Raw genomic sequence first — 56,076 nt, forward strand, 5'->3', positions numbered from 1 at the left:
GGAGTTGAGCCGGGTGAGACGATGCTGGCGCGCTTTCCCGGCCCGCGTTTCGGCATCAAAGGCATCCGGGCGCGCTGCGGTCGCGCAACAGGCGGAATGATTGCGCCGGTGCTGAAGCCGATGGGCCAGCCACCTGCGGCCTTTGCCGCGCTGGCCGCGGGCGCTGTGCGCGGTGGGGCTGACATCATCAAGGAAGACCACGGGCTTGCGGGCCAGGCGGCAGCACCCTTCGAGGCACGGGTCGAGGCGGTGGCGCAGGCTGTCGCAAAGGCCAATGCCGAATATGGGCGTAGTGTCATCTATATCCCGAACCTCTCCGGCCCGGCGGATCAGATCGAGGCGCGGCTGCGCTTTGCAAAGGAGGCCGGGGCGGGCGGCGTGATCGTGATGCCGGGGCTTCTGGGCTTTGGCCTCGTGCATCGCATCGCGCAGGATGCGGGCCTTGACCTGCCGGTGATGACGCATCCGTCTTTCCTGGGCCCCTGGGTGCTTTCGCCCGATACCGGCATAGATCACGGCGTGATCTTCGGCACGCTTCAGCGGCTTGCGGGCGCGGATATTTCCGTTTTCCCGAATGTCGGCGGGCGGTTCGGCTTTTCCGCGCCCGAATGCCTGCAAATCGCCGATGCCTGCCGCGCGCCCGACGGGCCGGGGGCGGCAATGCTCCCCAGCCCCGGTGGCGGGATGAGCGTGGAGCGTGCCGCTGACATGGTGCGGATGTATGGCCAGGATGTCGTCTATCTGCTGGGCGGCAGCCTGCTGGCCGATCCGCCGAACATCCATCTTGCCGTGAGCGCGATGCGCAAGGCGGTGGATGCGGCGGAGAGCTGAGGCTCAGCCATTGGATGTTCCGGGCAAGAGGCGGCGGTCCAGCGCCTCGCCTGCCGCGTCAAACAGATGGCAGTCGGCTGCACTGAACCCGAGGGTGACCGCCTGATCCGCCTTTATCGCCTGGTCGCCGGGCAAAGCGATGCAGAATGAGGTTTCAGCTGTGCCGTTCAGGCTGGCCCAGGCGATGGTCTGCTGCCCAAGATGTTCGACCACCGAAGGCGTCACCCCAAGCTGCATCTCTCTTCCCGTAAGGGTAAGATGTTCTGGCCGGATCCCGAGAGTGAAGGTCTGGCCGGCTGCGGCCGCAGTCGCATGAACCGGAATCGTCACCGCTTTGCCCTGCCAGTCAATCACCGCGCCGGCATCGGTGACCCCGGTGCAGGTGACGGGCAGGAAATTCATCCGCGGATTGCCGATGAACCCCGCGACGAATGTGTTTTGCGGCTTGTGATACAGATCCAGCGGCGCACCGACCTGGGCGATGTAACCCGCATTCAGCACCACGATCCGATCGGCCATGGTCATCGCCTCGACCTGGTCATGTGTCACGTAGATCATCGTGGCGCCAAGCTGTTTATGCAGCCGCGTGAGTTCAATCCGCATATCAGCGCGCAGGGCGGCATCAAGATTCGAGAGCGGCTCGTCAAAGAGGAAGATTTCGGGCGCGCGCACGATGGCACGGCCGATGGCGACGCGCTGGCGCTGACCGCCGGAAAGCTGGCCGGGCTTTTGTTTCAGCCGCTGGTCAAGATGCAGGATCTTTGCCGCCGCCGTCACCTTTTCGCGGATCACCGCCTCGGGCGCGCGTTCGACGCGCAGCGGGAAGGCGATATTCTCGAAAACCGACATATGCGGGTAAAGCGCGTAAGACTGGAACACCATCGCGATGCCGCGTTTTACCGGGGCAAGATCATTCACCCGCTTGCCATCGATCACGATATCGCCGGCCGTGGTATGTTCCAGCCCGGCGATCATCCTGAGCAGCGTCGATTTCCCGCAGCCCGAGGGGCCGACAAAAACGATGAACTCGCCTTCCGTCACATCAAGGTTCACGCCTTTGACGACCTCGAACTGGCCGAAGGTCTTCACCACGTTTTTCAACGACAACTGGCCCAAAGAGCGGATCCTTTTCATGCAAGGATCACGGCGGCAGGGGAGATGTGCCGCCGTGACAGGGAGAAGGGCCAGCCGGAGCGAGGAGGCAGGCCCCCGCGCCTTACTTGTATTCTTCCAAAGCGGCGGCGGCTTTGGTCAGCGCCGCCTGAGGTTCGGCGGTGCCGGTCACGACAGATTGCACCATTTCGATCATGACATTCTGGAAGCCTTTGTAATCGGTGAACAAAGGTTCCGGACCGCCGAATTCGATCCCGTCAACAAAAGGCTTCCAATAGGGCGCGGCCGCCAGCATCGCATCCACCGCCGGGCTGGGGCGCAGCGGTGTCAGCCCTGCAGCACCACCGGCCTCATATTCCTCCTGCACCTTGGGTGAGGTGATGAACTTCGCGAATTCTATGGTTTTGTCTTCGACCCCCGACCCTTTGAACACCGCAAGGCTGTCGGTGATCAGAAGCGTGCCCTTTCCCCTGGCCGATGGCCCGAGCGGGAGATCGGTTACGCCCCAGTCGACCTTGGTATCGGCCAGAAGGAAGGCCGCACCCACCGAGGCCTGGATCATGCCGACCTGACCATCCAGGAAGATCGCGCGGATTTCGTTCTGCTCATAGGCGGTGGCGCCTTCGACGGAGTAAGGCGTGATGTCCTTATAGGCGGTCAGCGCGGCCAGAACATCGGGGCTGTCGAGGGTGATCTTGCCCCCGGCATCGATCACCTGGCCGTTATTGGTGTAGACCCAGTGCAGGAACTGGTGGACGGTATTGTCAAAGGTCTTGGCGGGCAGGCCATAGCCGGCCTTGCCGGTTTTTTCCTTGATGACCTTGGCGAAGTCGATCTCTTCGGCCCAGGTAACCGGCGGCTTTTCCGGATCAAGCCCGGCCTCTTTGAAGAGCCCCTTGTTCCAGTAAAGCGCCTTGGTCGAAAACGCGACCGGCACGCCCCATTGGGTGCCGTCAAAGGTGACGGTATCGACGATATGGGGGTAATAGGCGGCTTTTTCCTCATCCGTCATCGGCACTTCGACGATCAGGTCGTTCAGCGCAAACTCCTTCAGCGTGCGCGAGCCGACATAGGCCATCGCGGCGGGCGAGCCGGCTGCCGCCAGCGTTGTCGCCTTGTCCTGGCACTGGCCCCAGCCCACGACCTCGGGTTTGACCGACCAGCCGTCATTGGCGGCTTCCCATTCCTTGATATATTTCTCATGGACCGGGTCCATCTTGTCGCCGCAATAGATCCAGCTGATGTCTTCAGCCAGGGCGGGCAGCGCGGTCGTGGTGGCAAGCACCGCGCCGATCAGGCTATTCCGAAGCAGGTTGGACACGTCACATACTCCCGGTTGTGAAGGGTTTTTATTTTACCGCCCCGGCGGTCAGCCCGCCGACAAGGTATCTTTGCAGGAAGAAGATGATGACCATGGCCGGGGCGATGCCCACGAAAGCGGCGGCCATCAGCTCGTTCCAGACCACATCCTGCTTGCCGAAAAAGGCATAAAGGCCAATCGGCAGCGGCATATATTCGGTCTTGGAATTGAAGGTCAGCGCGAAGATGAATTGCTGGCTATAGGCGCCGATGAAGGTGACCATCGCGACCACCACGATCCCGGGGCTGGCAATCGGCAGCACCACCCGGCGAAAGATGTAAAACTGGCTGGCGCCATCGGTCCAGGCGGCCTCGTTCAGCTCAGACGGGATGCGCATCATATAGGTGCGCAACAGCCAGACCGCCGAAGGGATCAGGAAGGCCGCGCCCGGAACGATCATCGCCCAATAGGTGTTGAGCATGCCAAGGCTGCGCATCAGCCGGAACAAAGGGATCAGCAGCACCGCCCCGGAAAACATCGAGACCGCGAGAAAGCCGCCCAGCACCAGCCCCATGCCCCTGAAATCGAACCGCGCAAAGGCATAGGCGGCGGGCACCACTAGAAGCAGCACGATCACGGTGGCCGCGGTCGAGATCAGGAAAGAGTTGAACACATACCAGGCAAAGCCAGGCACCCGCTCCCACATGGTCGAATAGGCGGCGAAAGAGCCGTTTTCCGGCCAGAAGCTGTAGGGGGTGGAAAAGAGCTCGGCCAGCGGCTTCAGGCTGACCAGGAAGCCTTCGATGAACGGTGCCAGCAGGAAGAACAGGAAGACAAAGATCCCGGCATAGATCGCGATCACCTCCCACCAGTGGTAGCGATCAATCATCGGCGTGTTTTTGTCATGGAACAAAGCCATGGCCTATTCCTTTCCGCCAATGGTCTGCAGCCGCCGCGTCACCCGGAAATAGGCGAGGCAGAAGAGCGAGAGGAAAATGCAGATCACCACCGCCCGCGCGGCACCTTCGCCGTATTTTTTCGACCCGATGGCGGTGTGATAGGTGTCGATGATCATGGTGGTGGTCGACCCCGAAGGCCCGCCTTGCGTCAGGATCCAGATGATATCGAAAGAGTTGAAGGTCGCGATCAGCGAGAGCATCGACATTGTGATCATCGCCGGCAGCATCAAAGGCAGGGTGATGCGGCGAAAGCGGGTCCAGCGGCTGGCACCATCGGCCCAGGCGGCCTCGTAAAGGTCTTTCGGGATCGACTGGATGGCGGCGAGGAAATAGATCGTCACCATCGGCACGCCGATCCAGACATCGGTGACGATAGTGGCCCAATAGGCGGTCTCGCCATAAGCCAGAAACGCCACCGGCCCGTCGGTCAGGCCAAAGCGCTGCAACAGGCCCGAGATCATCCCGAACTGGCCATTATACATCCAGCCCCACATGAAAATGCCAATCGCCATCGGCACGATCCAGGGCGGCATGGTCAGGATGCGGAACAGATAGCGCCCCGGCACGGCGGCGTTCAGCAGGACCGCGCCAAAGGTGCCGATGATCATTTTCAGCGCCACCGAGTAAAACGTCCAGGTGAAGGTGCGCCAGATCACGCCGAAGAAGGTCTCGTTGAAGATCTTCTCATAATTGGCGGTGCCGACGTAATTCGTCACCTTGCGCAGGCTCGCATCGGTAAAGGAAAGGCGGAAGGTCTCGACCAGCGGCCAGGCCACGATCACCAGCACATAGAGGATCGCCGGGGCCAGCAGCGCCCAGGCGAAGATCCAGGCGGATCGCGAACTGGTCATGCAGCCCCTTCCGCGTCAGGGCCTCGTCATAACGGTCCCAGACCGGGCGCAGATCGACCACCTGGCGGGAATGGCGCGCCTGATCCATGGAAAGCGCCAGCACACCCGCCTCCAGCGCGTCGAGCGTCGAGACCGGCAGCGCCGCGCCTCTGGTGACATTCGCGACGATCCCGGCGGCCATTTCCTCATCGGCGCCGTAATGTTGCGACAGGGCCGTGGCCTTGTATTCGCGGTCAATCAGCCGCTGTTCCGACAGCACATCGGTCACGCGGAAAAAGCCGCGGATGAAATCGCCCTCGGCCTGGGCTTTGGTGCCAAAGGCCGCGAAACGGCGGAACTGATCGGGGGCGTTCAGATTGGTGTGGAAATTCATCCCCACGCCATTGGTGTATTCCACGATGGCCACCTGATAGTCGATGATATCGCCATCGGAATCGAAGACCTTGTCCGACCCGTTCCAGCCCGAGGGCTTTTTGTGGAACATATCCATGTCGTTAACCCCATAAGTGCGCGGGTCATTCGCCGGGATAAAGGTCTTCCGGCCCCGAACGAGGCCACCCGTTCGGGTCGCGCCTGGATCAGACCGTTGTAAAGGTCGAGATCATGGCAGCACTTTTCCAGCATGAAGCTGCCGGACCATTTCTCATAGCGCCGCCAGTCGCGCATGAAAAACGCGCCGTGATAAGGGTAGATATGTTCTGCGGCCTCGACCGAGACGATATTGCCCAGGGTGCCGGCGTCACGCGCGGCCAGCAGGTCGCGGTAAAGCGGCGCATAGCGCAAGACGAGGCCAACCGAGAGGTTTTCGTGCCCGTATCTCGCCAGCAACGCGGCCAGCGCATAAGTGTCCTCAAGTGACGAGACGAGGGGCTTTTCGCTGAAGACTTTGACCCCCGCCTCCAGCCCCAGGCGGATATGGTGCAGGTGGAAATGGTTGGGCGAGCCGATCATCAGCAGATCAAAGCCGCCGGCCTTAACCAGCGCCTCGGGGCTTTCATGCGGGATGCCGGCGGGAATGCCGTGTTCGGTCAGGGTCGCCATGCCGGCCGGGGCCGGATCGTAATAGCCCACGATCTCGAAATCCGGGTCCATCTCCCGGAATACATGGCCAAGATAGCCGAGACGAAAGCCGAGGCCGATAATCGCGACTCGCATAATTCACTCCCTGGGGAGAAATTCTTTTTCTGCATCATGGAGGGTTGTCGCGATGTTCGTCAATGAATTTTCGATGATGTGCTTAAGTTATGTAATTTGTTTTCATGGTGGTGACTGATCCACGCAAAACCGGCGGAAAATCACTCCGCCGGGAAACCGGAAAATATGGGGTGGGTCAGCCGTCGTGCTTCCGGTTCAGGCCAAGCACCGCCGCGCCGACAAGGCCGGGCTCGATCGGGCACTGTGCCTGGACGATCAGCGGGCGGGAAAGCCGTTGCAGGATCCGTGCCCGAACCGCCTTATCCAGCGCCTCGATCAGGGGCCGCGCGTTAGACAGGCCACCGCCTGCTGCCATAATCCCGGCGCCAAGCATGTTTTGCACCATGGCGAGCGGGCCAGAGAGCAGATCGAGCCAGATCGCGATGGTCCGCGAGGCTGCCGGCTCCTCAGCCTGCCAGGCGGCAATGATGTCCTCTGCGGTACGTCCCGCGCCGCCAAGCGCGAGATGCAGCTTTTCCATGCCGCGCGCCGAACAGACCGCGTCGAGGCAGCCGGTCTGGCCGCAGCCGCAGGGAAAGGCGGGAAGCACGGTCTCCCCGACAATGCGCTGGGCGACCGGGCCATGGCCCCATTCGCCGGCAAAGCCGCCGCCCGATCCCGCTCCATCATTGATCAGCTGGCCCCTGACCACGACGCCACCGCCAACCCCGGTGCCGAGGATGATGCCGAACACGACCGCATGGCCGCGCCCGGCGCCGATGGTGGCTTCGGCCAGCGCAAAGCAATCGGCATCATTGCCCAGAACCACCGGCAGGCCGAGCGCCGTCTCGAGGTCAGCGCGCAGGCGCCGTCCGCTCAGGCAGGGAATATTCGCCACGGTCGCGAGGCCGGTTTCCGGGTCGATCACCCCGGCGATGGAAAAGGCAAGGCAGTCGGGCCGCCCGGGTGCCGCGTCGATGGCGGACTGCAAGACGGCGGTGAAGGCGGTGAAATCCCGGGCCGGGGTTGGAACGCGGATCGTTGGCCTGATGTCGTCAAGGCCAAAGGCTTCGGCGATCTTGATGCTGGTGCCGCCAATGTCAAAACACAGGATCACGACCGCGCCTCCTGTGCCGCAATGCCGCCGGATGGCGTGCCCGCGATCCAACAGCCGAGGACCTGCAGCGCATCGTCGAGGCAGATCAGATCCGCCCATGCTCCGGGCCGCAGATGGCCGCGATCGGTCAGCCCAAGCGCCGCCGCTGGCGCCGCCGATCCAAGCCGCAGTGCCGCGCCCTTGTCCAGACCCAGCCGCATATGGCAGTACCGCACCGCATCCGAAAGCGCGATATCGGCACCGGCCAGCGTGCCGTCTGCCAGGGTCAGCCGCCCACCGGCACGCAAAATCTCACGACCATTAAGCATGAAACCGGTCAGATCGCTGCCAATGGTCGACATCGCATCTGACACGAGAAACACCTCCCCGGGTTTTGCCCGCAGCGCGACCTGCATCGCGGCATCGGCGACATGAAAGCCGTCAGCGATCAGCCCGGCATAAAGGCCGGGCGCCGTCAGCGCGGCGCCGACCAGCCCCGGGGCGCGGTGGCCGAGCTGGCTCATCGCGTTGAAGAGATGGGTGACCATCCGGGCACCCGCCGCGATATAGTCGCGCGCGGTGTCATAGTCGCAATCGCTGTGGCCGAGGCTTACCGTCACCCCGGCTGCGGCAAGGGCGCGAACCTGATCCGGCGTGACCGATTCAGGCGCCAGCGTTACGATCAGATGCGGCAGACGGCCCGCCGCAGTGAGGATCGCGGCGAGGTCCTGATCCTGCATCACCCGGATCAGGGCGGGGTCATGGGTGCCTTTCTTCGCCTGCGACAGATGCGGGCCTTCGAGATGCAGCCCGAGGAAGCCGGGCGCCCGGGCCGCTTCCGCCGCCGCGACCGCGCGGCCGGTGATATCGGGGCGGTCGGTGATCAGCGTCACCATCACAGCCGTGGTGCCCAGCCGCGCATGGGCGGCGCAGATCGTCGCGATCCCCTCAGGCGTGGGGTCATTGTTGAAAAGCACTCCGCCGCCGCCATTGACCTGGAGGTCGATATAGCCCGGCGCGATCAGGCCGGGCAGACGGGGGCCGGCCGACGCCCCAGCCGAGGGGCCGATCGCGGTGATCCGACCTGCTTTGAAGCTGATCGCCGCATCCTGATGCCAGGTCTCGCCATCGAAGATCTGACCTGCGTGAAGGGTGCCGCTGCCCATACTCACCAGACCGTGCCCCGCGCGGCCAGAGGCTCGACCCGCGTGACCAGGCCGTCCTTGTGGAACACCATCCGGTCAAAGAGGTTCGAGACCACACAGGTATGGTTCGGCACCACCCGCACCAGTTCGCCAATCTCAGGCAGTGCGCCGGTACAGGCGCTCAGATCGACCACGGCATGTTCTTCGGAAAGGCTGGTGATCCTGGCGCCCGGAAGGCCTTCGATCTCGCCGTAATCCGTAAAGCCCAGCAGATCCGAGGTCAGCGCCTTTGATCCGCAATCGAGGACCGCACGGTCGGGCGTCGGGCGCGAAACCACGGTGGCCAGCACATGCATTGCCAGATCCCCCGGCCCGCATTCGCCCGCCCTGACCATCGAGCGGTCGTTATAGACATAGGTGCCGGCGCGGTGCTCGGTCGCCGAGGGCACCAGATGCGCCTTCCACAGATCGGGCGAGCCGCCATTGCTGCGCATCGGGCAGGGGATTCCCGCCTGCGCCAGCAGTGCCATGGTCTCTTGCAGGAAAGCCTCGACCCGCGCGGCACCGCCAGGGCCGGGATAGGTCATCAGCCCGCCGAAATTCAGGCCCGGCGCGGCGGCGATCATCTGTGCCAGCGCGAAAGCGTCTCGCGGGCTTTGCACCCCGCAGCGCCCGCCGCCGGTATCGCATTCGACCAGAACGGTGAGCGGTTTTTCCGCCGGGAAAGCCGCCGCCAGCCCCGCAATCGTCACCGCCGAATCCGCCGTCACCGCCAGCCGCGCCACGCGGGCGTTCAGCGTGACCAGACGCGCGATCCGCACCTGCCCGAGGATGTTATAGGTGATCAGGATATCGTCGAACCCGGCATCGGCAAAGGCTTCGGCCTCGGTCAGCTTCTGGCAATTGAGGCCCACAGCCCCGGCCGCGACCTGCTGGCGGGCCACCGCCGCGATCTTATGGGTCTTGATATGGGGCCGGAAATTCAGCCCATGCGCCGCCATATAGTCTTGCGCCCGCGCGATATTGGCGGCGAGACGGTCTTCGTCGATCACCGGCAGCGGGGTGGCCACATCTGCCAGCGGCGTGCCGGCTTCGGGCCAGGGAAAACCCGGAGCGGGAAGGCCGGAAGGGGGGAAGCTCATCACATCTCTCCGAAAGGGTCATCCATGCGCGGCCAGATATCCGCCCGGACCAGCCGGTAAGGATTGGTTGCCGGAGTATTCGGATAGGGCTTCCCGGCGCTGCAATAAAGCACTTCCGAGGCGATGGGCGCAAAAGCTGCGTAGAAATGGTTGGTTGATTTGATCACGAGGATCTTTTGCGCCAGCGGATCGATCCCGAGGGCGGTGAAGAGCGAGGGGTCATAGCTCTGCACCCGAACCGTGTTGAGGATGACCTCGATCCCGGTTTCCGCGCCGGTTGTGTCCAAAAGCGCGATCCGCGCCGCCGGGCCAAACAGCGCGATGCTCTCGCCAAAGCGCATTTCAGCGGCCGCGTTCAGGCGCAGGACGCGGATCATCGCGTCACAGGGCTCGCCGGTCTCGGGCGCGGATTTGGCGCCGAACCGCAGGGGCATCTCGGCGCCCTCGCCGGCGACGAAGCAAAGCTGTACCGCCACCGGATCCCAGATCGTGCCAATGGCCACGCCGCGCGCACCCTGTGCCAGCAATTCCTTGAGGATGACGGTTGCATCCCCCGCCGTGCCGCCGCCGGGATTATCCCACATATCGGCGATCACGACCGGCCAGGCCTGCGCCGCCATCGCACGCGAGACGGCCTCAGTCTCATTGATCTGCGGCATCATATGCCTGCCGCGATTGGCGAAAAGCGCGCGCCCGAACTGCTCGGCAAGGCGCGCGCCCAGGGCCGGATCAGCATCGGTCACGGCGACCATTTTCGTCCCCATCTCGGGCACATCACCGGCCATGAAGCCGTGGATCGCGGACAGGGACAAAAGCTTCGGCTCGCTTGCCTCCAGCGCCATCATGCGGTCGACAAAGCTGCGCATCGGCTCGCGCGAAGTGGGGAAGACATCGATCATCCGGCAATCGAAAACCGAGACCACCGGGCTGACCCGACCTTCCAGCGTGTCGACGAGGATGCGCCAGAGATCCTCGGCGCGATCGACGAAATCGGTATGGGGAAATTCCTTGAAAACGGTGAAGAAATCCAGCGCGGCAACGCGTTTTGCGGTCAGATGGCTGTGGGGGTCCATCTCGGCGCAGAGGATCACATCCGGCCCGATCATCTCGCGGATCCGGGCCAGGAAATCGCCCTCGGGGTCGAGATAGCCCTGGGCCACCATCGCGCCATGCAGGCCCAGAACCACCGCATCCACCGGCAACGCGCGCTGCAGCTGGGCAAGGATCTCGTCCCTGAGCCCCTCATAGGCGCCTCGCGCGATCAGCCCGGCCGGATCGGCCCAGGCCGCGGTGCCCTCGATCAGGTCCCAGCCCTTTTCTGCGCAGACCCTGCGCCCGACCGGGATCGGCGCGGTGCAGAGCGTCGGGGTCACCGGATGCTGGCCCGGGGGCGCATAAAGCGACTCCTCGAAGCCTTTGCGGTCGATCACGATGGGAGAGAATGTGTTGGTTTCCGTGGCCAGCGCCGCCACGAAGACCCTTCTCCGAGCCGTGCTGACCATGATCACTCCCTGATATGGGGCAGGTAGCCCATAAAGCCCCCGATCTTCCACTGCCCGCCTTCCCGGCGGCAGATGTAAAGCGTCTGCCAGTTCATGCGGTCGCGGCTGCCATCGGCGCGCGGCAGCCAACCGTCAAATTTCTTGCGCGCGAGCGCCGCGTCACCGGTAATCCCGATCTCGTCCAGCCGCGTTGCCGCGTAGATATGCGGGCGCGGATCACCGTCAAACATGCCTGCGGCGCACTCGGTCAGGTAGCTTTGGGCCTGGCGCAGCCATTCCGCGCGGTAGATGTCGAGGCTGGGAAAGGCAAAGGTAAAGCCCTGCGGATCGGGCTGGTGATTGCCGGAAAGCCCGGTAAACGGACCTTCGGTGAAATCGCCCGCCACCCTCTCCCAGTCCGCCGTGGTCCAGGCGTCGATATCGCGGCGCACCAGCATCTCCCAGATGGCGTGGCGATCGGTGTCCGTTTCGGGGAAAGGGTTCGCGAATGGGTCGCGCCTGGCGGTCATTCGGGCGGTCATTCGGGCGGCTCCGTGAAAATTATTTCAGCTTGATCGCTTATTCTCTGGAATAATCGAAAGGATTATGCCTGAATGTCAAGGAGAAACGAAAATGAATTTCGGATTCCAGCGCATGCTTGACCAGGTCGCTCTGACAGGTTTCGTGGGGGGTGAAACAGCCCCGTCCCTGTCTGCAGGGCTGCGGCCATGGAGATCCGAATGAGCACCCCGAACGAGACTGCGCCGGACCTGATCTCGGCGCTCAGCGACGAGGAAGGGCGGCTTTCCGCAATGGAAAAGCGCCTGGCCGAGGTGGTGCTGGCGGATATGACCTATGCGACCAATGCCTCGATCACCGAGATTGCGGCGCGGGCGGGCGTCTCGCCGCCGACGGTGACGCGGTTCTGCCGGCGGCTGGGCTGTTCCAGCTTTTCCGATTTCAAGGTGCAGCTGGCGCGCTCGGCCTATGTCGGGCTGCGCTATCTCAAGCCGGAATCGGTGACCTCGACCCCTGCCGAGGTGGCGGAAGACATCGTGACCAAGGCGCAGAACGCGCTGTTCCAGATGCATCGGGCGCTGGATCTGGCAGCGGTGGAACGCGCGGTCGCGCTGATTTCCTCTGCGCAGATGGTGCATGCCTTTGGCTCGGGCGGCAATTCGGCGATGATCGCGACCGAGCTGCAGAACCGTCTGTTCCGGCTGGGGGTGCGGATCTCGGCCTCGAATGACCATGGCATGCATCTGATGATCTCGGCGGCGGCAGAGCCGGGGACGGTGGTGGTGGGATCTTCGCTTTCGGGCCGCAACCACGAGATGGTGCGCTGTTTCGCGCTGCTGCGCGAGCGCGGCATTGCGACCATCGCGCTGACCCAGCCCGGAACGCCGGTGGCCGAGGCCGCTGATCTGGTGATCCCGATCGACCTGCCCGAAGGGCGCAATATCTTCCGCGCCACCTCGACCCGTTTCGCCTTTCTCGCGGTGGTCGATATCATCGCGAACCTGGTGGCCTATGCCGACAAGCCGCGATCTGCCCGGATCCTGCGCGGCATCAAGGAACAACTGATCCGTCACCGCGACGGCGACGACCGCCAGCTTTTGGGCGACTGAAGCCGGGCCCGGGGCACGATGGCGGCCGCCCCGATGGTCCTTGTCATCTTGCCGCGAAGGATGTGACTTTTGGACCCGCGCCCTGCTGACCAGCCTTCTGCCGCCGCATCTGCGGCTTTGCCGCGTCTCGCCATCATCACCGGCAGTGCCGGCGATATTGGCCGAGCCATAGCGCGCCGTCTGCGCCAGGATCATGATCTCGTGCTGATGACCGATCTCGACCTGGACGCGGTTGCGCGCGCGGCGGCGGAGCTGGGCGAGGGCTTCCTGCCCTGGCAGACCGATGTCACCGATGCCGCCAGCTGCGCGGCCATGGCCGTCGGGGCGCAGCGCCTGGGGCAGGTGGTGACCCTGGTCAATAATGCGGGCGGCGTGACGGCGGCGGGGTTGCATTCGACATCAGTGGCCGACTGGCAGGCCGATCGCGCGCTGAACCTTGATGCCGCTTTCCTGACCTTCCAGGCGCTGGCGCCGCAGCTGATCCTGGGCCGGGGCTCGCTGGTCAATGTCGTTTCGGTCAACGGGCTGGGGGTCTATGGCCACCCCGCCTATTCGGCGGCCAAGGCCGGGATGATCCATCTGACGCGGCTGATCGCGGTGGAATATGGCCGCCACGGGCTCAGGGCCAATGCGGTGGCGCCCGGCACCGTCCGCACCCGCGCCTGGGAGGCGCGCGCGGCGCAAAACCCGAATGTCTTTGCCGAGGCTGCCGCGCATTATCCGCTGGGCCGCATTGCGCGCCCCGGGGATGTGGCCGAGGCGGTGGGTTTTCTGACCTCACCGCTGGCGGCGGCGATCACCGGCATCTGCCTGCCGGTCGATTGCGGGCTGACGGCGGGCACGCCATCGCTCGCGCGGACCTTTACGCAATCGGCCGACTGGTGAGGGGTGCGATGTATCTCCTGGAAAATTCCTGGTCCGAAATGCCACTGCCCGCCGGGACCTGGTCGCTGCGGCTGACCAACCTGTCCGATGAGGCGCTGGAGGGCTTTAGCCTCTCGCTGACCTCAATCACCCGCGTGCTGGCGGATCACGAGATCACCGGCGCGAGGCTATTGTTGCGCAATGCGAATTTCCACCAGATCGCGCCGCCCGAAGGGCTGGTTGTCGCGCCGGGCAAAAGCTGGTCATTCAAGATCACCGGCCTGAACCGCTCGCCATTTCACCGCAATGACGCGGCCAAAACCGCCTGGGTCACGCTTGCGGATCGCCGTCATCTCCCTTGTATGGTCGGGGATCTGATGCTGCAATCCGTCACGCCCGGATATCCGCCGCCGCGCCTGCCCGAGGGGCGGCTGACGCTGCCCTTCGCGCTGATGCCCTGGCCGAATGCGATCACGGCGGAACCCGGGCCAGCGGCGGATCCTCCGCCGGTTATCCTGCATCTCGCGCCGGGGACCAGCCTCGCGGATCAGCGTCTTGCGCTGTCGGTGTCTGATCTGCAGCGCCGGCTGTTCCCGGCGGGGCGCCGGATCCTGCAGCTTTCGCCCGTGCCCGGATCGCGTGAAGTGGCGTTTGCCTATAGCGCCGCGATCCCCGAAGAGGGCTTCCGTCTCGATTTCGACCCGGTGATCACCCTTGCGGCAAGCTCGGCGCTCGGGCGGCGCTATGGGCTGATCGCGCTGGCGCAGATGCTGCAAGGCGCCATCAGTGACCCGAAGTTCCGCTTCCCCGCGACCGGCCATATCGCGGATGCGCCGCGCTATGGCTGGCGCGGCTGCCATCTCGACTGTGCGCGGCATTTCTGGCGGTTTGACCAGGTCTGCCGCGTGGTCGATATCATGGCATGGAACCGGTTCAACCGCTTTCACTGGCATCTGACCGATGACGAGGCCTGGCGGGCCGAGATCCGCGCTTACCCGCAGCTGACCGCAATTGGCGCCACCCGTGCCGCCGGCCTGCCTGCGATGCAGCCGCAGCTTGGGGATGGGCCCGGGGCTGCGACGGGCCATTACAGCCAGGATGAGATGCGCGCCCTGGTGGCCCATGCCGGGGCGCTTGGGATCGAGGTGATGCCCGAGATCGAGACGCCGGGCCATGCCGCCTGTGTCATCGCCGCGCTGCCGCAGCTGGCCGATCCGGACGAGCCGCCGGAAAGCTATCATCCGGTTCAGGGCTTCCCCAATAACGGCTTCAATCCCGGTATCCCTGAGACATTCACGGTGCTGGAAACCATCATCGACGAGCTATGTGCGATTTTCCCGTCGCGCTGGTTCCATATCGGCGGCGATGAGGTGGCGCGCAATGCCTGGCTCGACAGTCCGCGCGCCCGGGTGCTGATGCAGCGCGAGGGGCTTGCCGGAACGCTCAACCTGCAAAGCTGGTTCCTGCGCCGGATCAAGGCGATGCTCGAGGCGCGGGGAAAGATCCTTGTCGGCTGGAACGAGGTCGCGCAGGGCGGAGGGGTGCCGCCGGAGAACACGCTCCTGATGGCCTGGGAAAGGCCCGAGATCGGGATCGCGCTGGCGCGGCAGGGCTATGACGTGGTGATGGTGCCGGGCCAGGCCTATTATCTCGACATGGTGCAGGGGCCGGACTGGCTGGAAAATGGCGCCGGCTGGGCCGGGCCGGTGACGCCCGAACAATGCTATTCTTACGAGGCGGCGGGCGATTTTCCGCCCGAACTGGCGCATCATATGACAGGTGTTCAGGCCTGTATCTGGTGCGAGCATTTCACCTCTGACGCCTGGTTCAACGATCTTGTTTTCCCGCGGCTTCTGGCGGTGGCCGAGGCGGGCTGGACCCTGCCGGAGAATAAGGACTGGCTGCGCTTTGCCGCCCAGGCCCGGCTGCACCCGACACTGTAAGAGGCTGAAATGCGCATCGCCGTCGGCGGCATCCATACCGAATGTTCCACCTCTTCGCCGGTGCTGATGCAGGCAGAGGATTTCCGTGTGCTGCGCGGGGCAGAGCTGACAGAAAGCGATTACTTCGCCTTTCTGCGCCACCATCCTGTTGAAATCGCGCCGCTCTTTCATGCGCGTGCGGTGCCGGGTGGCCCGGTCTCGCGCGCGGTATACGAGGCGTTCCGGGCCGGGTTTCTGGCACGTCTCGAGGCAGCGAAGCCCTTTGATGCGGTTTACCTCGCGATGCATGGCGCGATGAAGGTCGAAGGCCTGTGGGATGCCGAGGGCGACTGGTTTCAGGCAGTGCGGCAGGCGGTCGGGCCGGATATGCTGATCGCCACCAGTTACGATCTGCATGGGAATGTCTCGGCGAAAGTGGTCGATCAGATCGACATTTTCGCCGCCTATCGCACCGCACCGCATATCGACACGCCCGAGACGATGGAGGCGGCTTTTGCAATGCTCCTGCGCGCTCTGCAAACCGGCGTGCGGCCCGGCGTTTTGCGGGTGCCGGTGCCGCTTTTACTGCCCGGCGAGCGGACTTCGACCGGGGACGAGCCGGCACGGTCTTTATACGCCGCGCTGCCTGCGCGCGAGGGAGCCGGCATCTGGCGCGCGGATCTGATGATTGGTTATGTCTGGGCCGATGAGCCGCGCGCCACCGCCTGCGCCATGGTGACGGGCACCGACGCTGTGGCGATGGCGGCTGCGGGGACACAGATTGCCGGTGATTTCTGGGCCGCGCGTGACCGGTTCCATTCCGGCGCAAAAACAGGGCCGCTTGAGGAGATGCTGGATATCGCGGCTGTGGTGGGAACGCAGCCGGTGATCCTCGCCGACAGTGGTGACAACCCGACCGGCGGCGGGGTGGGGGACCGTGCCGATGTGCTCGCCGCCCTGATCGCGCGCGGATGGCAGGGGGCGCTGGTCGCGGGCATCACCGACCGGCCTGCGGTCGAGGCCTGTTTCAAAGCCGGGACCGGCGCGCGGCTGCCGCTCCGGATCGGGGCGAGCCTTGACCCGGCCGGTGCCGTCGTCGCGACCATGGCCGAGGTGGTCTTGCTTGATGGCGGCGACGATCCTGGTGCGCGTCAGGCGGTGGTGCGGATCGGCGGTATCACCCTTGTGCTGGCGGCGCGGCGGCGGCCCTATCATACGCTCGCGGATTTCGACCGGCTCGGGCTGGATCCTCGCGCGGCAGGGCTGCTTGTGGTGAAATCGGGCTATCTTTCGCCAGAACTTGCACCGCTGGCGCGGCCGAACCTGATGGCGCTGACTGATGGCGTTGTCAGCCAGGACATAGCGGCCCTTGCCAATCACCACCGGTCGCTGCGGGTGCTGCCCTTTGATCCGGGCGCGGATTACCAGCCTGTGCCCGAAATCTCGCAGCGGTTCAGGTGTTAAGATGAACCCCTGGATTTCTACCCTTCGCCGCCATCGGGTCGTGCGCGCCTCGGCCGCCGCGATCTTTCTTTACGGCTTTGCAGGGGCGGCGACCGTGCCCTATCAGGCGCTGGTCGGCATCCGCGAGCTGGGGCTGAGCGATGGTCAATATGCGCTGATCGCGCTGGCGGCCTCGATTACCAATGTCCTGCTGGCGATCGGGTTCGGCCTGATCTCGGATCGGTTCCAGAGCTATCGCCGCCCGCTGATCTTCGTCGCCTCATTCGGGATCATCGGCTATGGCATGATCTGGGCTGTGCCCTCGGCGCTGACTTTTGCCATTGCGATGATCGCGCCGCTGGCGCTGTTCCATGTGACGAATTCGATGCTGTTCGGCAATGTCCGCGCCCAGACCGCGCGGTTCCAGCCGGAAGAGGCTGCTATCGTCAACGCCTTGATGCGGATGATGATTTCTTTGTCATGGGTATTGGTGCCGGGCGCGGTCGGGCTGATCCTTGCCGGGCAAAAGACGATGATCGGATCCTACCTGATCGCGGCGCTGCTGGCGGCGGCCTGCCTTGCCACGATCCTGTTCTGGCTGGAGCCCGACCACAAGCCACGCCCGGAAACCACGGTCGAGGGCGGCACCGGCACCTCACGCCTGGCGCCGACCACCGGGCGTGCGGACCGGCCCGCCCAGGTCCGCATGGCGGGCGCGAGCTTTGCCGGTATCGGGCGGCTTTTGCATCCCGGCATCCTCAGCCGTGTGCTGGGCGTGGCGCTGATCAGCCAGGTGCTGCATGTCAATTCAGCCGTGTTGCCGCTGATCCTGACCGGCCAGGCCGGGGGGAGGCGGGCACGGTCGGCAAGATCGTCGGCATGGTCGCAGCACTTGAGGTCATCTTCATGTTTTTCTGGGCGCGGATGACGCGATCCATGGCACTTGTGCCTGCGCTGGCGATCACTGCGGCGCTTTATCTGGTCTATCTGACCGCGCTGGCTTTCGCAGGGGCGGTCTGGCAGATCTGGGTCGCAAGCCTGATCGCGGGCTTTGCCGCCGCCGGGATTATCTCGCTGCCGATCAGCTATCTGCTGGATATGATCTGGGACCGGCCGGGGCTTTCGGCCTCGCTGATCGCAGTGAATATGTTCCTTGGTGGCGCCTTTGGCGCGGCGGTCTTCGCCTTTGGCACCTGGATCGGCGGCTATCCGGCGGCCTCGATCCTGTCGGGTGTGGCGGGCGTGCTGGGGGCCGGTTTGCTTTTGGGGCTGGAGGGACGGAGATGACCCGGATCACGTTGGAAATCTGTGTCGATGACGCGGCGGGGATCCGGGCCGCGCGTGAGGGCGGCGCCGACCGGATCGAGCTTTGCGGGGCGCTGGCCGTTGGCGGGCTGACGCCTTCGGCGGGGCTGATCGCGCTGGCGGCAGATTGCGATCTGCCGGTGATGGCGATGATCCGGCCGCGCGCCGGGGATTTCTGCTGGACCGGGTCCGAGCTGGACGCCTCGGTCGCCGAGATCCGCGCCTGTCGCGCTGCCGGGCTCGCCGGGGTGGTGATCGGCGCCTCCCTGCCCGACGGGCGGCTGGATGAAGCGGCGCTGCGCCGCCTGGTGGCGGAGGCGTCTGGCCTGGAGATTACCCTTCACCGTGCTGTTGATCTGACGCCGGACCCCGATCAGGCGATGCGGCTGGTGAAGGCGCTCGGCATTCGCCGGGTGCTGTCATCGGGAGGGGCCTTGACCGCGCTTGCGGGGATCGCGCGGCTCAGGGCGATGGAACGGGCGGCACCCGGGGTGAGGGTGATGCCAGGCGGCGGGGTTTCGGCGGAAAACGCGGGAGCCCTGGCGGCGGTGCTGGATCTGCGCGAAATCCATGCTTCGGGATCAGCGCCGCTGCCGCTGCCCAGGATTGCCGCTGTGGCGGAATTCGGCTTTCAGCCTGCAGGCGCGCGCAGGACTGACCGGGCAAAGGTTGCGGCGCTCAGGGCAAAGCTGGATCAGATTTCAGCCTCGCGCCCGTCCGGATGCACCAGTTCGTAATAGTCACGCAGTCGCAGCGCGCCCGCCGCCGCGCGGTCGATCACCACCGTCACCTTGCGGTGCAATTGCAGGGCAGAAGCCGGGCAGGCGGCGGTCAGCGGCCCTTCGATCATCGCGGCCACCACCTGGGCTTTGGCCGCGCCATAAGCCAGCAAAAGCACCTCTGACGCGCGGGCGATGGTGCCGATCCCCATGGTGATCGCAAGGCGCGGCACATCCTCGGGGCGGGCGAAAAACCGCGCATTGGCATCGCGGGTCGAACGGGTCAGCGTCTTGATCCTGGTGACCGAATTCAGGCTGGAGGTCGGCTCGTTAAAGCCGATATGCCCGTTCAGCCCAAGGCCAAGGAGTTGCAGCCCGATATCGCCGGCCTCCCGGATCGCGGCCTCATAGCGTGCGGCTTCGGCCTCGGGGTCAGGGGCATCGCCGCGCGGCAGATGGGCGCGGCCCGGGTCGATATCGACATGGTCGAACAGGTGGTGGCGCATGTAATGCCAGTAGGAACAGGGGTGATCGGGCGCGAGGCCGACATATTCATCAAGGTTGAAACTGGTGACCCCGGCAAAACTGAGCCCCGCCCCGCGGTGGTCCCGGATCAGGCGCGCATAAACCGCCTCCATCGTGCCACCGGTCGCAAGGCCCAGCACCGTTTCGGGCCTGTCGCGCAGCCGTTCGGCGATCAGCCCCGCCGCGCGCTCGGTCGCCGCGCCCGCATCGGGAAGGATCAGAACCTTCATGCCGGTCTCCTCAGCCCGTTACAGGGGTTTCCAGGCGATGGCGTCGATCTCGATCTTCGCATCGACCATCAGCCGCGATTCCACGGTTGAACGCGCCGGCGGGTGGTCGATGAAATGCTTCTCGAACACCGCGTTAAAACTGGTGAAATCGCGCGGATCTTCCAGCCAGCAGGTGACCTTGATCACATCCTCCAGCCCGCAACCGGCGAGTTTCAGCACCGCTTTCAGGTTTTCGATCACCGCCTCGGTCTGGGCGATGATGCCACCCTGGACGACCTCGCCATCGATTGTGGGGACCTGGCCCGAGACATGAACATAGTCCCCGGCCCGGACGGCGCGGGCAAAGGGGCGGCGGCTGCCGCCGGCCTGAGGATCGGCGATATCATAGCGGATGAGTCGAGGATCGGCCATTTCAGCCCTGCCATTGGAAATACTTTTCATATAAATCGGTAGTTTCAGCGAATCTTCAAGCATGAATCGCGAGTCTTGGGTGGCCATGTGAAACTGGATTTCATGAATTCAGTCCGGGGCTGGACACTTGCACTTCGCCGCCGGCCCTTGGGTGGATTGCCCTGATAAATTACACGGGGACAGATGGAAATTCGCCCCAGACCTTGCCTGACGCCAGCCTGTCCGGCCGAAAAGGGACATCATGATCCTCACCCCCTCATTCTCCGGCCACGCCTGGCCGCCGGCGCGGATCTGATGCTCATCGGGAGCCGCAGCGCGCTTCTGCAATCGGTGGCGCCCCATTCCGGCACCGCGCTGAGCCTCGTGACCAATCGCGGCATGCTCGGGGCTTATTGAGCGGCCTCCTGGCCTGGCTCAACCTGACCGACCGCTTTCTCGATCAGCTCTCCGGCGGTCAGCGGCAACGTGCCTTTATGGCGAAGGTTCTGGCCCAGAAGACCGATTACACCCTTCTGGATGAGCCGCTGAACAATCTGGATGTGAAGAATGCCCGCGCCATGATGCTGGCCTTGCGAACGGCGGTCAGGGCGCTGAACAAGACTGTCGTGATGGTGCTGCATGACATCAATTGCGCCTCGGTTTGTTCCGACCGGTTCATCGCGATGCAGGCCGGACACGTAATCCGCGAAGGCAGCGCAGGTAAGATCCACGATAAGGAGATTGAGGCGCTCGATATCGAAAACCGCCGATTTGCCGTCTATTATGGCGCGTTGCTTTCGCATTGCGGCGCAGTTTCGCCTATGATTGGCCAGCCCTTACCCGTCTGGCGGGTGTGCCGGTGACAGACAACCCGGACATCTTCCTGACCAAAGACCAGGGCGCCGCGCTGTTCGAGGATGCCGAACTGCCCTTACCTTTGAAACAGGGGCGGATGATCCCGCCTTTTTCCTTTGTCCTGGCCATAAATGGCGCGGTCGGCACAGGTCCTGTCGCAGAGGTTCTTGGTCTCGGCCCGGTTCACCAGGTCCTCGACCGCAGGCGGCTGATACTCCGTGAAGAGGTTCAGTCCCGCATAGCTCGCGATGGTTTTATTGACCATGGCATCCATGTGGCCACTGGCCTTTGCCGCCTTGACCGAGCCGCCAAAGGTAAAGGCGCTGCCCTCCGGCTGTGCTGCGCCTCGATGGCCAGCACGCCGCCGAGAGGGGTTCCAGAATCCATGGCGCGCCAGCTGTCGGTGCCGGCGCCGTTCACTTTGAACCTGCATTGCGAGCAGCGCGTGCGCAAATTGCCGCCCTTCCGGCCCGGGATGCCGGTAAAGCTCTGGTCACCTCAGAGAAGCCCGAAAGAGCCCGACAGACCCTCGACCGGTTCAGGCCGCGCCTGGACATAAAGGCCAATTTTTCTGGCTTTTTTTGGCCACCGGGCCGAAGGTCAGATCGCCACAGGTGCTGTCCGTGTCGTATCAGTCGACCTAGGGTCAGGACCCATTGATTGTGCTGCTGTTCGGTGATTCAGAAGGTGTCAGGAGCCCCTTCTGATGAGCAATCTATTCTGGCTGACTGACGCGCAGATTGCGCGGCTCGAGCCGTTTTCCCCAAGAGCCATGGCCGTCCACGCTTCGATGATCGCCGAGTCTTGAGCGGCATAATCTTCATCAATCGCAATGGGTTGCGCTGGTGTGATGCCCCTCTCGAGTATGGTCCACCAAAGACGCTCTACAACCGCTGGAAGCGCTGGAGCCGGATGGGGGTGTTCACCCGAATAATGCACGGTCTGGCATCGGAGGCTGCCGACGAGAAGACCATCATGATTGATGCGACATACCTGAAAGCTCATCGCACGGCCTCCAGCCTGCGGGTGAAAAAGGGGGCGTGGTCGCCTGATCGGTCGCACGAAGGGTGGTATGAATACCAAGCTTCACGCCGTTGCCGATGCCCAAGGCCGCCCGATCAGCCTGTTTGTCACAGCCGGTCCGGTCAGCGACTACAGCGGAGCCGCTGCTCTGCTACGCAGCTTTCCAAAGGCAGAGTGGATGCTGGCGGATCGGGGATACGATGCCGACTGGTTCAGAGATGCGTTGAAAGACAAAGGCATAAGCGCCTGCATCCCGGGGCGGAAAACCCGCAAGAAGAAAGTTCGATACGACAAGCGCCGCTACAAACGCCGCAACCGCATCGAGATCATGTTCGGCAGGCTCAAGGACTGGCGACGAGTTGCAACCCGATACGACAGGTGCCCCATTGTCTTCCTATCGGCCATAGCCCTCGCCGCAACCGTCCTCTTCTGGCTCTAAAGTTAATGAGTCTGGAGCCTAGGCGGTGATCGTATTCGTATCCGACAGGTGGAAGCGGTTTTCTGCCCGCGCCGAGATGGTCTGGTGCTGCGTGTTCTGACGGCGCAAGGGCTGCGGCGTACCTGATCCGGGTCGAAGGTGAAATTCGAACGCCGGGGCCGCAGCGCGGCAGGACAGCTCGAACCGGTGACCTTCGGGGGGCTTATCGGCCAGTTCTACTGGTGCCGGTTTTGTCATCCTTGCCCTGATTGCGTTTGTCTTAAAGCAACCATTCGAAGCCGATATCGTGGCCGGAAAGGGTTCCGGTTTCAGCAGCAGCACTTCCATACGGAAGATCCCGTGATGTCGCGTCGGGATCAGGCGCGGCCTGTTCAGCGCCCGCTCCGCCGCGATCACCTTTTGTGCCGTTCCGTTCCGGGTCGGACCGCACCGCGCCCGTTCAGCGCATGCTCGACCGTGCCTGTGCCAGCCGCCCAGGCGCGGCTATCTCGCGAAAAGTTGGTTTGCGCAGAATCCGGGCCTGGTTCGGTCACCAAGGGCCGTGGTCCGGGCGGTGAGGCAAGCTGTTCACCGCCCGGCGTGAGTGTTGGTTAAAGACTGCGCTCAGGTCGCTTTATGCGGCGACGGGCCGTCGAATTTGATTTTGTAGTGATCGGCATATTCCGCGCGCAGCTGATCCCATTCGCCATTGTCGCGCGCCGCGAGATAAGGTGCCGGATATTCCCAGCCCTCGGGGCGGTCGACCCCGGCCCAGGCCTTGTCGACATCCAGCGGGAAAACCTCGGCCTGCGGGTCCCAGTCATCGGGATGCAGAACCTTAGAAATCTTGCGGTAGTCAAAGGGATCAAGGCCGTTCGTATCGACATAGCGTTCGATATAAGTTTCGACATTCTCCGCCGTCACCGTCAGCGAGCGCCAGTTCAGCAGCCGCTCGGACGCGCGCGGCACCCAGCCGTGGCTGACATCATAGATGCGCCCGGTCAGGATCGCCGCCGCATAGGCGGGGCTGTTGCCCGAAGTCGCCAGCTGCTTGCCGTCGCGGATCGCCTGGGCGCCAAGACTGGTGCCATCGGCACCGACCACGAGGATATCCTCGCCCGGGCGCAGACCGGCGGCCTGGATCGCCGCAATGGCGCCCTGTGCCACGTCGTCATTCTGCGCCACGACGCCTTTCAGGCCGGGGTGGCGCGTCAGGAGGTCTTCGGTGGCCTTCAGCGAATCTTCGCGGTTCCATTTGCCCGGCAGCGTGTCGACCAGCCTTGTCTTCGGGAAATCGCGGAACGCGTCGTCCCGCCCGCGCGAGCGTTGCAGATCGGTCAGATTGCCATTGGTGCCGGTCACGCCGACGATATCACCGCCACCGAATTTTTCGGTCACAGCCGCCAGCAGTTTCGCGGTCACCGCGCGATGGGCCTCGAATTCCTCGGGCACGGTGTAAAGCGTCCAGTAATCCGAGGCTTCGAACGGGGTGAACCAGGGCAGGCTGTCCCAGACATTGGCGACCCAGACCTTGTTTTCTTGGGCCAGCCGGCTCACGCCCCGGATGGTGCCGCCATCGGCCAGGTTGAAGATCCCGGCCTGCACACCCGAGGTTACCTGTTGTTCGAACTGGTTGAACTGGCGTTCGCCGTCGAACTGGCTGTCGAGCCCGGTATACGAGAAATCCAGCGCTTTGGTCGCAGATTCAAAGGCGCCATTCAGGATCTGGTTATATTCATTCGACATGAAGGCCGAGATGAAGGCCAGTTTGCCATTCCCCGAGGCCAGCGCGACATTCGGCATCCCCGCCGCAGCCGCAAAGGCCGAGGCTGCGGCCCCGGCCGATGCCATCGCGAGGAAATCGCGCCGCGATACACCATGGGTGTCGAGGCGCTCCATATGACGCCCGACGGCTTTCGGGTCATCAAGATCGCGCATCCAGCGCGGCAGGCTGATTTTGCCCATTTTCGTCTCCTTTTGCTCTGTTCTGCCGGGGCGGGATCCTGCCCGCAGCCCGGGCCTCTGGCGGTTCAGGCCGATTTGTTCGGCGAAGGCCCGTCGAATTTGATCTTGTTGCGCGCGGCATAATCCTCGCGAACCGCGTCGAACTCGCCCTTCGCCTTTGCCTCGGCGAGAGGCGCGGGCAGGCTCCAGCCTTCGGGGCGCGGATAGCCTTTCCAGATCTCTTCGGTCTCGGCGGGGTAGACATAGGCCTGGGGATCCCAGTCATCCGGGTTCAGGACGCGCGAGAATTTGCGGAAATCAAAGGGGTCAACGCCGTTATTGTCGACATAACGCTCGACATAGGCATCGACATTGTCCTTCGTCACCACGGTCGGTTTCCAGAACAGCTGACGTTCTGCCGCGCGCGGTTTCCAGCCATTCGCCACATCATAAAGCCAGCTGGTCAGGAAGGCGCCGGTGAAGACCGGGCTGTTGCCGCTGGTCGAGGTCTGCAGCCCCTCCTGGATTGCCTTTGCCCCGAGCGAGGTGCCATCTGCCCCGCCGACGAAGAAGTCCTCGCCCGGCCTGAGCCCGGCATTCCTGAGCGCGGTCAGCGCCCCCTGGGCCTCGTCATCGTTCTGCGCGACGATCCCCCTCAGCTTGCCGTTGCGGGTCAGAAGATCCTCGGTTGCACGCAGGGATTCCTCGCGCAGCCATTTGCCCGGCAGCTCGTCGGTCTGGCGGATATTCGGGAATTCCTCCAGCGCGAGATTGCGGCCTGCATTGCGCGAGATTTCGCACCAGTTGCCGGGGGTGCCGGTCAGCGCCGCGACCTCGCCCTCGCCGAATTTGTCGGTCACGGCCTGATAGACCGCGCGGGCAACGCCGCGATGGGCCTCGTCCTCATGCGGGTTCAGATAGACGGTGAAGTAGTCGCCAACATCAAAGGGGGTGAACCAGGGCACGCTGTCCCAGATCGCGGCGAAAAAGGTCTGGTTGTCTTCGGCAAACTGCCCGGCGCGGCGCAAAGCCGATCCGTCGAGGATGTTGAAGAACCCGCCGATCGCCTGTTCGGTGCCCAACTGTTCAAACTGCGAAAGCTGCCGCCCGGAATCGATCTGGCCGTCGAAAAAGCTGTAATTCAGCCCAAGCGCAGATGCCGCTTTTTCAGCGCCGAGGCTGACGAGCTGATTATATTCGGTGCTGGCGCTCCAGGCCAGATAGGCCACTTTGTTCGACCCCGAGGCCACCGCGACATTGGGCATGCCAAGTGCCGCCGCCGCCGCACTGGCCGCCACACCGGCCGAGGCGAGCGACAGGAAATCGCGGCGCGAGACGCCACTGGTATCAAGCCGCTCCATATGGCGGTCGATGATCTTTTTCTGCGTGAAATCGGGCAGATGCCGGGGGTTAAAGCTTTTGCGGACCATGATGGCCTCCGTGAGGGTGCAACCGGCCACATCGCGCCGCGACCTGCGGGCGAAGGGCCTGGAAAAAGCGGGGCGGGGAGACCCGGCCCGTAACGGGCCGGGATGGGGGTCAGGCCTTGTTCGGCGAAGGCCCGTCATATTTGATTTTGTAGTGTTCGGCATATTCCGCCGCGACTGCAGCACTTTCGCCATTCTCGCGCGCGGCGACATAGGCGGCGGGGTATTCATACCCCTCGGGCTTGTCGATCCCGGCGAAGTTATTGTCGATATCCAGCGGATAGACCTCGTTCTGCGGATCCCAGTCTTCCGGGTGCAGCACTTTCGACATGCGTTTGTAATCAAACGGTTCGACATCGCCATTGTCGACATAGCGTTCGATCCAGCCGTCGATGTTCGACTGATCCAGTGTCACGGTATGCCAGTTCAGCAGCCGTTCCGGCGCGCGCGGCACCCAGCCATTCAGCACGTCATAAATCCGGGTGGTGAAAAGGGCCGCCGCAAAGGCGCCGGTATTGCCTTTGGTTGCCAGAAGTTCGCCGCTCTTGACCGCTTTTGAGCCGAGCCCGGTGCCCGAGGTGCCAACGACCAGGACATCCTCGCCCGGGCGCAGACCGGCGGCCTTCAGCGCCGCGATGGAGCCAAGTGCGATATCGTCGTCCTGGGTCACGATGCCGACGACATTGGGGTTGCGGGTCAGCAGATCTTCGGTCGCCTTCAGCGCATCTTCGCGGTTCCACAAACCCGGAAGCTCATCAACCAGCTTCGTTTTCGGGAACTTCTCGAAAGCCTGATCGCGGCCCCGGTTGCGTTGCAGCTCCAGCAGGCTGCCTTTCGATCCGGTCACGCCGATGATATCGCCGCCGCCGAATTTCTCGGTGACTTCTGCCAGCAGCACTTCGGTGATTTCGCGATGCGCCGTGACCTCTTCGGAAACCGCGAAAAGGGTGTAATATTCATCGGCGTCAAAGGGCGTGAACCAGGGCAGGCTGTCCCAGACATTGGCGACATAGATCTTGTTTTGCGAGGCGACGCGCGAGATCCCCTTGATTGCGCTGCCATCCGCCAGGTTGAAGATCACGCCATTGGTGCCGCCGGCGACCTGGCTCTCGAACTGGTTATATTGCTTTTCACCATCAAGCGAGCTGTCGAAGGAGCTGTAATTCAGCCCGAGGACCTCACCCGCCTTTTTCGCGGTGCGGTCAAAGGTCTGGTTCCATTCATTGATCAGGAAGCCGGTGAGATAGGCGAATTTGCCGTTTTCCGAGGCAATCGCGGTGGCGGGCAGGCCGAGATAAGCCGCCCCTGCCGCTGCCGCAGCACTTGCCGAGGCAAAGGACAGGAAATCGCGCCGCGACACGCCGCTGGTGTCGAGCCGCTCCATATGGGCGTCGATCACCTTGCGGCTGGTGAAGTCGGGCATCCGACGGGCGAGGTCTTTGAAGTTCATAGCGTAGTGCCTTGGCTCAGGTTGGTAAAAGTTACTCTGCGGGGACGGGCGCGGCTTTTGCGACGGGCGCTGCGGATGTCGCAAACGCACCGCGATAGCGGCTGGCCGGGTGGCGGGTGTTGACGCGGGCGCCCTCGCCGAGGATTTTTTCGCGATAGGTGCCGGGGGCGTAGTCGCGCTGCGCGAGGCCGCGTTTTTGCAGCTCCGGCACCACATGTTCGGCAAATTCCAGGAACGACGCCGGCAGGCGGTGATAGCTGACATTGACGCCGTCAATCCCGGCCTCCTGCCAGACTTCCAGCGCATCGGCGATGCTTTCCGGCGTGCCGATGATATTACCGGCTTTGGCATAGACCTGGCCCAGATCGCGCACTTTCGGGATGACGCCGGGGTTCGAATCCTCAAAGGCCCGCACCACGCCCTGAACGCCCTCAATCTCCAGCTCTTTCACCGGGCGTTCGGGATCCAGCACGCCCAGATCAATGCCCAGATCGCGGCTGAGATGGGCGAGGTAACCATCGAGGCTGACATCCTCGGCAATGTCACGCGCCTTGCGTGCCGCCTCTTCCTCGGTCGAGCCGATGATGAAGCTCATGCCCTGGATATATTTCAGATCGCCGATCTTGCGCCCGGCCTCGACCAGATAGCGGTTGGTTTCCTCGATCTGGCGGCGCGCGCCTTCGGGCTTTTGTGCGACGATATAGGTGCCCTCGGCATTCCTTGCCGCAAAAGCGCGGCCAGCGGTCGAGGACCCGGCCTGGAACAGCAGCGGCACCCGCTGCGGCGAGGGTTGCGACAGATGGGGCCCAAGCACCTTGTAGCGTTTGCCCTCATGATGGATGCGGTGGATTTTCGCCGGATCGGCGTAGCGGTTGCCTTTCTTATCGGCCAGCACCGCGCCCTCGTCCCAGGAGCCTTCCCAGAGCTTATAGACCACGTCGATATATTCATCGGCCCAGGCGTAACGCTCATCATGTTTGACAATGCGGTCGAGCCCGAAATTCTGCGCGGCGTTATGGCTGACCGAGGTCACGAGGTTCCAGCCGATCCGCCCTTTTGAGAGGTGATCCAGCGTCGAGATCTTGCGGGCAAAATTGAACGGATGTTCCTGCAGGATCGACGAGGTCAGCGTGAGCCCCAGCTGATCCGTCGCGCCCACCAGCGCGGCAATCAGCGCGCCGGAATCATTGATCGGGATCTGCACGGCCTCTTCGATATAGGTCTCCCACCCGCCCTTATAGGCCGGGTCGACCCCGATGATATCGGCGGAAAAGAGGGCGTCGAATTTCGCGGCCTCCAGCGCTTTTGCCAGCGTGGTCCAGGTGTTCAGATCGTTGAATTCGGTTTGCAGCGTATCATCGCGGCGCCAGAGGCCGTGATGGATATGCGAGACGGAATTCATCACGAACCCGTTGAGGATAAGACGTTTGGTCATGGGGATTTGCCTTATTTGATGACCTGATCGGCGCCGGATTTGCGGCTGACCAGAACGGCAGCGATGACGACGAGGCCCTTGATGATCATCTGCAGGAATTGCGAGACGCCCATCAGATTGAGGCCATTGTCGAGGATCGCGATGATGAGAACGCCGATCAGCGTGCGGTGAACGCCCCCGACACCACCGGCCAGCGAGGTGCCGCCGACCACGATGGCGGCAAGGCTGTTCAGCAAAAGATCCGAGCCCAGCGATGGCCCCGCCGCGCCAAGCCGCGCGACCGCCAGGATCGCACCAAAGCCCGCCAGCAGCCCTGACAGCGCGAAGGCGTAAAGCTTGTACCGCTCCACCGGGACGCCGGCGGTGCGCGCAACCTGTTCGCCGCCGCCGATCAGATACATATAGCGGCCAAAGCGGGTGCGGCTCCCGATGACGACCAGCACCACCCAGGCGAGGATCGCCCAGAGCGCGATATTCGGCAGGCGCGGGATCCATTGCCCGATCGAGATATTCTCCAGCCCCGGCGCGTTGAACTGGATGGCGCGGCCATCAAGCAGCGTCAGTGCGATGCCGGAGAACACCGAAAGCGTGCCGAGGGTGACGATGAAAGACGGGATCTTGCCGCGGGTATAGATCAGCCCGTTCACCAGCCCGAGGCCCGCGCCCACAAGGGCGGCAAAGGGGATCACCAGCCAGCCGATGTTCAGCGCATTCAGCACCGAGACCGAGACCGCGCCCACCAGCAGCACAATCGCGCCGACCGAGAGGTCAATCGACCCCATCAGCACAATGAAGGTCGCGCCAAGGCAGACGATCAGCAGCGTCGCCGCCTGGCCGCTCACAGCCGAGAAATTGCGCAAAGTGGCGAAGCTGTCGGTGGCAAAGCTGAAGAAGACGAACAGCGCCAGCACGACCCCGATGGGGAACCAGAGCGAGGTCTCGACCTTTGCAAAAAGGCCGGTGAGGGGCGAGAGGAAGGTGCGGCCTTCCGGATGCGGGGCGGTGGTCATTCTGCGGCTTCCAGCTGTGTTTCAGGTGCGGCGGTTTTGGCGTCAGGGGCAGGGGCGGCCACGGGTTGCGCCGGGGGCGCGGCCTGGCCGGGATCGCTCAGCATCAGGCCGACAAGGGTCTGTTCCGAGGGTTTGTCATCGGCGGGGGCAGGCACGTCGGCCACCACGCCACCATGTTGCAGGATCAGGATGCGGTTCGAGAGGCCGATCAGTTCCAGCAGCTCATCGGTGATCAGGATGATCGCGACGCCCTGATCGGTCAGGTCGCGCAAGACGCGGTAGATTTCCTGTTTCGCCCCGGCATCGACCCCGCGGGTCGGGTTGTCGAGGATCAGCACATCGGGCTTGCGCTCCAGCCAGCGGGCCAGCACCACCTTTTGCTGATTGCCGCCCGAGAGCCGCGACATGGCAAGGTCCGGCGTCGCCGAACGGATCGCCAGCGTGTCGATATGGCTGCGGACCGCACGGCGCTCTTTCCGGCCGCGCCAGATCCCGAAGCGGTTCGAGAACAGATCGCCGCCGCTGCCGGTCGAGAAATTCCAGGCGGTGGGGAAGCTTGCGATGATGCCATCTGCGAGACGCTCGGCGGGGATATAGCCGAGGCCTTCGCGGGTGGCGCGGCCGATTTCGGGGCGGCGGAACGGGCGCGCGCCAAGTGCGACCTCGCCGGCAAGCGGGCGGATCACGCCGGCAATCGATTTGCCCAGCCGCGATTTCCCGGAATCGAGAAGGCCACCAATGCCGAGGATCTCGCCCGGGCGGATCTCCAGGCTGACCTCGGGCCCGTCGGCCAGCACCCGCAGCCCTTTCGCACGCAGCGCAGGGCTGGCGGGCAGGGCGGTTTGCTGCCGGTTCTCGTAATAATAGTCAGTGGCGCGTTCGCGCCCGACCATGAAACCATGCAGCCGGTGCTCGTCGGTTTCCTGCGGCGTGACGCGGGTGACCATCTCGCCATCTTTCAGCACATAGATCACATCCGAGATCTCCAGCACCTCGGTCAGCCGGTGCGAGACGAAGAGAAGCGAGCCATATTGCCGGATCTTGCGCACCAGATTGAAAAAGCTTTCCTCATCGCGCCGGTCCAGCGCCGAGGTCGGCTCGTCCAGCAGCACCAGAGGTTCCGTGACCCCGCGCAGAAGTTTCGGCGTCAGGCAGGCGCGGGCGATCTCGATGGATTGTCGGGTCGAGAAATCATAATCGCCGGTCTTGCGACGGACATCGACATCCAGCCCCGCCTCCTGAACGATTTCCCGCGCGGCGCGGATCATCGCATCACGGTCAACCCATTGGCCGAACCGGGTGAATCGCGCCTCTTCACCCAAAAGCAGGTTTTCATAGACCGGCACATTCTGGACGAGGGATTGTTCCTGAAAGACGCGGGTGATGCCCTGCGCCACCGCCGCGCGGTGGCTCGGCGGGCTAAAAGGGGCGCCGGCGAGGTGCAGCGTGCCATGATCGGGCGCAGTCAGGCCCGAAAGGATGTTGAATATGGTCGATTTCCCGGCGCCATTCTCTCCCACAAGGGTCACCACCGATCGGCGCGGCACGTCAAAAGAGACGTCCGAAATCACCTGCACGGGGCCATAGGATTTCGAAAGGTTGCGCACTTCCAGCAGGTTGCCGCCAGTGTGTGCCGCGTCCCCCGGCCTCTGCGCCGGGATGGAGTTCCATTCTGATCTGGATGACATTTCGCCTGTTCCGGGATGGATGCGACGAGCCTCTCTTTGCCCGGGGACAAAAAGTCTGGCTCGCCACCGGCCACGGACCTCCGCAGCCTCATTCCGGTGAATATAGGCAGATCAGAGAGTAAGTGTTTCCAAACAAACCCCGTTTGCGGCAATGCAGCATTCTTAAATCACGATTCTTACAGGCGATATTTTCTCTGCCTCGCCTGTCAGGTGCATTTTGCTGAAATTACGGATCGATTCTGAGAGATTATTGCCCACAGATCCGAGGGGTGGCGCGTGGCTATTTCCTGCAGGTGCAGAATATTTTTCGCCTTAAGTGGTGTCGAACAGATCATATCTTCTGTTGAGCGCATTCCTTCCAATTCGACCCGGCTAATTGGCAAGAATTGCCCGGATCGACGCCTAGAATGATAAAGATATGACTGTGCCCTTCGTGTCATCTGTTCCGGCGCCAGGCCCCTGACCACAAGCGTTGCGGGAGGCCGGCATCAGATGCGGAGATATCCATGAAATTCCTGAAACAGGCCGGCGGATGGTTTTCGCCCGATGATACTGCGGCGGTTGACGGTCACCTTGACCGGCTCGACACGAAAGGTGTCTCGCGGCGCGATCTGCTGGCGCTCGGGTCGGCGGGGCTGGCGGCGACCGCTTTCGCCGGGATCAGCGGCCTGCCGAATGTGGCGCTTGCCTCGGCGGATGGCAAACTGGCCTATCTGGCCTGGACCAGCCGGGTCGAATTCATGATCCAGGCGAGCCGCGCGACCGAAGCCGCCACCCGTGAGCTTGGCTTTTCCTACAGCTATCTCGACGGGCAGATGAGCAGCCAGACCCAGCTGGACCAGGCTGAGCAGCAGCTGGGCCTTGGCGTGAATGCGATCATCCTGCATGCGCCCGATGGCAGTGCAGTGCGGCGGATCGCGGAATATTCGGCGCAGAACAAGACCTATTTCTCGAATGTCTGGGCGACGTTACCCTGGCTGACCCCCTTCGATGTCAGTGATTACTACACGCTCTATGCCGTGCCCGAAGAGTTCACGGCCCATGGCGCGGTGACGCGGATCCTGCTTGATGAGGTGACAAAGCGCTTTGGCGGCGGCAAGATTATCGGGGTGACCGGGGTGCCCGGGTTCTCGACCGATACGGTGCGCAGCCGGGGTCGCGACGCGGCCTTTGCCGATTTCCCCAAAACCACGCTTGCCGACCAGCTGCCGGGCCTCTTCAACCGCGAAGATTCGCTCAAGGCCGCCCAGGACCTGCTGACCCGCCACCCCGATATAAGGGGCGTCGTGGCGCAGAATGACGATGTGGCGATGGGGGTGATCGCGGCGCTGCGCGCAGCCGGACTGGTGCCGGGCGAGGATGTTCTGGTGGTTGCCGCTGATGGCACGGCCGAGGGGCTGCTGGCGGTAAAAAGCGGGCAGTTGTTGGCCACTTCGGCCAATTCCCCGGCCTATCAGGCGGGCCTTTTCACCTCGCGGCTTTATGATGTTCTGAATGGCTGGCAACCCCGCGCCTCCGAGCGGATGCAAAACTGGAAATCTCTGATCGTTACGGCGGAAAACGTCGACGGCTATATCGCGCGCCATGTCGAAAATGGCGATGTCTTGCCCTTTGATTATCGCCGGATGTCGAAAGTTCTTCACCCGGAAGACTGGGATCCCCAGGCACAGGTGACTCCGCTTGATATTGACCATGAATGGAACGGGTTTGAGAAACCTCCGGGCTGGGATTATCCGGCGCCTTATAGAGCCGCCAGAGAGAATGGCGAATGGGAGGCGGTGACGGCGCAATATGCCGAACATTACCGGATTCCATTCGAAGGCCCGTCGCCTTTCGCGAAATCCTGATCATGGCTGATGATTTCAGCCATGAATAGCCAGGCGACAACGGCGGTACTCGTGATCGGCGATGGGCTCTCCGGGGCGCTCGTGGCGGCGGCTTTGCTGCGCCAGGGCGCCGCCGTGATCCTGATCGGCGAGAATGGCCGGCCGGGGCAGGGCACTGCCTATGCCGCGGGTGCGGATATCCATCAGGCCAACGGTCCGGCCTCGGCGCTGAGCGCTGACCCTGCTGACCCGGATCATTTCAGCCGCTGGCTGGAGCACCGCTATGCCGGTGGTCCGATCCCCGGGGCGGGCCGCAGGCACGGGCGGCGGATGTCTTTGTGCCGCGCTGGCTCTACGGGCGTTATGCCGCTTCGATCCTGGAGGCGGCTGCGCTGAATGGGGGCCTGACCTGCATCACGGGTGAGGTCACCGACCTCTCGCCGAAGGCGGGCGGGTTCAGTGCCAGGCTGGCGGATGGGCGCGAATTTCCAGGCAGCCATGCCGTGCTGGCAACGGGGCTGCATTTTTCGCGCCCCGATGCAGGCCAGGCTGCGGGTAAAGCCATTGCCCCCTGGGACATCGCGCGGATGCGCGCGCTGCCGCCGGGGGCGGAAGTGGCGATCATCGGTTCGGGGCTGAGTATGGTCGATGCGGTGGCTTCGCTGGCAGAGGCGGGCCATCACGGCCATATCACGGTGTTTTCGCGCCACGGCCGCCGGCCAGAGCCGCGTCGGCTGGCGCCGGAATGGCCGGATTACCTCGCCGACCTGCCTGACCGCATCACCATCCGCGCGCTTTTCGCGCTGGTGGTCCGGGAATGCCGGCTCGCGCAGGCCTCGGGCGGCGACTGGCAATCGCCGCTGGATCTGGTGCGGGCCCATATCGGGCGCTGGTGGCGGGCTTCTGACCCAGGTGAAAAACGGCGCTTTCAGCGCCATGTCCGCAGCCTGTGGGAGGTCCACCATCACCGCGCCCCGCCCATCGGTTATGCCCATGTCAGTGCGGCCGCGCGTGAGGGGCGGCTGCATCAGGTCGCCTCGACCGTGCAGGGGATCAGGGAGGGCCGGGGCGTGACGATCCGCCACCGTTTGCGCGGCGGTCATGCGGTAACGGCTTCGCGCTTCGATGCGGTGATCCTCTCTGCCGGGGTGGAATATGACTGGCGGCGGATCGGCCGCCCGTTGGTTCAGAACCTGCTTGAACGCGGGCTGGTGCGACCCGGCCCGCTGTCGCTGGGGATCGACGCGGCGCCTGATGGACGGATCACCGACCGGGATGGGCGGCGCTCGCATCGGCTCTTTGCCCTTGGCCCCCCTTTGCGCGGGCTTTGGTGGGAGAGCACCGCCATCCCCGATATCGCGCGGCAAGCCGTGGAAATTGCAGAAATTATAGGGTCGGAACGGGATGCCGTCTCTGACCAGACGAAGGAGAAAGTGAATGAGCCAGATTGACCAGCTTTGGGGCGCCCCCCCTGCCGCGCAGATGGATCCTGGCAGCCGATATGAGGAGGTCGCGTCTGGCTTTCGCCCGATCCTGGCCGCGATCACCGATGCATTTGGCCGGCGCGAGCGCGAGCACAGCCTGCCGCTGGAACAGATCGCGGCGCTGAAGCAAAGCGGCTTTACCGCGACGCGGCTGCCGGTTGCAGAAGGCGGCAAGGGCCTCAGCTTTCCGGAATTCCTGAACCTGATCATCGAACTGGCCGAGGCGGATTCGAACATCGCCCAGGCGTTGCGGGTGCATTTCGGTTTTGTCGAGGATGTGCTGAACCAGCGCGATCCGGCGCGGCGCGCGCTCTGGGCCCCGCGGCTGGCGGCGGGGGATCTGGTCGGTGTCGGCTTTACCGAAATCGGCGAGGCAAAGACCGACCGTTTCTCGACCCGGCTCAGCCAGACGGCTGACGGGCTGCGGCTGACCGGCAAGAAATTCTATACCACCGGCACGCTTTACGCCGACTGGATCGACATTTCCGCCAGCGACGATCAGGGCGAGACGGTCTTTGCCTTTGTGCCCCGCACCGCGCCGGGCGTGACCGTTCTGGATGACTGGGACGGGTTCGGCCAGCGGCTTTCGGCCTCGGGCACCAGCATTTACGAGACTGTCGCAGTCGCGCCCGACAATCTCTGGCAAGGGGCCGAACGGCTGCGCTATTCGACCGCCTATTACCAGCTTTACCATCTCGCGACGCTGGTGGGCATCGGGCGGGCGCTGGTGCGCGATGCCGTGGCCGAGCTCGGGTTGCGGCGGCGCACCTTCAGCCATGCGAATGCCGCGCTGCCCCGCCATGATGCGCAGGTTCTGGCGGTGCTGGGCAAGCTCCGCGCCCAGGTCTATGCCGCCCAGGCGATCACGCTGAAAGCGGCCGAGGCGGTCGGACGCGCCTTCGCCACCCGTTTTGCCGGTGACGAGGCTGCGGAGGACGCCGCGAATATCGTGGCCGAACTGGAATCGGCCCAGGCGCAATCGGTGGTGATTGACCTGATCCTTGCCGCGACGACCTCGCTCTTTGATGCGCTGTCGGCCTCGGCCACGCGCAGCGGGCTGGGGCTCGACCGCCACTGGCGTAATGCCCGCACCCTCGCCTCGCATAATCCGCGCATCTACAAGGACCGGATCATTGGCGACTGGGCGGTGAATGGCACCACGCCGCCGCCGCAATGGATTGCCGCGATACACCCGGATGCCAAACCGGCGGTGGCATAAGGAATCAAGATTATGACATTAAAGGATAATTCTGTCTGGTTCATCACCGGCGCCTCCACTGGCTTCGGCGCGATCTTCGCCCGCCAGGCGCTTGAGACCGGGCATCGTGTGGTCGCAACCGCGCGCGACATCCGCGCGCTGGAGCCGCTGGCCGCGCGGTTTGGCGAGCGCGTTCTGCCGCTCGCGCTGGATGTGACGGATGGCCAAGCGCGCGAGGCGGCGGTCGCCGGCGCCGAAGCGCGGTTCGGGGCGATTGATGTCCTCGTGAACAATGCGGGGTTTGGCTATCTTGCGGCCCAGGAGGAAGGCCAGGACGCCGAAATCCGTCAGGTTTTCGAGGTGAATGTCTTTGCGCTCGCGGCTCTGACGCGGCTGGTTCTGCCGGGGCAGCGGGCGCGCGGCTATGGTCATATCGTCAATATCAGCTCGGTCGCCGGGCTCGCGGCGAAGCCTGGTGTCGGCTATTACGCGGCGACGAAATTCGCGGTCGAGGCGCTGTCAGAGGCGCTGTCGGAAGAGGTGGCAGAGTTCGGGATCCGGGTGCTTCTGGTCGAACCGGGGCCGTTCCGTACCGATTTCGCCGGACGCTCGATCCTCTCGGCGCCGCAGATCGCAGCCTATCATGGCCGTGTCGCGCATCAGCGTCCGGCCTCGATCCGGGCCGGCGCGGGCCAGGAAGACGGAGATCCCGAACGCGCGGTGCAACTGGTCCTGGCGCAGCTCGCGCGCGATGATGCGCCGCTGCGGCTGGCACTTGGCGCCATCGCGGTTGATCGCGCACTGGAAAAGCTGGAGCCGCTGGTGGCGGAGCTGAAGGCGCAGCGCCCCCTTTCCATCGCCGCCGACCACAAACCGGAGGGAGGCGCATGAGCCGCAAGCTGCGCCTTGGCGCCTTTCTGCCTGGCGGCGGCCAGCATGTCGCGGCCTGGCGCCACCCGGATCAGCCGCTGGACGGCGCGGTCAGTCTGGCCTTTCACCAGGAGCTCGCGGCCCTGGCCGAGCGCGGGCTGTTCGACGCCTATTTCCTTGCCGATACGCTTTCCGCCGAAATCGGCGGGCGCGAGGGCGGCAGCGCAAAGGCCGCCGGGTTCGAGCCGCTGACCCTGTTTGCGGCGCTTTCAGTCACCACGAAACATATCGGGTTCATCGCCACCGCCTCGACCAGCTATGAGGAGCCCTATCACGTCGCGCGCCGTTTCGCCTCGCTGGATATGATCTCGGGCGGGCGGGCGGCCTGGAATGTGGTGACCTCGCATGGGGACGGGCCGGCGCGGAATTTCGGCCTTGCGGCGCAATATGGCCATGACGCGCGCTATGCCCGTGCGGCCGAGCATCTCGATGTGGTCAAACAGCTCTGGGACAGCTGGGAGGATGATGCCTTCCTGCGGGATCGCGCCACGGGGGTCTATTTTGACCCGGAAAAGGTGCGACCGATCCGGCATGAGGGGGCGTTTTTCCGCGTCGAAGGCCCGCTGAATGCGCCGCGCCCGCCACAGGGCCATCCGGTGATTGTCCAGGCCGGGCAGTCAGAGACGGGCCGCGATTTTGCTGCCGCCTCGGCCGAGGTGATCTTTACCACCCAGCAGGATCTGGCTTCGGCCCAGGCGTTTTATGCCGATGTGAAGGGGCGGGCGGCGGCGCTTGGCCGGGCGTCGGATGAGATCCTGATCATGCCGGGCCTCGCGCCTTTTATCGGGGCGACAAAGGCCGAGGCCCAGGCGAAATATGACGCGCTGAATGCGCTGATCCTGCCGGAAGAGGGGATCGGGCTTCTGAATGCGTTGACCGGGGGACGCTGGATCTGTCGGGCTATCCTCTGGACGGTCCGCTGCCCGAGGCGCCCGCGACCGAGGGGATGAAAAGCCGTCAGCAGCTTTTGCGCCGTATCGCGGATGAGACCGGCTTCTCGATCCGCGAGCTTTATGCCTGGGTTGCCACCGCGCGCGGCCATCTGACGCTGATCGGAACGCCTGTCGAAATCGCCGATCTGATGGAGGAATGGCTTATCGGCAAGGGCGCGGACGGGTTCAACATTCTTCCGCCCTGGCTGCCGGGCGGGCTTGAGGATTTCGTGACGCTTGTCATCCCCGAATTGCAACGGCGCGGTATCTTCCGCCGCGAATATGAGGGGCGGAGCCTGCGCGAAAATCTCGGGTTGAAACGGCCTGCGAACCGCTGGGCTTCGGTCGGGGCTGATCCCGGTCTGGCGGCGGAATAGTCCGGTGCCGGGGCGGCTGTCGTCCCGGCACCTCACGCTTTCAGAAGGATCTGCAACCGCTCGAAACTCGCCTTATTGCCGCCTGGCGGCGCAGGTTCGGCCAGAAACCCATCAAGGCCCGGCCAGAGCCGGATCGCGCGGTCAATCCGCGGGTCGCTTCCGGCGACATAAAGACCGGCATGGATCATCATCTCGGCCTGATCATAGGCCGACAAGAGCCTGCGCGTCTCGGTGATCACCTCGTTTTCCGGGTCTGTTGCCGCAGCGGGCAGGCTGCGCGAGACCGAGCGCAACAGATCCACCGCCGGATAGCGGCCACGCTCGGCAATATCGCGGCTGAGCACGACATGGCCGTCCACCGTGCCGCGAATGATATCGGCAATCGGCTCCTCCATATCCGACCCGGCGACCAGCACTGAAAACACGGCCGTAATATCGCCGGACCCCTCGATACCCGGTCCCGCCCGTTCGCATAAAGACATCAGCGCATGGGCGGTCGAGGGCGGATAGCCGCGCAGCGAGGCCACCTCGCCCGAGGCGAGCGCAACCTCGCGATGCGCTTCGGCAAAGCGGGTGACGGAATCGACCAGAAGCAGCACATGTTTGCCAAGGTCGCGGAAATGCTCGGCCACGGTCATCGCTGAGAGGAGGCAGCGTTTGCGCATCAGCGGGGACTGATCCGAGGTTGCAGTCACGACGACCGAGCGCGCCATTCCCGCTGGCCCAAGCACCTTATCGGTGAATTCCCTGAGTTCGCGACCGCGTTCCCCCACCAGGGCGATCACCGCCACATCCGCCTGGACCCCGCGCGCGAACCGCGCCAGCAGCGATGATTTTCCGACGCCGGATCCCGCGAAAAGCCCGATCCGCTGCCCCCGGACAAGCGGCAGCAGCGTGTCGAACACCTCGACCCCGGTTGAAAGCCGCGCGCCAAAGCCGCGCCGATACGCGGGGTCTGGCGGGCTGGCGACCATCGGCCGCCGTTCAGGCCCCGCCAGCAGGGGGCGTCCGTCAAGCGGCCGGCCCAGCGGGTCGACGATCCGGCCCAGCCAGGAGGAATCGGGCGCAAGGCCGGCCTTTCCGACCAGCTCGACCCGGCTGCCGATGGCAAGGCCGCCGGTCTCGCCTTCGGGCAGGATCAGGGCGCCTGATTCCGAGACACTGATCACTTCGCCGCCGAGTTGCACCGCGCCTGCAAGCACGCGGTCGCCGGGGGAGGCACCGTGTAAGCCTTTGACAATAAGGCTTCCCATCGTGTTCCCGGTGATACGGCCCACCTCTCGCACCGCAGAGATCGCGGCGATTTCTGCACGAAGTGAATCAAATGCGAATGCCATCCGGAGCCCCCTGTTCCGCCAATTACGGTTTCTAAAGGAATCACCCTTAAACCTTGGTGAAGCAGATGAGGGAAACCGCATCCAAAGGGAGAACCCCGGTGTTCGCGAAACTTGAACTGACCAGAATGGCACAGGCCCTGGCATCGCATGCAGGATCGCGCATGGATGTCATTGCCCGCAACGTCGCCAATGCAGATACGCCCGGATACCGGGCGCATGACCTCCGGCCATTTGCCGAAGTCTATAAAAGTGAACCCGACATGCGCGCGACGCGCCCCGGCCATTTCGCCAAAGGGGGCAATGCGGCGCGTGGCGAGATCATTACCGGCAGCGGCAGCGAGGCGCCCAATGGCAATGATGTCTCAATCGAAATGGAGATGGTGAAATCGGCCACCGCCCGTCAGGACCATGAAATGGCCCTGGCGATCTATCGCGCAACCTCGGGCGTCATCCGCGCCTCACTCGGTCGCAATGGCTAGGGGCTGACAGGATGAATGATCTGACCACGTCACTCGCCGCCTCCGCCTCGGGGATGGAGGCCCAGGCCAACCGGTTGCGCCATGTGTCCGAGAATATCGCGAATGCCGATACGCCAGGCTATCGCCGCAAGGTGATCAGCTTTGACCAGGTGGTCGAAAGCGGGACAGTTCGGGCCGGAAAGGTCCGCCTCGATCCGCGCGAACTCCCCGAGATTTACAGCCCCGGCCATCCGATGGCCAATGAGGCCGGATATTACAACGGGTCCAATGTGGATCTGATGATCGAGATCGCTGACGCCCGCGAGGCGCAGCGCAGTTACGACGCAAATGTCAGACTCTTCGATCAGGCAAGGCAGATGATGCAGAGCCTGTTTGAAGTTCTGCGCCGCTAGGAGACACCAGAATGGATGTAAACACTTCTTTTGCCGCAGCACATTACGCGCAGGCCAGAACGGCCGCAGCGCCTGGCTCCGGCAGCGGTCTGAGCTTTGCTTCGGTTGCGGGCGAGTTCACCGATACCTTGATGCGTCACGAAATCACGGCCCGCGACGCGATGGCCGGGAAGGCCAGCCCGCATGCGCTGGTCGAAGCGCTGTCCTCGTCGCAGCTTGCCGTCGAGACGGTGGCGACGGTGCGCGACAAGGTGGTCGAGGCCTATCAGGAAATTCTGAGGATGCCGGTATGACCGAGGCCGCCTTTTTCGATGTGCTGCGCCAGGCGCTTTGGGTGGCGGTGAAGATATCCGCCCCGATCCTTGTCGTGGCGCTGGTGACGGGCGTGGTGATCGGCCTCTTCCAGGCGCTGACCTCGGTGCAGGAGATGACGCTGACTTTTGTCCCCAAACTGGCGGCGATGCTGGCAGCGTTCTGGATCTCGATGGGCTTCATGACCAGTTCGATGACCGCGCTTTACGGGGACGTCATCATCCCGCTGATCGAAGGAGGCTGACCATGGATTCCGCAGGTTACGTCGCGCTCAGCCGGCAATCCGGGCTGATGCGGGAAATGCAGATCGTGGCGAATAACGTTGCCAATATCTCGACCAACGGCTTCCGGCGCGAAGGCCTCGTCTTTGCCGAACATGTTGCGCGGCTGGACCGGGAAGCGTCGCTTTCGCTCAGCCATGGCAATGCGCGGATCGCCGATCTTACCCAGGCGGGTGTGACCATGACCGGCGGTGCTTTTGATCTCGCGATCCAGGGCGATGGCTTTTTCCTTGTCATGACGCCCGAAGGGGAACGCCTGACCCGCGCCGGCAGCTTTACGCCTTCGGTCGATGGCGAGCTGGTCACCCCGAAGGCTATCAGCTGCTGGATGCCGGCGGCGCCCCGGTTTTCGTGCCGCCCGGTGCTGCGATCGCGGTGGGGGAAGACGGCACCATCTCCGCGAATGGCGAGGCGGTGGGGCAGATCGGGCTCTGGCAGCCCGGCGATCCGCTGGCGCTGCGCCACCGCGCCGGCACGCTGTTTGACGGCGGCGTGGTGGAGCCGGTCGCTACCGGCAAGATCATGCAGGGCTTTCTCGAAGAGAGCAACGTGAACCCGGTCGCGGAAATCGCCCGCATGATTGAGGTGCAGCGCATCTATGAGATGGGGCAGAAATTCCTCGAAGCCGAGGACAGCCGCGCCCGCAACGTCATCCAGACCCTTGGTCAATAGGTGAGACGATGAAAGCACTCCATATCGCCGCGACCGGCATGTCGGCCCAGCAGATGAAGGTCGATGTGGTCTCGAACAACCTCGCGAATATGTCGACCACCGGCTACAACGCGCGGCGCGCCGATTTTGCGGATCTGCATTATCAGCAATATAGCAGACCCGGCACGGTCTCGGCCAGTGATGGCACCATGCTGCCGACCGGGGTTCAGATCGGTCTCGGCGTGCGGCCTTCGTCGGTTTCCGTCGTTTTGCAGCAAGGTTCGCTTTCGCAGACCAATGGCGACCTCGATGTTGCCATCGACGGCAATGGCTATCTCGAGGTTGAGCTGCCCTCGGGCGTCTCGGGCTATACCAGGGATGGCGCGCTGAAGCGCTCGGCGGATGGGCTGATCGTGACCTCGGACGGCTATCCGGTGGTCCCGGGGATCACCATCCCGCCCGAAACGCGCTCGGTTGCGATCAATGCGGCCGGAGAGGTCTGGGCCTATTTCAGCGACCGTGTTCAACCCGAGCTTCTGGGCCAGTTCACGCTGACCGATTTCACCAATGAAAAGGGGCTGGAGGCCATCGGCTCGAACCTCTTTCTTGAAACCGCCGCCTCCGGCCCGCCGATTGTGAACGAGCCCGGAACCGAAGGTCTCGGTACGCTGCGCCAGGGCTATCTCGAGGAAAGCTCCGTCGATGCGGTGCGCGAGATTACCGATCTGATCAAGGCACAGCGCGGCTATGAGCTGAATGCGAAAGTCATCACCGCCGCCGACCAGATGCTCGGCGCAACGACGCAGTTGCGCTGATGCGGCGGGGCCTTGCACTACTTATCCTGCCCATCCTGATCCAGGCTGGTGCAGCCCGCGCCGAAAGCCTTGTCGCGGCCCGAAATCTGCCGGCGCAGACCATCATTGCACCAGGCGATCTGATGCAGGTTGCGACCAGTATCAGTGGCGCCCTCACACTGCCTGCCGAGGCCATCGGCCAGGAGACCCGCGTTGCCATTTATGCCGGCAGGCCTGTCAGGGGAGGCGATATCGGTCCTCCTGCCCTGATCGAGCGCAACGCAATCGTTGCGCTGGAATACCGGGCAGGCGGGCTTGTGATCAGAGCCGAAGGCCGCGCGCTTGCCCGTGGAGGGGCAGGGGAGATGATCCGCGTCATGAACCTGGCGTCAAAAACCACCGTTTCGGGCCGCATCGGTGCCGATGGTCAGATCCTGGTCGGAGGATTTCCGTGAAATACCCATTCATTCTTTTGTCGCCCCTCGCTCTGCTGGGGTGCGGCGACCTTTCTCAGGTCGGCAAAGCCCCTGAATTCAGCCCGCTGGAGGGCAGCTACCAGCATCACGCGATCTATTCGACGCCAATGCCCCGGACGACAACCCCTTCCGGCGTGGCCTATGATTCCTCTCTTTGGAACGCCAGTTCGGAATCTCTCCTGGGCGACAGGCGTGCTGCAATGCGGGGTGATATCCTGACGGTCGTGATCGAAATCGACGACAGCGCCGAGATCTCGAATTCGACCGGGCGGTCGCGCACCGGCGCGCAAAAAATGGGGATCCCGCAGCTTTTCGGAATCCCGCAGCGGATCAACGAAAAACTTCCCGCCGGTGCGACGATGGGGAACGCGGTCGATACCAGCTCTTCATCGACATTTTCTGGCAGTGGTGACGTGTCGAGGTCGGAGAAGCTGACCCTCCGCATCGCAGCCACGGTGGTCGAACAACTGGCAAATGGCGTTCTGCGTATCGAGGGGCAACAGGAGGTAAGGGTGAATAACGAACTTCGCGAACTTATCGTCACGGGCTATGTGCGGCCGACCGATATCTCGCGCCAGAACGAGATCACCTATGACAAGATCGCGGGAGCGCGGATCTCTTATGGCGGCAGAGGACAGATCACAGATGTTCAGCAGCCCCGCTATGGGCAGCAGATCACCGATATTCTGCTGTCGTTCTGAACATGAAAAAGCTGCTTGTCCCATTGCTTCTTTCCCTGATCGGGCTCGCGCTCGGCGGTGGTGCCGGCTACTTCCTGCGCGTGGCACCGGCGGGGGATCTGGCTCAGGAAGGTTCTGATCGCAAGGCGAGCGAAACTACTGATCCTGCGAAAGTGGAGTTTGTGCGGCTCAACAATCAGTTCATCGTGCCGGTGATGGAGGGCGGGCGGATCGTGTCTCTGATCGCCGCCTCGCTGAGCCTGGAGATTGTTGCAGGGCAGTCTGACATGGTCTTTGCCCGCGAGCCAAAACTGCAGGACGCCTTTCTTCAGGTCATGTTCGATCACGCGAATTCCGGGGGATTCCGGGGGTCTTTCACGGATTCCTCAAATCTTATTGTCCTCCGCAAAGCCCTGCTGGAACAAGCGAGGACGGTGCTTGGTGAGATGGTCAATGATGTGCTGATCACCGAGATCGCGAGACAGGACAGTTAGGGCAATGGGGCCTGCGTGAACAAACACCGTCCGGTTGACAGGCAGATGCCCCAGGTTTCCAGGACGCCTTCGCGTCTCCTCTTTTGTGGCCATTCGGACCCGGCGGGCGACAGCGTCCGGTACCTCGCATGTTTGCGCCTCGGGTTGCAGAGCATTCCGCCTCAGTCGAACACGTCCTGTCTGGCGTATTCTCTGGTCCGGAGAGGTTTGCGCGTGATCCGTTCGCGCCAGAGCAGGTTGAAAGGGCCCCGAGACAGTGTTGTCGAGGCAGTTGCCACTGCGGCCCATGGAATGATCGGGATTATGGGCGCGTGAGACAACGCTGCCCGGTCTATACTGGTGACTGGCTGCGCTGGCCGGAGTAAAACAGCAGCTTGTTCTTCGGCTCGCGCCGCCAGACAGCCATGGGCAGGGCCTGCAAAACGACATCTGGTTTACTGCGACCAGCCGAATCACGCGCCGGAAACAGGGGGCGATGATTGGGCCCTGGGGACGCTATTGGTCCGGGAGACCGTGGCGAGGCGCGAGACAGGCAATGCCTTCCTGGCTCCGGGTGCAGGTGATGTCTGTTCCCCGGACCGGCCAGAATTCGACACCGATTGAAGGCGCATCTCCAGAGGCGCCGGATCCCGGCATCCTTCTCGGTGCCTCTCGGCGCCGCCTTCGCGAGCCTGCGCCGACCGGATAGTGCCGCCCGGTGATCTGCGCGTCCGCATCGCGCCTGCACGCGTCAGTGAAATCGCCCATGCCCATCTTGGCCTCCTTGTCTCAGGGTCGGTAAAGAAGGCCTGAATGAAACATGGGGCTATTCACAAATGACCTGGGCCAGAGGCGGGGCCGGTACTTCCTGACGGCTGCGCCCTCATTTGCTACGGCCCTGGACGATACGGTCGATCACCATGGCACAGGCCAGAATCGCGAGGCCGGCGAGGACGCCTTTTCCGACCGCCGCATATTGCAATGCGGAAAGGACATCTTCGCCAAGGCCGCGCGCCCCGATCAGCGACGCGATCACCACCATCGAGAGGCACATCAGCAGCGTCTGGTTCACGCCGGCCATGATTGAGGGGCGCGCGATGGGCAGGTCGACCTGAAAAAGCATGAACCGGCGGGAGGCGCCAAAGGCCTGGGCGGCCTCGCGGATGCTTTCGGGCACCGATGCGATCCCCAGTGCCGTCAGGCGGATCACCGGCGGCATCCCGAAAATCAGCGTGGCGATAATGCCGGGGGCTTTCCGATCCCAAAAAATGCAATGACCGGAATAAGATAGACGAAGGCCGGCATGGTTTGCATCAGGTCGAGCACCGGCCGCATCAGGGTCAGGACACGGCGGTCCCGACCCGCCCAGATGCCCAAAGGCAGGCCGAAGAAGACGCAGAGGAACGCGGCGGTTCCCAAAAGGGCGACCGTTGCCATGCTCTTTTCCCAAAAGCCGAACAGCGCGAGATAGGCCAGGGCTGCGGCGGAAAAGATCGCGACGCGGCGGCCGGACACCTGCCAGGCGATCAGGATAACGCCGGCCATCACAACGGGCCAGGGCGTGGCCACGAGCGCCAGTTCCAGCAATGCGAGGATGGCGTTGATACCCGATGCGATGGCGCGAAACAGGCCGCCCAGCCCGTCGGCAGCAGATCTGAAGCCGCGGTCCAGCCAGCGCGCGCAGGCGTTGTAGATCTCGGGGGAGGAAGGGAAACCGGTCAGCCAGGCGGGAGGGTCGGTAAAGGCGAACCGCCAGGCCGAAAGCGCTGCGCTGGCAAGGGTCAGGCTGGCCGCGAAAACGGCGCGTTTTGGTGGCAGCCCATGCCCGAGCCGGCGGTCAGCCCGCCAGCGCCGGAAGCGCCGGTTCAGCAGGATGGTTCCCAGAAATCCGGTCGCCAGATGCACGGCGATCAGCCCGAGCCCGCCCGCAAGGCCGTAGCCAAAGGATTGCGATTGCGCCGCTTCGGCCTCGGCCCGGGCGTTTGTGGCGGCCTTAGCGATGCCTTCGGCCGAGCGTTTCATGCCCTCGCCCAGCGGGTCGCCACTGGCAATGGCAGTTTCGGCAGCGGCAAGGCGGTTTGCGGATTGTGCCTCGAGCCGGTCGGCCCTGGCGCGGGCATCAGCGCCGGGGTCCCCGAGAACTGCAATGGCCAGCAGGACCACACTGGCGACAGTGGCAAAAAACGCCGGCCAGAAAGCGGCCCAGAGCGACCTTGCCCCAAGCCAGGACGCGCCGAACAGGGCCGCCATTGGGTTGAAACGCGGGCGCGGCCGGGCCTCTTCATCCAGCAGCGCGAATGCGCGGCTGTAAAACGCGGCGCCGCGCTGTACGAATTCGGCGACAAGCGGATCCGGTCGGGTCATTGCGCGGCCTCCCCTTGAGTGCTGATCGCGGCGAGCAGCGTCTTTTGATGAACAAGGCCGACCGGAATGCCGTCGCGGCAGACCAGAACCGGAGTGTCACTGGTGGCGAAATGCGACGTCAGCGCGGCAAGCGCCGTGTTCTGATCGACCCGCGCCGGATCCTCTGTCAGACCTTCCGGCATTGTGGACAGTGGCTCCATGACCGTGCCCGCGCGCAAGACCTGCAAGGGCGAGACATGGCGGGTGAACTCCGCGATGAAATCGGTGGCCGGGCGGGTCACGATCTCTTCCGGCTGGCCGATCTGCTGGATCTCGCCATCTTTCATGATGGCGATCCGCGATCCGATGGCGATGGCTTCGTCAAGGTCATGGGTGATGAAGATCACCGTCTTGCCCATTTCCCGGGCGAGATTGCGGAACTGCTCCTGCAACTGGCGGCGGATCAGCGGGTCAAGCGCGGAAAAGGGTTCGTCCATCAAAAGGATCGGAGGGTCGGCGGCCAGGGCACGGGCAAGGCCGACGCGCTGCTGCATGCCGCCGGAAAGTGCGGTCGGCAGGCTGTCTCCCCAGCCGGCCAGCCCAACCTTTGCCAGCGCGATCTCGGCCTGATCAAAGCGCTGACGCGGTGTGGCGCCCTGGATCTCCAGCGGCAGGGCGACGTTTTCGCGCACCGTGCGATGCGGCAAAAGGCCAAAGCTTTGAAATACCATGCCAATTCGGGACGATCGCAGCTCGCGCAGGCGCGCTGGGCTGGCACGGGTGATATCCTCGCCTTCGAGAAGGATCTCGCCCTCGGTCGGCTCGATCAGCCGGTTGATCAGCCGCACAAGGGTCGATTTTCCCGAGCCCGACAAGCCCATGACGCAAAAGACCTCGCCCCGCGAGACGGAAAACCCGGCGTCGCGCACGCCGATCACCGCATCAGAAGCGGCCATCAGTTCGGCTTTGCTTTTGCCGGATTTTGCCCCGGCCAGCGCCGCCCGGGCGTCATGGCCGAAGACTTTCCAGACCGAGCGCAGTTCGATTACGGGGTCGCTCACTGTTCTGTTCCGTCTGACTGGCCGCGGGGGCGGCGGAAAAGCGGAAAGCCGGAGAGGCAAGACCGCTCCGGCCCCGAAGGCGCAATGGGTGATGGATTATTGCGCGGTCCAGGCGGCGATTTGCGCCGCATTGGCCTCGATCCAGGGTTTCACGACCTCATTCGGGTCTTTGCCGTTGATGATCTCCAGCGACCATTTGTTCACATCATCGGCGCTGAGCTGGATGTTTTGCAGCAGCGTCACCAAAGCCGGGTCGCGCGTCGCCAGATTGGCCGACCAGGAGATGTGCACCGTGGTCTCGGGATAGGCCGAAGCAACATGGGATTTCGCCTGCCAGTCCGGGTCCTGGTCGGGTTGCACGATCACGAAATTCGCCGGGTCATGCGCCGGTTCCTGCAGCAGGACCAGATCATAAATCGCGAAATTCTGGTGCGGGCCGTAGCAATAGCCCAGCCAGGCGCGGTCGGCTTTCACCGCCGCATCGAGGCCCGCCGTGGCAATGGCCTCATCGGTCGATTGCAGCTCGAAAAACTCGGCAAAGCCGTAATCGCGGGCACGGATGGTCTCGATATTGGTCGACAGCCAGCCCTGCGGGCCGATCCAGACCTCGCCTTTGCCATTGCCGTCTGAATCGAACAGCGCGGCAATCTCGGGATTCGCGAGGTCGAAAACCGAACGGATATTGTGCTTTTCGGCGGCGGCTTTCGGCACGCAATAGCCCTGCACGGCGGGGAAAGATTTCTCGCCGACGGTGACCAGCTTTTCCTCATCGGCATATTTGGTTTTGGGCGCGCTCTGGTTCGGCAGCCAGGTCTCGGTCCAGATATCGACCTCGCCGGTGCCGCGCGACATTGCCTCCCATACCACCGGGACCGAGGCGACCGGCACGGTTTCGACCTCTAGCCCGAGCGCCTCTTCGATGATGCCTTTGACCGCGAAGGCGGTGGCGCGGCCCGAGGCGTAATTCGGATCCGGGATCACCAGTTTCTCGGCCAGGGCAAGGCCGGGCGCGAGGCTCGCAGAGGTGATCAGAGCGGCAAAAAGGCGGGAGGCGGTCAGCATTGCTATTGTCCTGTCTGGGTATGGGAGTGGCTGCGCGTTTCCGTCATTCCCTGCAGCGCTTTATCGCATCGCAGGTGGTCAAGGGACATTCCAAAGCCTGGAGCCGGACAGAAGGTTTGTTATCCGGATACACGGTTTTTGGGCATATCTGTTCTGTTCGACCCGGGATCTGGCCCTGTGACAGAGAAAATTTCCCGAGTTGATGGTCAGCCGCGTCTGGCGCGGTCAAAGGCGCGGTCCAGCCCCTCGGCGACCTGATCGACATCTTTCAGTGTCAGGCACAAAGGCGGTACCATCCGCAAAGTCGACCGGTGCGGCCCCGATTTCGACAGGATCAGCCCGGCTTCGCGGCAGGCTTCGAACACCGCGCCGGTGGTTTCGGCATCTGGGGTCTTTTTCGCCCTGTCCGAGACCATTTCGATCGCCAGCATCAGGCCGCGACCGCGCACATCGCCGATAACCGGATATTTCTGCCGCAGTTCGCGCAGGCGCGAGAGCAGCGCGGCGCCGACCTCTTTCGCATTCTCCTGCATCCGGTCGCGTTTCAGGATTTCCAGCACCGCGCGCCCGGCGGCGCAGGAGGTCGGGTTTGACCCATAGGTGTGGAACATGAAGCGTTCCGCCATCGGCTCGGCGATCTCACGCCGCACCACCACCGCGCCCAGCGGGAAGCCATTCGAGATGCCCTTGGCCATGACGACGATATCGGGGATGACGCCGTCGGCCTCGAAGCCCCAGAAATGATCGCCGGTGCGGCCAAAGCCCGATTGCACCTCATCCGCGATGTAAAGCCCGCCCGCCGCACGGATGCGTTCGGCCGCGCCAGACATATAGCCCGGCGGCATTTCGATGATGCCGCCATAGCCCTGGACGCTTTCGACCAGCATCCCGGCGACCTGGCCGGAGGTTGCGCTTTCGATCACCCGCTCGATCTCATCAAGATAGGGGGCGGCGCCGGCATTCTCGCCGAAGATGCCGCGATACTGGTTCGGCTCGGCGACAAAAGCGACATTGCCGGGCATCCCCGGATGCCGCCAGCCCGCGATCCCGGTCACCGATTGCGCGGCAGAGGTCGGGCCGTGATAGGCAGTGCGCAGCGCGATCAGATCGAGATTGCCGGTATATCCCCGCGCCATCGCCATCGCGAGGTCGATGGCCTCGGACCCGGAATTGGTGAAATGCACCACCCATTCGATATCGCCTCTGGGGCCTTTCGGCATGGTTGCCGCCAGTTCCTCGGCGAAATGCGCGGGCACCGGATGATAGAACATCGTGGTGCAATGGGTCAGCTCTGCCGCCTGATCCATCGCGGCTTTGACCACTTCGGGATGCGAATGGCCGACCGAGATGCAGACATTCATCCCCAGAAGGTCGGTGTAGCGGCGGCCCGCCTCGTCCCAGAGATATTGCATCTCGCCCCGGCGAAACACCATCGGCTCGCGGAAGGGGACGAATTTGCGCAAAGCGGCCGAATAATAGCGGTCGCGGCGGACGGCGGTTTCCTCGAGGTTCCAGCTGGTGTGAAGCGTCATGCCATCTCTCCGGTGATCTCATATGTGCGGCGCGCGACGAAATCGTCGAGCGCTTCGCGGATGCTTTCGTCCATCGCGGGCGCCTCGTAATCGCGCAGGATTTGTCTGACGCGGTCCGATGCGCGGTCCTGCTGCCAGAGCCCGCCTTCCGCCGTCCATTGCTCGTAAGTGCCGTTGTCCGACATCTCGCCCAGCCAGAAGGCGGATTCAAAGTTCTCGCGGGTATGGGCGGCGCCGAGGAAATGGCCGCCGGGGCCGATTTCGTGAAAGGCCTCCATCGCCTGGGCGGCTTCTGAAAAATCAATGCCTTGCGTGAAACGCGCCATGGCGGCGCAGCGGTCGGCATCCATCACGATCTTCTCGTAACCGGTGGTGAGCAAGCCTTCGAGGCAGCCCGTGGCATGGATAATGAAATTCACGCCCGCCATCACGGCGCCCATCAGCTGGGCCTGTGACTCATATCCGGCCTGGGCATCGGGCACTTTCGACGCGGTCAGCGCGCCGACCGAATGGAAGGGCAGGCCAAGGCGATCCGCCAGCGTCTTCGCGCACATCTGGAACTGGGTGCCTTCGGGCGTGCCAAAGGTGGGGGCACCGGTGCGCAGGCTCAGCGGTGAGAAAAACGTGCCAAAAACCGAAGGCGCACCGGGCCGGATCAACTGGATCAGCGCCACACTCGCCATCACTTCGGCCAGGACCTGCGCCAAAGTTGCCGCGACCGTCACCGGCGACATCGCGCCCCCAGCACGAAGGGCGAAACGACCGTGGCCTGCCCGGCCCTGGCATATTCCTTCAGCGCCCAGAGCATGGTCTCATCCAGCACCAGCGGCGCATTGGTATTGACCACGGAATAAAGCACGCAATTCGCGTCGACGAACTCTGCCCCCATGGCGAGCTTTGCCATTTCAATCGTGTCACGGGCGCGTTCGGGCGCGGTGACGGCCCCCATGAAGGGTTTGTCAGAATGGGTCAGATGGGTATGGGCCATATGAAGATGGCGCACAGGAACCGGCAGATCGACCGGTTCGACCACCACTCCGCCGGAATGGTTCACGGCGTTCAGGCTGTAATGCAGCTTGGTTATCTCACGGAAGTCGTGGATCGTGGCATAGCGGCGCCCCTTTTCCATGTCATGCACGAAAGGCGGGCCGAAACTGGGCGCGAAAAGCTGCGCCTCGCCGCCGATCTGGACGGACCGACCCGGGTTGCGGGCATGTTGGGTAAAGACCTTGGGCGCGGTTTTGATCTTGTCGCGGCACCAGCCGGGATCAAAGCGCACCCTTTCGCCATCGACCCGCGCACCGGCCTTGCGGAAGATCTCCAGCACCTCGGCATCGCCGCGGAATTCCATGCCGATCTCGTCGAGGATGCGGTCTGCATTCCTTTCGATGATGGCGACGGATTCGTCGTCGATCAGACTGACAATGCCGATGCGGCGCAGCACATAGGGCGACGAGACCTTGTTCCTCGCGCTTCTCTCCTGCATCCGGGCACTGCGGCCCCGCCTCTCCTGCATCCCGGTCTCCATCGGCATGTTGCCGGGCAGACGATAGCGGGGCGCGAAGCTCTGCAAAGGTTAAACTTATACTATCGGTAATCCTAATGAGACGGATTAGCGATCTCGTGGTACCTCACCTGGCCGGAGATTGCGGGGAAATGACGATCGAAGGCACGTTTCAGGATCTTCTGGCTTTCCAGCGCGATGCGCAGCGGGATGGTGCCAAGATCATCACGACGCGACACCAGGCGGATGGTGCGCTTGAGCGGCGCGAAGGGCAGCGGCTCGATCCTGAGACGCATCCCTTCGGCGACGCCGTCGATCAGAAGCGTCGGTGACAGGATCGCGAAACATTTGCCGGTGATGACGCCTGCCATCACCATCGCGGTACGGTCGGCCTCGATCGCGCGGGGCAGATCAAGGCGGCAGCGTTGCAGATGCTGGTCGGTGCGGCGCCCGACCGGGGTGGTTGTGCCAAAACGTGCGAGGGAAAGCTTGCGGGAAATGGCGTGAATGTCGTCAGCGGGTCCTGTGTAACTATCTGGCAGAATAAGATAAAACGGCTCATCCAGGATCGGGATAAAGCTGAATCCCGGCCCGTCCTGCAGCCGTTCAGAGGTGACCGCCATGTCGATCCGCCGGTCATTCAGTGCCGCGAAATGGTCGGTAGCGAGGCCTGCCGACAGGATCAGCTCGGGCACTTTCATCGCATTATTGACCAGATCATAAAGCCCCGGCGTCAGTGTGGTCGCGGTCGAGGCCAGCAATCCGACCCTGAGCGCCGGCAGCGAAGAGGCGCCCAGATGCTGCATGTCGCGCTTCAGATCGTCGATCTGGTTCAGGAGCCGAAAGCCATGCCGCTGCAGCGTTTCGCCGGCATAGGTCAGGGCAATCGGCCGGGTCGACCGGTCGAACAGTGCCATGCCAAAGATCAGCTCCAGGTTCTTCAGATGCTGCGAGGCGGCCGATTGTGTGATCCGCAGGGCCGAGGCCGCCGCCGTCACCTGCCGCATCTCGGCCACCGCCATGAAAACCTCGATGGCGCGGAACAGGTTGATATCAGGTTCGTCTTTGCCGCGTTCGCGCATGATCTTAACCGGGTTGTTGTTCTGCTAAGAATTAGTATCCCTAATGATGCCTGTCCATCCTTGCGCGAATGCCGCTGCCTCTGTCTGATTTTGCCAGAAGAGACGGGGCGCCTGGAATGCGGAAGATCGTGATTATCGGCGGCGGTGCGGTGGGGCTCAGCCTCGCATATCATCTGACAAAGACCGCTGCCGCTTCGGTCACGCTGCTGGAGCGTGGCAGCCTGACCTCGGGCACCAGCTGGCATGCGGCCGGGATTGTCGGGCCGTTGCGCGCGACCCCCAATGCGACACGGCTCGCGATGTATGCGGGCGAGCTTTTTCCAAAGCTTGAGGCAGAAAGCGGGCTTTCAACCGGCTATCGTCGCACCGGCGGCTATTGGCTGGCGCGCGATCCGGCGCGGATGGATGAATTGCACCGGATTGCGGCGCTTGGCCGGCATTTCGGGCTGCACCCGACACTTACCGGGCCTGAAGACGTTAATGTGCCGGGGCTCGATCTGACCGGCGTGATCGGCGCGATGGCGGTCGAGGAAGACGCCAATGTGAACCCGGTCGATCTGTGCATGGCCTATGCGCGGCTGGCAAAGGCCCAGGGCGCGCAGATCCGCGAGGGCGCGAGGGTTGACCGGATCCTGACCGAAGGCAGCCGCGTGACCGGCGTGTTGCTGGCAGATGGCGAGGTGATAGAGGCCGATCAGGTCGCGCTTTGCGCCGGGGCCTGGTCAAAGCGGCTGGCCGATCCGCTGGGCGTCGCGCTGCCCTTGCAGGCGGTTGAGCATATGTATGTCGTGACCGAAGCCATGCCCTTGATGCCGCATCCTTTTCCGGTGCTGCGCGACCTTGATCGCGGCATCTATATCAAGGGCGATGCCGGCAAGCTGGTGATCGGTGGGTTCGAACCCGATGCCAAATGCTGGGATGCGTTCGGCCCTTCGGGCGACCGGCCGTTTCTGGAACTGCCCGAGGACTGGGAGCAGTTTACTCCCTTTATGGAGGCGGCCCTTGCGCTGATCCCGGGCCTTGCCGATGTCGGCATCCAGCATTTCATGAACGGCCCCGAAAGTTTCACCACCGACACCAGGATGCTTCTGGGTGAGGCGCCCATGGTTGACGGGCTTTACGTTGCGGCGGGGATGAACTCGGTGGGCGTGATGTCATCGGCCGGGGTGGGGCGGGTGCTGGCCGACTGGATGCTGGCCGGCCATGCGCCGATGGATCTCTGGGAGACCGATATCGCCCGCGCCGATCCGCTGGCGGCCGCGGCCGCGCATGTCGAGACCCGGATGCAAGAAGCCGTGGCCGATGCTTTTGCGCTGCATTGGCCGTTCAAACAGCCGAAAGCCGGGCGCGGTTTGCGCAAATCGGCGCTGCATGATGAATGGCAGGACGCGGGTGCGGTCTTCGGCCTTACCGCCGGGTGGGAGCGCGGTCTGTGGTATGCGCAAACCCCGTCGGAACAATCCCTGCCGCTGTCGACCGGCGCTCAGCCCTGGTATCCGATTGCGGTCCGCGAGGCGGCACAGATGGCGGCGGGGGTGGTGCTGCTCGACCTTACGCCTTTCGGAAAATTCGACATTGCCGGGCCCGATGCGCTGCGCTTCCTGCAACAGATCACCACCGCCAATATGGATGTGGCGCCTGGCCGCGCGACCTATACGCTGCTTCTGAACGCGCAGGGCGGGATCGAGGGTGATGTGACGGTGCGCCGGGCTGCGGATCACTTCCGCCTGGTGTCCGGTGCGGCGACGCGCTGGCGCGATATGGCCTGGCTCCGCCGCCGTGCCGCTGGCTTTGACGTCACGATCACCGATGCGACGGAAGCTGAATCTGTTATCGGCGTGATGGGGGCAGGGGCGCGGGCACTGCTGGCCGGGCTGTCGCCGGATGACTGGCAGGATTTCGCCTTTTCAACCGCGCGCGAGGTGGTGATCGCGGGCCAATCCTGCCTGGCGCAGCGGGTCAGCTTTGTCGGCGAACTCGGCTGGGAGCTTTACATCCCCAACGCCTTCGCCCCGGCGGTGTTCCGGGCGCTGCGGGCGGCGGGGGCGGCGCCGTTGGGCCATTACGCGCTGGATGCCTGTCGGATCGAAAAAGGCTTTCGCCATATGGGCCATGATCTGGGCCAGGACATTTCGGCGCTTGAGGCGGGGCTCGGTTTTACCATCGACTGGTCGAAGGACTTCATCGGCAAAGCGGCGCTGGAGGCGCAGCGCATGGCGGGTCTGCGGCGCCGCCTCGTGCTGTTCGATCTGCCCGATCACCCTCTGGTCCTGCATGATGAACCGATCCGGGACTCGGGCCGGGTGGTCGGGCTGACCACCTCGGGCGCGCGGGGGGCGCGGACAGGTAAGACCCTGGCGCTTGGCCTTATCGATATCGCGCCGGGCGAGACCCCGCAGGCGACGGCCCTGCGGCAGTTTACCATTGAAATCGCAGGGAAACACTATGCGGCACTGGCGCTGACCCGGCCGCCGTTCGACCCTTCGGGCGAGAGGATGAAGGCATGACGCGCGACGCACAGGTTCTGATCATCGGCGGCGGCGCCATGGGCGTTTCGCTGATGTATCACCTGATGAAATCAGGCTGGACCGATGTGATCCTGACCGAGAAAAACGACCTCACCCATGGGTCAACCTGGCATGCGGCCGGGCTTTGCACCCATTTCGCGCATAACCCGACCATCCAGGAGCTGCGCGCCACCAGCGTCAGGCTTTACCGCGATATCCTGCCCGCCGAGACCGGCGAAGATTGCGGCTTTCACCCGTCAGGCGCGATGCGGATCACGTCGAACCCCGAGCGGATGGCGGAATTTGCCCATGTTGCGGGCCTGTCGAAATTCACCGGCTATGAGCTCAGGCTCTTGCACTCGCCCGAAGAGGTGGCGGCGCTGCATCCGCTCGCGCGGACCGAAGGGATCATCGGCGGGATTTATGAGCCCGATGACGGCCATGTCGACCCGACGCTTGCGACCAATGCGATGGCGAAGGTCGCCCGCGAACGCGGCGCTGTGATCCTCAGGCGCAATCCCGTGCTGGGGATCCGGCGCGAAAACGGCGTCTGGGCGGTCGAGACGTTGCAGGGGCTGATCCGGGCGCAGCATATCGTCAATGCCGCCGGCACCTGGGGGTTCGAGATCGGGCGGATGATGGGGGCGAATGTGCCCTCGGTTCCGGTGCTGCACCAGTATCTGGTGACCGATACGGTGTCTGCGGTGGCTGATCGGATCAAAGCGGGGTTGCCGGAACTGCCGATGATCCGCGACCCCGAGGAAAGCTGGTATGTCCGCCAGGAGCGTGATGCGCTGATCCTTGGCCCCTATGAGAAAGAGGCGCAGGTCTGGTCGGTTGACGGCGTGCCGCCCGAATTCGGGGCCGAACTGATGGAGCCGGACCTGGACCGGGTCGAACATATCCTGATGGCGGCGATGGCGCGGATCCCGGCGCTGGAAACCGGCGGGGTGAAATCGGTGGTCAATGGCCCGATCACCTTTACTCCCGATGCCAATCCGCTGATCGGGCCGGCCTGGGGTCTTGAAAACGCCT

The 56,076-nt window shown here is 63.7% G+C and carries 56 protein-coding genes and 2 pseudogenes (2 of these 58 cut by a window edge); 29 read left to right on the forward strand and 29 right to left on the reverse strand.

Translation table 11 applies throughout. The annotated features are described in order from the left end of the window. On the forward strand, positions 1-831 hold the 3' portion of the coding sequence (locus QNO18_RS04105; protein WP_283176651.1) for a RuBisCO large subunit C-terminal-like domain-containing protein. It extends 288 nt beyond the left edge of the window; only the last 831 of its 1,119 coding nucleotides appear in the window; its start codon lies off the left edge, out of view; the stop codon is at positions 829-831. 3 nt (positions 832-834) lie between these two features. On the opposite strand, the gene ugpC is transcribed toward QNO18_RS04105, so the two are convergent. The 11 genes from ugpC to QNO18_RS04160 form a co-directional block, all read right to left on the reverse strand. After that, a complete protein-coding gene (ugpC, locus tag QNO18_RS04110; RefSeq protein WP_283176652.1) occupies positions 835-1,965 on the reverse strand; it encodes a sn-glycerol-3-phosphate ABC transporter ATP-binding protein UgpC in 1,131 nt (376 codons plus the stop codon). Between the two features lie 82 nt (positions 1,966-2,047). Continuing rightward, complete coding sequence (locus QNO18_RS04115; protein ID WP_283176653.1) at positions 2,048-3,265, reverse strand: extracellular solute-binding protein; 1,218 nt, start codon at positions 3,263-3,265, stop codon at positions 2,048-2,050. A gap of 28 nt (positions 3,266-3,293) precedes the next feature. Then, positions 3,294-4,163 (reverse strand): carbohydrate ABC transporter permease, encoded by an 870-nt coding sequence (locus tag QNO18_RS04120; RefSeq protein ID WP_283176654.1) that lies wholly within the window; start codon positions 4,161-4,163, stop codon positions 3,294-3,296. Positions 4,164-4,166: 3 nt separating this feature from the next. Then, a complete protein-coding gene (locus tag QNO18_RS04125; RefSeq protein ID WP_283178739.1) occupies positions 4,167-4,991 on the reverse strand; it encodes a sugar ABC transporter permease in 825 nt (274 codons plus the stop codon). After that, a complete protein-coding gene (locus tag QNO18_RS04130) occupies positions 4,888-5,451 on the reverse strand; it encodes a hypothetical protein (protein ID WP_283176655.1) in 564 nt (187 codons plus the stop codon). Before QNO18_RS04130 ends, QNO18_RS04125 begins: the two co-directional genes overlap by 104 nt. After that, complete coding sequence (locus QNO18_RS04135) at positions 5,424-6,209, reverse strand: Gfo/Idh/MocA family oxidoreductase (RefSeq protein WP_283176656.1); 786 nt, start codon at positions 6,207-6,209, stop codon at positions 5,424-5,426. Before QNO18_RS04135 ends, QNO18_RS04130 begins: the two co-directional genes overlap by 28 nt. A gap of 175 nt (positions 6,210-6,384) precedes the next feature. Further along, positions 6,385-7,305 carry an ROK family protein gene (locus QNO18_RS04140; RefSeq protein WP_283176657.1) on the reverse strand — a complete coding sequence of 307 codons (921 nt, stop codon included), beginning with the start codon at positions 7,303-7,305 and terminating at the stop codon, positions 6,385-6,387. Further along, entirely contained in the window at positions 7,302-8,450 is a 1,149-nt protein-coding gene (gene nagA, locus QNO18_RS04145) for an N-acetylglucosamine-6-phosphate deacetylase (RefSeq protein ID WP_283178740.1), read from the reverse strand. The genes QNO18_RS04140 and nagA overlap by 4 nt, the downstream gene beginning before the upstream one ends. Before the next feature lie 2 nt (positions 8,451-8,452). Continuing rightward, positions 8,453-9,571: a D-TA family PLP-dependent enzyme gene (locus tag QNO18_RS04150; protein ID WP_283176658.1), complete on the reverse strand. Its 1,119-nt coding sequence runs from the start codon at positions 9,569-9,571 to the stop codon at positions 8,453-8,455. Beyond that, on the reverse strand, positions 9,571-11,073 hold the full coding sequence (locus QNO18_RS04155) for a M81 family metallopeptidase (protein WP_283176659.1): 1,503 nt from the start codon (positions 11,071-11,073) through the stop codon (positions 9,571-9,573). The genes QNO18_RS04150 and QNO18_RS04155 overlap by 1 nt, the downstream gene beginning before the upstream one ends. A gap of 2 nt (positions 11,074-11,075) precedes the next feature. Next, positions 11,076-11,594, reverse strand: a complete 519-nt coding sequence (locus QNO18_RS04160) for a hypothetical protein (RefSeq protein ID WP_283176660.1) — start codon at positions 11,592-11,594, stop codon at positions 11,076-11,078. A 198-nt stretch (positions 11,595-11,792) separates the two neighbouring features. Here QNO18_RS04160 and QNO18_RS04165 point away from each other — a divergent pair, with 198 nt between their 5' ends. From QNO18_RS04165 to QNO18_RS04195, 7 genes are all read left to right on the forward strand, one after another. Further along, positions 11,793-12,680: a MurR/RpiR family transcriptional regulator gene (locus QNO18_RS04165; RefSeq protein ID WP_283176661.1), complete on the forward strand. Its 888-nt coding sequence runs from the start codon at positions 11,793-11,795 to the stop codon at positions 12,678-12,680. A gap of 69 nt (positions 12,681-12,749) precedes the next feature. Beyond that, positions 12,750-13,565, forward strand: coding sequence for an SDR family oxidoreductase (locus QNO18_RS04170; protein WP_283176662.1), 816 nt, complete (start codon positions 12,750-12,752; stop codon positions 13,563-13,565). 8 nt (positions 13,566-13,573) lie between these two features. Continuing rightward, complete coding sequence (locus tag QNO18_RS04175) at positions 13,574-15,487, forward strand: family 20 glycosylhydrolase (RefSeq protein ID WP_283176663.1); 1,914 nt, start codon at positions 13,574-13,576, stop codon at positions 15,485-15,487. A 9-nt stretch (positions 15,488-15,496) separates the two neighbouring features. Then, positions 15,497-16,930 (forward strand): M81 family metallopeptidase, encoded by a 1,434-nt coding sequence (locus QNO18_RS04180; protein ID WP_283176664.1) that lies wholly within the window; start codon positions 15,497-15,499, stop codon positions 16,928-16,930. A gap of 1 nt (position 16,931) precedes the next feature. After that, positions 16,932-17,837 (forward strand): MFS transporter, encoded by a 906-nt coding sequence (locus QNO18_RS04185; protein ID WP_283176665.1) that lies wholly within the window; start codon positions 16,932-16,934, stop codon positions 17,835-17,837. Positions 17,838-17,845: 8 nt separating this feature from the next. Next, entirely contained in the window at positions 17,846-18,196 is a 351-nt protein-coding gene (locus QNO18_RS04190; protein WP_283176666.1) for a hypothetical protein, read from the forward strand. Further along, entirely contained in the window at positions 18,193-18,951 is a 759-nt protein-coding gene (locus QNO18_RS04195; protein WP_283176667.1) for a copper homeostasis protein CutC, read from the forward strand. Before QNO18_RS04190 ends, QNO18_RS04195 begins: the two co-directional genes overlap by 4 nt. On the opposite strand, the gene nagB is transcribed toward QNO18_RS04195, so the two are convergent. Beyond that, positions 18,909-19,688: a glucosamine-6-phosphate deaminase gene (nagB, locus tag QNO18_RS04200; protein WP_283176668.1), complete on the reverse strand. Its 780-nt coding sequence runs from the start codon at positions 19,686-19,688 to the stop codon at positions 18,909-18,911. The two genes, QNO18_RS04195 and nagB, sit on opposite strands and share 43 nt — an antisense overlap. Before the next feature lie 18 nt (positions 19,689-19,706). Beyond that, positions 19,707-20,099 (reverse strand): RidA family protein, encoded by a 393-nt coding sequence (locus QNO18_RS04205; protein WP_198835660.1) that lies wholly within the window; start codon positions 20,097-20,099, stop codon positions 19,707-19,709. A 392-nt stretch (positions 20,100-20,491) separates the two neighbouring features. Here QNO18_RS04205 and QNO18_RS04210 point away from each other — a divergent pair, with 392 nt between their 5' ends. The 3 genes and pseudogenes from QNO18_RS04210 (at position 20,492) to QNO18_RS04220 (ending at position 22,395) form a co-directional block, all read left to right on the forward strand. Beyond that, positions 20,492-20,941: an ATP-binding cassette domain-containing protein gene (locus tag QNO18_RS04210; RefSeq protein ID WP_283176669.1), complete on the forward strand. Its 450-nt coding sequence runs from the start codon at positions 20,492-20,494 to the stop codon at positions 20,939-20,941. Beyond that, a complete protein-coding gene (locus QNO18_RS04215) occupies positions 20,938-21,492 on the forward strand; it encodes a hypothetical protein (protein ID WP_283176670.1) in 555 nt (184 codons plus the stop codon). Before QNO18_RS04210 ends, QNO18_RS04215 begins: the two co-directional genes overlap by 4 nt. Positions 21,493-21,639: 147 nt before the next feature. After that, a pseudogene (locus QNO18_RS04220) lies at positions 21,640-22,395 on the forward strand (IS5 family transposase). An 18-nt stretch (positions 22,396-22,413) separates the two neighbouring features. Here the strand turns inward: QNO18_RS04220 and QNO18_RS04225 are convergent. The 7 genes from QNO18_RS04225 to QNO18_RS04255 form a co-directional block, all read right to left on the reverse strand. Beyond that, positions 22,414-22,791, reverse strand: coding sequence for a hypothetical protein (locus QNO18_RS04225; protein ID WP_283176671.1), 378 nt, complete (start codon positions 22,789-22,791; stop codon positions 22,414-22,416). Positions 22,792-22,998: 207 nt separating this feature from the next. Then, entirely contained in the window at positions 22,999-24,339 is a 1,341-nt protein-coding gene (locus tag QNO18_RS04230) for a sugar ABC transporter substrate-binding protein (protein WP_283176672.1), read from the reverse strand. A gap of 65 nt (positions 24,340-24,404) precedes the next feature. After that, entirely contained in the window at positions 24,405-25,748 is a 1,344-nt protein-coding gene (locus QNO18_RS04235; RefSeq protein ID WP_283176673.1) for a sugar ABC transporter substrate-binding protein, read from the reverse strand. Positions 25,749-25,857: 109 nt separating this feature from the next. After that, positions 25,858-27,195 (reverse strand): sugar ABC transporter substrate-binding protein, encoded by a 1,338-nt coding sequence (locus QNO18_RS04240; protein WP_283176674.1) that lies wholly within the window; start codon positions 27,193-27,195, stop codon positions 25,858-25,860. A gap of 31 nt (positions 27,196-27,226) precedes the next feature. After that, positions 27,227-28,630 carry an NtaA/DmoA family FMN-dependent monooxygenase gene (locus QNO18_RS04245; protein ID WP_283176675.1) on the reverse strand — a complete coding sequence of 468 codons (1,404 nt, stop codon included), beginning with the start codon at positions 28,628-28,630 and terminating at the stop codon, positions 27,227-27,229. Between the two features lie 11 nt (positions 28,631-28,641). Then, positions 28,642-29,640 carry an ABC transporter permease gene (locus tag QNO18_RS04250; protein ID WP_283176676.1) on the reverse strand — a complete coding sequence of 333 codons (999 nt, stop codon included), beginning with the start codon at positions 29,638-29,640 and terminating at the stop codon, positions 28,642-28,644. After that, a complete protein-coding gene (locus QNO18_RS04255) occupies positions 29,637-31,328 on the reverse strand; it encodes a sugar ABC transporter ATP-binding protein (RefSeq protein ID WP_283176677.1) in 1,692 nt (563 codons plus the stop codon). Before QNO18_RS04255 ends, QNO18_RS04250 begins: the two co-directional genes overlap by 4 nt. 506 nt (positions 31,329-31,834) lie before the next feature. Here QNO18_RS04255 and QNO18_RS04260 point away from each other — a divergent pair. From QNO18_RS04260 to QNO18_RS04290, 7 genes are read left to right on the forward strand one after another with little or no spacing between them, the layout of a single operon-like run. Beyond that, positions 31,835-33,175, forward strand: a complete 1,341-nt coding sequence (locus tag QNO18_RS04260) for a sugar ABC transporter substrate-binding protein (protein WP_283176678.1) — start codon at positions 31,835-31,837, stop codon at positions 33,173-33,175. A 21-nt stretch (positions 33,176-33,196) separates the two neighbouring features. Then, a complete protein-coding gene (locus QNO18_RS04265) occupies positions 33,197-33,550 on the forward strand; it encodes an FAD/NAD(P)-binding protein (RefSeq protein WP_283176679.1) in 354 nt (117 codons plus the stop codon). Continuing rightward, positions 33,493-34,605 carry an FAD/NAD(P)-binding protein gene (locus tag QNO18_RS04270; RefSeq protein ID WP_283176680.1) on the forward strand — a complete coding sequence of 371 codons (1,113 nt, stop codon included), beginning with the start codon at positions 33,493-33,495 and terminating at the stop codon, positions 34,603-34,605. Before QNO18_RS04265 ends, QNO18_RS04270 begins: the two co-directional genes overlap by 58 nt. Further along, positions 34,592-35,857 (forward strand): acyl-CoA dehydrogenase family protein, encoded by a 1,266-nt coding sequence (locus QNO18_RS04275; protein WP_283176681.1) that lies wholly within the window; start codon positions 34,592-34,594, stop codon positions 35,855-35,857. The genes QNO18_RS04270 and QNO18_RS04275 overlap by 14 nt, the downstream gene beginning before the upstream one ends. Positions 35,858-35,869: 12 nt before the next feature. Further along, positions 35,870-36,727, forward strand: coding sequence for an oxidoreductase (locus QNO18_RS04280; protein ID WP_283176682.1), 858 nt, complete (start codon positions 35,870-35,872; stop codon positions 36,725-36,727). Continuing rightward, the gene (locus QNO18_RS04285) at positions 36,724-37,716 is read left to right on the forward strand and encodes an NtaA/DmoA family FMN-dependent monooxygenase (protein WP_283176683.1); all 993 of its coding nucleotides are present in this window, start codon (positions 36,724-36,726) and stop codon (positions 37,714-37,716) included. The genes QNO18_RS04280 and QNO18_RS04285 overlap by 4 nt, the downstream gene beginning before the upstream one ends. Continuing rightward, complete coding sequence (locus QNO18_RS04290; protein WP_283176684.1) at positions 37,713-38,075, forward strand: hypothetical protein; 363 nt, start codon at positions 37,713-37,715, stop codon at positions 38,073-38,075. Before QNO18_RS04285 ends, QNO18_RS04290 begins: the two co-directional genes overlap by 4 nt. 32 nt (positions 38,076-38,107) lie before the next feature. Here the strand turns inward: QNO18_RS04290 and QNO18_RS04295 are convergent, their stop codons facing one another. After that, the gene (locus QNO18_RS04295) at positions 38,108-39,412 is read right to left on the reverse strand and encodes a FliI/YscN family ATPase (protein ID WP_283176685.1); all 1,305 of its coding nucleotides are present in this window, start codon (positions 39,410-39,412) and stop codon (positions 38,108-38,110) included. A gap of 98 nt (positions 39,413-39,510) precedes the next feature. Between QNO18_RS04295 and QNO18_RS04300 the strand changes: the two genes are divergently transcribed. The 9 genes and pseudogenes from QNO18_RS04300 to QNO18_RS04340 all read left to right on the forward strand — a co-directional run bounded on the left by QNO18_RS04300 (position 39,511) and on the right by QNO18_RS04340 (position 43,971). After that, complete coding sequence (locus QNO18_RS04300) at positions 39,511-39,891, forward strand: FlgB family protein (protein WP_283176686.1); 381 nt, start codon at positions 39,511-39,513, stop codon at positions 39,889-39,891. A gap of 11 nt (positions 39,892-39,902) precedes the next feature. After that, positions 39,903-40,283: a flagellar basal body rod protein FlgC gene (flgC, locus tag QNO18_RS04305; RefSeq protein ID WP_249496090.1), complete on the forward strand. Its 381-nt coding sequence runs from the start codon at positions 39,903-39,905 to the stop codon at positions 40,281-40,283. Positions 40,284-40,294: 11 nt separating this feature from the next. Then, the gene (gene fliE, locus QNO18_RS04310; protein ID WP_198835678.1) at positions 40,295-40,576 is read left to right on the forward strand and encodes a flagellar hook-basal body complex protein FliE; all 282 of its coding nucleotides are present in this window, start codon (positions 40,295-40,297) and stop codon (positions 40,574-40,576) included. Then, entirely contained in the window at positions 40,573-40,839 is a 267-nt protein-coding gene (locus tag QNO18_RS04315) for a flagellar biosynthetic protein FliQ (RefSeq protein WP_198835679.1), read from the forward strand. Before fliE ends, QNO18_RS04315 begins: the two co-directional genes overlap by 4 nt. Positions 40,840-40,841: 2 nt before the next feature. Beyond that, positions 40,842-41,548: pseudogene (locus QNO18_RS04320) on the forward strand (flagellar hook-basal body complex protein). Between the two features lie 8 nt (positions 41,549-41,556). Next, complete coding sequence (gene flgG / locus QNO18_RS04325) at positions 41,557-42,342, forward strand: flagellar basal-body rod protein FlgG (protein WP_283176687.1); 786 nt, start codon at positions 41,557-41,559, stop codon at positions 42,340-42,342. Next, positions 42,342-42,776 carry a flagellar basal body P-ring formation chaperone FlgA gene (flgA, locus tag QNO18_RS04330; protein WP_283176688.1) on the forward strand — a complete coding sequence of 145 codons (435 nt, stop codon included), beginning with the start codon at positions 42,342-42,344 and terminating at the stop codon, positions 42,774-42,776. The genes flgG and flgA overlap by 1 nt, the downstream gene beginning before the upstream one ends. Beyond that, positions 42,773-43,498 carry a flagellar basal body L-ring protein FlgH gene (gene flgH / locus QNO18_RS04335; RefSeq protein WP_283176689.1) on the forward strand — a complete coding sequence of 242 codons (726 nt, stop codon included), beginning with the start codon at positions 42,773-42,775 and terminating at the stop codon, positions 43,496-43,498. Before flgA ends, flgH begins: the two co-directional genes overlap by 4 nt. 2 nt (positions 43,499-43,500) lie before the next feature. After that, positions 43,501-43,971 (forward strand): flagellar basal body-associated FliL family protein, encoded by a 471-nt coding sequence (locus QNO18_RS04340; RefSeq protein ID WP_283176690.1) that lies wholly within the window; start codon positions 43,501-43,503, stop codon positions 43,969-43,971. An 862-nt stretch (positions 43,972-44,833) separates the two neighbouring features. Here QNO18_RS04340 and QNO18_RS04345 read toward each other — a convergent pair. The 8 genes from QNO18_RS04345 to QNO18_RS04375 form a co-directional block, all read right to left on the reverse strand. Next, positions 44,834-45,160, reverse strand: coding sequence for an ABC transporter permease subunit (locus QNO18_RS04345; protein ID WP_283176691.1), 327 nt, complete (start codon positions 45,158-45,160; stop codon positions 44,834-44,836). Positions 45,161-45,177: 17 nt separating this feature from the next. Beyond that, on the reverse strand, positions 45,178-46,314 hold the full coding sequence (locus QNO18_RS04350) for a proline/glycine betaine ABC transporter permease (protein WP_283176692.1): 1,137 nt from the start codon (positions 46,312-46,314) through the stop codon (positions 45,178-45,180). After that, a complete protein-coding gene (locus QNO18_RS04355; RefSeq protein ID WP_283176693.1) occupies positions 46,311-47,354 on the reverse strand; it encodes a betaine/proline/choline family ABC transporter ATP-binding protein in 1,044 nt (347 codons plus the stop codon). The genes QNO18_RS04350 and QNO18_RS04355 overlap by 4 nt, the downstream gene beginning before the upstream one ends. A 96-nt stretch (positions 47,355-47,450) precedes the next feature. Further along, positions 47,451-48,416 (reverse strand): glycine betaine ABC transporter substrate-binding protein, encoded by a 966-nt coding sequence (locus QNO18_RS04360; protein ID WP_283176694.1) that lies wholly within the window; start codon positions 48,414-48,416, stop codon positions 47,451-47,453. Positions 48,417-48,622: 206 nt separating this feature from the next. Beyond that, positions 48,623-49,948, reverse strand: a complete 1,326-nt coding sequence (locus QNO18_RS04365; RefSeq protein WP_283176695.1) for an aspartate aminotransferase family protein — start codon at positions 49,946-49,948, stop codon at positions 48,623-48,625. Continuing rightward, the gene (locus QNO18_RS25595) at positions 49,945-50,682 is read right to left on the reverse strand and encodes a trimethylamine methyltransferase family protein (RefSeq protein WP_349293833.1); all 738 of its coding nucleotides are present in this window, start codon (positions 50,680-50,682) and stop codon (positions 49,945-49,947) included. The genes QNO18_RS04365 and QNO18_RS25595 overlap by 4 nt, the downstream gene beginning before the upstream one ends. Then, positions 50,670-51,434, reverse strand: coding sequence for a trimethylamine methyltransferase family protein (locus tag QNO18_RS25600; RefSeq protein ID WP_349293834.1), 765 nt, complete (start codon positions 51,432-51,434; stop codon positions 50,670-50,672). Before QNO18_RS25600 ends, QNO18_RS25595 begins: the two co-directional genes overlap by 13 nt. Before the next feature lie 113 nt (positions 51,435-51,547). Further along, positions 51,548-52,534 carry a LysR family transcriptional regulator gene (locus QNO18_RS04375; protein ID WP_283176696.1) on the reverse strand — a complete coding sequence of 329 codons (987 nt, stop codon included), beginning with the start codon at positions 52,532-52,534 and terminating at the stop codon, positions 51,548-51,550. Between the two features lie 116 nt (positions 52,535-52,650). Here QNO18_RS04375 and QNO18_RS04380 point away from each other — a divergent pair, with 116 nt between their 5' ends. Together QNO18_RS04380 and QNO18_RS04385 are read left to right on the forward strand one after the other, a co-directional pair. Beyond that, positions 52,651-55,041 (forward strand): FAD-dependent oxidoreductase, encoded by a 2,391-nt coding sequence (locus tag QNO18_RS04380; protein ID WP_283176697.1) that lies wholly within the window; start codon positions 52,651-52,653, stop codon positions 55,039-55,041. Next, a protein-coding gene (locus QNO18_RS04385; RefSeq protein WP_283176698.1) for an FAD-dependent oxidoreductase crosses the window boundary here: on the forward strand, positions 55,038-56,076 show its 5' end (the start). The gene runs 1,364 nt beyond the window's last position; 1,039 of the gene's 2,403 nt are visible here — the first part of the coding sequence; it begins with the start codon at positions 55,038-55,040; the stop codon falls past the right edge of the window. The genes QNO18_RS04380 and QNO18_RS04385 overlap by 4 nt, the downstream gene beginning before the upstream one ends.

Origin of the sequence: Gemmobacter sp. 24YEA27, from assembly GCF_030052995.1 — a bacterium.
Lineage (GTDB): Bacteria > Pseudomonadota > Alphaproteobacteria > Rhodobacterales > Rhodobacteraceae > Pseudogemmobacter.

Excerpts from the sequence above, each read along its gene's own strand:
- flgA (WP_283176688.1), top strand. The coding sequence starts at position 42,342 with ATGCGGCGGGGCCTTGCACTACTTATCCTGCCCATCCTGATCCAGGCT.
- flgC (WP_249496090.1), top strand. The coding sequence starts at position 39,903 with ATGAATGATCTGACCACGTCACTCGCCGCCTCCGCCTCGGGGATGGAG.
- QNO18_RS04150 (WP_283176658.1), bottom strand. The coding sequence starts at position 9,571 with ATGAGCTTCCCCCCTTCCGGCCTTCCCGCTCCGGGTTTTCCCTGGCCC.
- QNO18_RS25600 (WP_349293834.1), bottom strand. The coding sequence starts at position 51,434 with ATGCAGGAGAGAAGCGCGAGGAACAAGGTCTCGTCGCCCTATGTGCTG.
- QNO18_RS04380 (WP_283176697.1), top strand. The coding sequence starts at position 52,651 with ATGCGGAAGATCGTGATTATCGGCGGCGGTGCGGTGGGGCTCAGCCTC.
- QNO18_RS04260 (WP_283176678.1), top strand. The coding sequence starts at position 31,835 with ATGAAATTCCTGAAACAGGCCGGCGGATGGTTTTCGCCCGATGATACT.
- QNO18_RS04360 (WP_283176694.1), bottom strand. The coding sequence starts at position 48,416 with ATGCTGACCGCCTCCCGCCTTTTTGCCGCTCTGATCACCTCTGCGAGC.
- QNO18_RS04245 (WP_283176675.1), bottom strand. The coding sequence starts at position 28,630 with ATGACCAAACGTCTTATCCTCAACGGGTTCGTGATGAATTCCGTCTCG.
- QNO18_RS04315 (WP_198835679.1), top strand. The coding sequence starts at position 40,573 with ATGACCGAGGCCGCCTTTTTCGATGTGCTGCGCCAGGCGCTTTGGGTG.
- QNO18_RS04230 (WP_283176672.1), bottom strand. The coding sequence starts at position 24,339 with ATGGGCAAAATCAGCCTGCCGCGCTGGATGCGCGATCTTGATGACCCG.
- QNO18_RS04135 (WP_283176656.1), bottom strand. The coding sequence starts at position 6,209 with ATGCGAGTCGCGATTATCGGCCTCGGCTTTCGTCTCGGCTATCTTGGC.
- QNO18_RS04160 (WP_283176660.1), bottom strand. The coding sequence starts at position 11,594 with ATGACCGCCCGAATGACCGCCAGGCGCGACCCATTCGCGAACCCTTTC.
- QNO18_RS04285 (WP_283176683.1), top strand. The coding sequence starts at position 36,724 with ATGAGCCGCAAGCTGCGCCTTGGCGCCTTTCTGCCTGGCGGCGGCCAG.
- fliE (WP_198835678.1), top strand. The coding sequence starts at position 40,295 with ATGGATGTAAACACTTCTTTTGCCGCAGCACATTACGCGCAGGCCAGA.
- QNO18_RS04365 (WP_283176695.1), bottom strand. The coding sequence starts at position 49,948 with ATGACGCTTCACACCAGCTGGAACCTCGAGGAAACCGCCGTCCGCCGC.
- QNO18_RS04180 (WP_283176664.1), top strand. The coding sequence starts at position 15,497 with ATGCGCATCGCCGTCGGCGGCATCCATACCGAATGTTCCACCTCTTCG.
- QNO18_RS04120 (WP_283176654.1), bottom strand. The coding sequence starts at position 4,163 with ATGGCTTTGTTCCATGACAAAAACACGCCGATGATTGATCGCTACCAC.
- QNO18_RS04235 (WP_283176673.1), bottom strand. The coding sequence starts at position 25,748 with ATGGTCCGCAAAAGCTTTAACCCCCGGCATCTGCCCGATTTCACGCAG.
- QNO18_RS04195 (WP_283176667.1), top strand. The coding sequence starts at position 18,193 with ATGACCCGGATCACGTTGGAAATCTGTGTCGATGACGCGGCGGGGATC.
- QNO18_RS04165 (WP_283176661.1), top strand. The coding sequence starts at position 11,793 with ATGAGCACCCCGAACGAGACTGCGCCGGACCTGATCTCGGCGCTCAGC.
- QNO18_RS04155 (WP_283176659.1), bottom strand. The coding sequence starts at position 11,073 with ATGGTCAGCACGGCTCGGAGAAGGGTCTTCGTGGCGGCGCTGGCCACG.
- QNO18_RS04185 (WP_283176665.1), top strand. The coding sequence starts at position 16,932 with ATGAACCCCTGGATTTCTACCCTTCGCCGCCATCGGGTCGTGCGCGCC.
- QNO18_RS04205 (WP_198835660.1), bottom strand. The coding sequence starts at position 20,099 with ATGGCCGATCCTCGACTCATCCGCTATGATATCGCCGATCCTCAGGCC.
- QNO18_RS04275 (WP_283176681.1), top strand. The coding sequence starts at position 34,592 with ATGAGCCAGATTGACCAGCTTTGGGGCGCCCCCCCTGCCGCGCAGATG.
- QNO18_RS04290 (WP_283176684.1), top strand. The coding sequence starts at position 37,713 with ATGAAAAGCCGTCAGCAGCTTTTGCGCCGTATCGCGGATGAGACCGGC.
- QNO18_RS04175 (WP_283176663.1), top strand. The coding sequence starts at position 13,574 with ATGTATCTCCTGGAAAATTCCTGGTCCGAAATGCCACTGCCCGCCGGG.
- QNO18_RS04340 (WP_283176690.1), top strand. The coding sequence starts at position 43,501 with ATGAAAAAGCTGCTTGTCCCATTGCTTCTTTCCCTGATCGGGCTCGCG.
- QNO18_RS04190 (WP_283176666.1), top strand. The coding sequence starts at position 17,846 with ATGGCACTTGTGCCTGCGCTGGCGATCACTGCGGCGCTTTATCTGGTC.
- QNO18_RS04265 (WP_283176679.1), top strand. The coding sequence starts at position 33,197 with ATGAATAGCCAGGCGACAACGGCGGTACTCGTGATCGGCGATGGGCTC.
- QNO18_RS04350 (WP_283176692.1), bottom strand. The coding sequence starts at position 46,314 with ATGACCCGACCGGATCCGCTTGTCGCCGAATTCGTACAGCGCGGCGCC.
- QNO18_RS04255 (WP_283176677.1), bottom strand. The coding sequence starts at position 31,328 with ATGTCATCCAGATCAGAATGGAACTCCATCCCGGCGCAGAGGCCGGGG.
- QNO18_RS25595 (WP_349293833.1), bottom strand. The coding sequence starts at position 50,682 with ATGTCGCCGGTGACGGTCGCGGCAACTTTGGCGCAGGTCCTGGCCGAA.
- QNO18_RS04250 (WP_283176676.1), bottom strand. The coding sequence starts at position 29,640 with ATGACCACCGCCCCGCATCCGGAAGGCCGCACCTTCCTCTCGCCCCTC.
- QNO18_RS04295 (WP_283176685.1), bottom strand. The coding sequence starts at position 39,412 with ATGGCATTCGCATTTGATTCACTTCGTGCAGAAATCGCCGCGATCTCT.
- QNO18_RS04280 (WP_283176682.1), top strand. The coding sequence starts at position 35,870 with ATGACATTAAAGGATAATTCTGTCTGGTTCATCACCGGCGCCTCCACT.
- QNO18_RS04375 (WP_283176696.1), bottom strand. The coding sequence starts at position 52,534 with ATGCGCGAACGCGGCAAAGACGAACCTGATATCAACCTGTTCCGCGCC.
- ugpC (WP_283176652.1), bottom strand. The coding sequence starts at position 1,965 with ATGAAAAGGATCCGCTCTTTGGGCCAGTTGTCGTTGAAAAACGTGGTG.
- nagA (WP_283178740.1), bottom strand. The coding sequence starts at position 8,450 with ATGGGCAGCGGCACCCTTCACGCAGGTCAGATCTTCGATGGCGAGACC.
- nagB (WP_283176668.1), bottom strand. The coding sequence starts at position 19,688 with ATGAAGGTTCTGATCCTTCCCGATGCGGGCGCGGCGACCGAGCGCGCG.
- QNO18_RS04240 (WP_283176674.1), bottom strand. The coding sequence starts at position 27,195 with ATGAACTTCAAAGACCTCGCCCGTCGGATGCCCGACTTCACCAGCCGC.
- flgG (WP_283176687.1), top strand. The coding sequence starts at position 41,557 with ATGAAAGCACTCCATATCGCCGCGACCGGCATGTCGGCCCAGCAGATG.